Below are 47,178 nucleotides of genomic sequence, written 5' to 3' on the forward strand. Positions count from 1 at the left end.
TTTCCCTCGACCCCATTGTCACAACCGCTGCAATCGGCGCAGGATCTCGTCCAGCGCCGCCCGCCCGGGCGCGCGACCGACATGGTCGCGAGTCGCCGAATCGGTCGGGTCCACCCATCGCCACAGCTCCGGACCGAACTGCTGCAATCCCGCAGCCTCGGTGGCTCTCCGGTTCTTGGCGATCCGCAGCCCGGTGGAGAGTTCGAACTCCTTGGCCAGCATGGGACGCAGGTGCTTGTCCCAGTCGGCCCTTGTCCCGTCGGCGCGGTCGGCGAGCACGGTCGCCCGCGCGTGCCAGCGCTCCAGCATCTCGGCCGGGCCGTTCTCCATCTCGTCCGGCGGCAGCGCCGGTTCGCTGAACGGTTGCCGCTCGCTCAGCCACCACCTGGCCAGCATCCACAGCACCAGCGCCAGCGGGATCGCCGCGACGATCAGCGCCTGCCCGCGGGCTACCCGGAAGGCGATCAGCTCGACGACGAGGACGAAAACCGCGCCCGCCGCCACCGCACCAGCACGGTTCATGCCATCTCCCCCTGCAGGTCGGCCAGGACGACCCGGAGCAGCTGCTCGGCGCGCATGCGCTGCCACTCCAGCATGGAGTGCGGGCTGAACCGCGCCTCCTCGAACATGGCGACCAGCTCGCGGGCCGACGCGTCGCGCAGCGCGCCGTGCTCGAAGGCGCGCGCCAGCACCTCCATGGGGGTGTCGGAGGCGAGCGGGGCGGCGGCGCGGTCGGCGGAGAGGCCGCGCTCCATCGCCACGTAGCAGGCGATGATGGCGGTGCGGGCGTCCTGGCCGGGGGCGTTCATGGCGGCCAGCCCCATCTCGGCGGCGCGGGCCAGCGAGTCGATGGTGTTCGGCGTCTCCGGCTCCGGCGGCGCCACGATCACCCGCCTGCGGGCCTGCGGGCCGGAGAAGAGCACCACGATCAGCCCGATCAGCGCGGCGCCGAGCAACACGGCGGCGGTGACGGCGGTGAGCAGCAGCGCGGTGCCGTCCAGGCCGAGCGGTGCCGAGCCGGGGTCGGGGGGCGGGGCGTCGGTGGTGAGCGGGGCGGTGCCGGTCGGCGACGGCGGCAGCACGACGGGGCCGGGCTCCTCCTCCGGCGCGGTGGCGCGCAGCAGGTAGGCCACCGATCCGACCGCGAGCGACATGGCGAGCAGCGCCAGCCCGGCGACCACGAGCACCCCGATCGGCCCCAGCTTGCCGAGCTCGCGCTCCACGTCGCGCTCGGGCTCGGGCACTGCGAGCGGCAGCCGGTGCCTGGAGGCGATCACCCCGGCGGTCAGGATCACCACCGAGACGGTGAGCAGCACCGGCATGAGCGCGAGGGTGAGCGCGGACGGCGCGCCCGGCTCCGGCGGACGCGCCGCCTCGGCACCAGGCAGGTGGCCGCGGAGCGCGACGACGGTACAGCAGAGCAGCGCGATCGATACGACCACGCGTGCGATCGGCGCTCGCGCCCTTGCCACGTTCAGTTCACCAACCCCGATCACACCGAATTCGCCCACATAGTTACATGCCGGGTGGTCCGCTCGAGTCCGAATCGGTGACATCCGGAGGGCTCACAAACCGCTCTCACCAGCGATCTTGCGGACTGGTCGGGTTCGGCCACAAACCGCACCGGCGTCTTCTGTGGAATCTCACTCCACTGTCTCAGGAGGCTGGAACAGGTGTCAGTTCGCCGAGTCTGCTGAGCATGCGGGCCAGGCCGGGGATCGGACCGGCGTCCGCGGCGAGTTCGGCGGGCGGGACGGTCGCCTCGACGGTCAGGTGCGCGCCCGCGTCGTGCAGCACGTCGACGAAGGTGACCAGGCGCGCGGCCCAGGTCGGCGGCACCAGGCGCAGCGGGGGGAGGCCGGTGAGCGTGATGCGCGGATGGGCCGCGACCAGGGCGAGGTAGTCGGCGGCGGCACCGGCGTCGCCGCAGACGGCGGTGAAGGTCAGGGCGACGCCGTCGTCGGTGGGGACCGGGCGAAGGGCGCGGCGGAGCGGGCGGCCGGGCGACGGCAGTTCGGGCAGGACGCCGGTGACGAGGTAGCTGCCGCCGGCGAATCCGCCGGTGGCGCGGTGGCCGCCGGAGCGGTAGTCGCGCGGGCCGTCCACGGCGAGCACGGTGAGGCGTTCGGTGATGAGCGCGATGGTCGGCTCGAACCCCTCGTGGAAGATCGGGTCAGGCAGCAGTTCGGCCGGGGGCTGGTTCGCTGTGACGATTACCAGGACGCGGCGGGTGAAGAGCACGTCGAGCAGGCGGGCGATGAGCATGCCGTCACCGACGTCGTGCACGTGGAACTCGTCGAAGCAGAGCAGGTCGACGTCGCCGACCACCATGTCGACCGCGGTGCGCATGGAGCCGGTGATCCGGACGGCGGCGCTCAGCTCGGCGAAGAAGCGGTGGAAGTGCAGCCGCGCCTTGTGCTTCGAGGAGGTGGCGGCGAAGAAGCGGTCCATGAGCATGGTCTTGCCGCGGCCGGGGCGGCCGTGCAGGTAGACGCCCGCCGGGCGGGGGCCGCCGGGTTTGCGCACGCGACCGCGGCGGTCGAGCAGGGCGTCGAGGGCATCGGCGGCCGCACGCTGCGCGGGGTCGAGCGTCGGTTCGGGCATCGCTTCCGGTTCTAACGCATCGGGGCAGCTGACCGCTACTCCGTCCAGCCGTATTCGCTGTAGGGAACGCCCGCGCGCCAGCCGGCGATGCCGAGCGCCGGGTAGCGGATGAGGTCGTCCGGGAGGGCGTCGAGCGGGAACCAGCGGAGTTCGTAGCTCTTGTCCGGTTCGCGGTTCTCCGGGGTGCCGGACCAGCGCTCGGTGTGGAAGAAGAGGCCGAGGCGGGAATCCCCTGTCGGGCTCACCACGTGCGCGGTGTGCACCAGGCGCAGGTCGGCGGGGTCGATCTCGACCCCGGTCTCCTCGGCCGCCTCCCTGGCCGCACCGCGCGCCGCGGGCTCGCCCGCCTCGAGTTTGCCCGCGGGCAGGTGCCAGCGGGCGTCGAACTCGTCGCCGCTGCGGCGCAGGCTCAGCAGGATCTCGTCCTGCCTGGTGAGCAGGGTGTGCACGTCGATCAGGTGCCGGGTGATCACCCCGGCAACCTACGCCGCGCTGAGGATCAGCCCCGAGGTCGGCACCCCTGTGCCAGCGGTGACCAGGACGTTTCGCACATCCGGCACCTGGTTCACCGAGGTGCCCCGCAGCTGCCGCACCCCCTCGGCGATCCCGTTCATCCCGTGGATGTACGCCTCCCCCAACTGCCCGCCGTGCGTGTTCAACGGCAATCGCCCGCCGAGCTCGATCGCACCGTCGGCGATGAAGTCCCGCGCCTCCCCGCGCCCGCAGAACCCCAGCTCCTCCAGCTGCATGAGCACGAACGGCGTGAAGTGGTCGTAGAGCACCGCCGTCTGGATATCGTCCGGGCGAAGCCCGCTCTGCGCCCAGAGCTGGTCGCCGACCAGCCCCATCTCCGGCAGCCCGGTGAGCGCGTCCCGGTAGTAGCTGGTCATCACGTACTGGTCGGCGCCGCTCCCCTGGGCGGCGGCGGTGATCACCGCGGCCGGGTTGGGCAGCGTCTTCGCCCGCTCGGCGCTGACGATCACCAGCGCGACCCCGCCGTCCGATTCCTGGCAGCAGTCGAGCAGGTGCAGCGGCTCGGCGATCCAGCGCGAGTTCTGGTGGTCGTCCAGCGTGATCGGCTTGCCGTGGAAGAAGGCGTTCGGGTTCACCGCCGCGTGCTTGCGGTCGGCCACCGCGACCCGCCCGAAGTCCGCGCTGGTCGCCCCGTACACGTGCATGTACCGCCGCGCCACCATGGCGACCTGCGCCGCCGGGGTGCCGAGCCCGTGCGGGTACGACCACCCGGCGTCGATCCCGGACGACGTCGGCGCCGCCGCCAGCGAGCTGGAGAACTGCCCGAACCGCGACACCGAGCGCTCGTTGAAGGCCCGGTACGCCACCACCACGTCGGCCACCCCGGTCGCCACCGCCATGGCCGCCTGCTGCACCGTGGCGCAGGCCGCGCCGCCGCCGTAGCCGATGTGGCTGAAGAAGGTGAGCCGCGGGATCCCGACCGCCCGCGCCACCGCCACCTGCAGATTGGTGTCCATGGTGAAGGTGGTGAGGCCGTCGACGTCGGCGGGGGTGAGCCCGGCGTCGGCGAGCGCGGCGGTCACCGCCTCTGCGGCCAAGCGCAGCTCGCTGCGGCCGGACTCCTTGGAGAAGTCGGTGGCGCCGATCCCGGCGATCGCGGCCTTCCCTGACAAGCCGCTCATGCCGGATTCCCCTTCGTGATGACGACCTTCGCCGTGATGTGATCGCCGAGGGAGTCGCTGCCGGTCACCGCGAGGTGCACGTCGTCGCCGTCGACCGCGGTGACCTCGCCGCGCAGGGTCAGGGTGTCGCCCGCGTACAGCGGGACGCCGAGCCGCAGCTTGATGGAGCGCACGATGGCCTCCGGCCCGGCCCAGTCGGTGACGAAGCGCTGCACCAGCCCGGTGTCGGTGAGGATATTGACGAAGATGTCCTTCGACCCGCGCGCCACCGCCTTGTCCCGGTCGTGGTGCACGTCCTGGAAATCACGGGTGGCCAACGCGGTGCTGATCACGAAGGTGGGGTCGGCGTGGATCGCCAGCTCCGGCAGCACGGTACCGACTTCGACGCTCACGAGAGCACCTGCCAGTACGGGAGCACGGTGTCGTCGTCGAGCTGCTCGAAGCCCGCCTCGACCTTCAGGTCCACGGTCACCCGATCCGGTTCGATGCCGCGCAGTTCGCCGAGCATCCGCACCCCTTCCTCCAGCTCGACCAGCGCCACCACGAAGGGCAGCGTCCGGCCGGGCACCTTGGGCGCGTGGTGCACGACGTAGCTGAACACCGTGCCGCGGCCACTCGCCACCACGTAGTCGACCGGTTCGGTCTTGTCCTGCCAGATGGCGGGGATCGGCGGGTGCTGCAGCGTGCCGTCCGGCTTCCGCTGGATCCGCAGCTCGCCCGCTTTCGTTCCGGCCCAGAAGAACTCGGTGTCCTGGGAGACCAGCGGCTTCACCCGCTGCCCCTCGTCGACGGCCGGTTTCGCCGCTCCCGGCGCGAATTTCAGCAGCCGCCAGAGCATTTCGGTGACAACCTCGTCGCCCACCCGCCAGGTGATGGTGTAGGTGAGGAACCAGCCGTCGCCGAGCCCGGTGCGCTTCGGGCCGACCACCTCGTCCAGCCTGCTGGTGACGGTCACCTGCTCACCGGGGACCAGGTAGCGGTGGTAGGTCTGCTCGCAGTTGGTGGCGACGACAGAGGTGAAGCCTGCGGCGTCGAGCAGTTCGTTGGTGGCCGTCATCGGGTCGTCGGCCGGGCGGTCGCCGGTCAGCCCGAGCATGGTCCAGACCTGGGCCATGGCGGGCGGGGCGACGATGCCGGGGTGCCCGGCGGCGCGGGCGGCCGCGTCGTCGACGTAGATCGGGTTGCGGTCGCCGAGCGCCTCGACCCAGTTGTTGATCATCGGCCGGTTCACCGGGTCGCGCCCGGCCCGCGGCGACGACTCGCCCCTGGCCCTGATCTCCTCGGCGGCGGCACGGATTGCCTCCGGAGTACTCACGCAGCTTCCCTTCGTTACCGGGGCACCCGGGGCAGCTTCAGCCCCGAGGAGGCGACGAGTTCGCGCATGACCTCGTTGACGCCACCGCCGAAGGTCACCACCAGGTTCTGTTTGGTCCGCCGGTCCAGCCAGGTGAGCAGCTCGGCGGTCTCCGGCTCGGCCGGGTCGCCGTGGCCGCCGACGATCTCCTCGGCCAGCCTGCCCGCCTCCTGCAGCGCCTCGGTGGAGTACACCTTGGTGGCCGAGGCGTCGGCGATCACGTCGTTGGGGTCTGCGTCCGCGCGGTCGGCGGAGGCCGCGACCTGCCAGTTCAGCAGCTCGTTGAGCCGCGCCATGGCGTGCATCCGGCCCAGCGAGCGCTGCACGTCCGGCTTGCCGAGCACGCCGCGCGGCCGCGCCCAGTCGCGCACCCGGTCGTAGAGCTGCTCGATCTTGCCGGACGGCCCGAGCCCGACCCGCTCGTGGTTGAGCTGGGTGGTGATCAGCCGCCAGCCCCGGTCCACCTCGCCGACCAGCATCCCGGCCGGAACCCGGACATTGTCGAAGTAGGTGGCGTTGGTGTGGTGCGCGCCGTCGCTGGTGATGATCGGCGTCCACGAGTAGCCGGGGTCGGTGGTGTCGACGATCAGGATCGTGATGCCGCGGTGCCGCGACTCCTGGCTGCCGGTGCGGGCGGCCAGCCAGATGAAGTCGGCCTCGTGCGCGCCGGTGGTGAAGACCTTCTGGCCGTTCACGACCCAGTCGCCGGTGGCCTCGTCGCGGACCGCGCCGGTGCGCAGCGCCGCGAGGTCGGTGCCCGCGTCCGGCTCGGAGTAGCCGATGGCGAAGTGGATGTCGCCGGAGAGGATGCCGGGCAGAAACTTCTGCTTCTGCTCCTCGGTGCCGTAGCTCTGCAGCGTCGGGCCGACGGTGAGCAGCGTGACCAGCGGCAGCGGCACGTCGGCGCGCACGGCTTCGTTGTAGAAGATCTGCTGTTCGACGGCGCCGAAGCCGCCGCCGCCGTACTCCTTGGGCCAGCCGACGCCAAGCCGGCCGTCCCGGCCCATCCGGCGCACGACGGCGCGGTAGGCGTCGCCGTGCCGATTCACCGCCATCTCGGCGTGCTCCTGCGGCGTCACCAGATCGGCGAAGTACGCGCGCAGTTCGGCGCGCAGCCTGCGTTGCTCGATGGTCAGGTCGATGTACATCTGGCCCCCAATCGCTCGAGACGGAAGGACGCGCCGCCGAGCCAGCGGGCAAGGTCCTTGGCCTGTGAGTAGTAGCGGTGCATGGGATGGGTGATGTCCACGCCGAGCCCGCCGTGCAGGTGGTGACACTTCTGCATGGCGGCGGGCAGCTCGGACGCGACCGTGTACGCGAGCACCTCCAGGTCGTCGTCGATCCGCTCCAGGTGCTCCGGGCTCGAATCGTCCTGGGCCAGCGCCCAGTTGGCCGACTGCGCGGCGGCGCCGACGGTGCGCGAGACCACGTACAGATCGGCGATCTGCTGGGCAACGGCCTGGAACTGGGCCAGCGGCCTGCCGAACTGGTGCCGCACCCGGACGTGCTCCGCGGTGAGCGCGAGCGCGCCGCGCAGCAACCCGTCGGTCACCGAGCCGATGGCGGCCACCGCGGCCCGGTGCAGCACCGGCAGCGGCAGCGCGAGCAGCTGCGCCGCGGGGATGGTGACGCCGGTCAGCCGGACCGTCGCCTCCGGGTTGCCGCCGGAGGCCGGGCTCGGGGTCAGCTCCAGGCCGGGGGTGCCCGCCTCGACCAGCGCGACCCCGGCGTCGGTGGGGATCAGCAGCCAGCGCGCCTCCGCCGCATAGGGCACCGCCACCTTGTGCCCGGTGAGCACCACCGAGCCGCCCTCGGCCACCGCGCTGGTCTCCGGCTGCACGGTGAACGGCGCCGCCTGTTCGCTGAGCGCGGCGGTGAGCACCGCGCCATCGGCGACCGCGCCGAAGACCCGCTCCGCCAGCTCGTCCGGCAGGACGTCGAGCAGCGGCACGACGCCGAAGCCGAGCGTCGGCAGCGCCGGTACCGCGACCGCGTCGGTGGACAGCTCGGTGAGCAGCACCGACACCTCGGCAAGCCCCATGCCCGCGCCGCCGAGCTTCTCCGGCAGCGGCACCGCGAGCAGGCCGGAATCGACCAGCCGCGGCCACAGCTCGAAGTCCCGCGCCGCGTTGCGCTCCAGCAGGCTCACGACCACCTCGGCGATCGCGTCCTGACTCTCGTCCCTGGTGAAATCCACGTTCGTCCCCGTCCCTACGTCTGCTCTCTCGGCAGCCCGAGGATCCGCTCACCGGCGACGGTCAGCAGGATCTGCTCGGTGCCGCCCGCGATGGACAGGCACCGGGTGAGCAGGAACTCCTTGACCTCAGCGGTCTCCTGCGCGCCGACCGTGCCCGCCACCTCGACCGCGAACTCCGCGACCGCCTGGCGATGCCGTACACCCACCAGTTTGCGCACACTGCTCTGCGCCGACGGGTCGGAACCGGTGAGCATGCGCACGGCGGCGTGCTGTTCCAGCAGCAATCCGGCGATCGCGTCCGAGATCAGCGCGCCCAGTTTGTCGTTGCGCAACTCCGCGCCGGGGCCGGTCGCCGGGAGCTTGGCGACCAGCTCCTCCAGCGCGGCGCCGATTCCGCTGCCGCTCATGGCGACCCGCTCGGCGGCGAGCGTGGCGCGGGTGATCTTCCAGCCGTTGTTCAGGTCGCCGACCAGGCCGTCGTCCGGGACGAAGACATCGTCCAGGAAGACCTCGCTGAACCGCGCCTCGCCGGTGATCTGCACCAGCGGGCGGATCTCCAGGCCTGGCGTGTCCATCTTCAGCACGAAGTACGAGATGCCTTTGTGCTTGGGGGCCTCCGGGTCGGTGCGGGCCAGGCAGATGGCCCAGTTCGCCCGGTCCGCGAGCGAGGTCCAGACCTTCTGGCCGCGCAGGAGCCAGCCGCCATCGGTGCGCTTGGCGGTGGTGCGCAGGGCGGCCAGGTCCGAGCCCGCCTCCGGCTCGCTGAAGAGCTGGCACCAGACGATCTCGCCGCGCAGCGTTGGCCAGGCGAACTGTTCGACCTGCTCGGGGGAGCCGTGCTGGAGCAGGGTGGGGACGGCCCAGCCGCCGATGGTGAGGTCGGGGACGGCGACGCCTGCGCGGCGCAGCTCCTCCGAGATCATCAGGCCGGTCATGGGGTTCGCGGCGCGGCCGTACGGGCGCGGCCAGTGCGGCATGATCATGCCCGCCTCGGCCAGCGCCGCGCGCTGCTCGTCCGCGGGGAGCGCCGCGATGGCGGCTACTTCTGCGGCGAGTTCGCTGCCGACCGCGGCGATCTCGCCCTCCGCGGCCGGGTGACCAGCGTCGGCGGCCGCGCCCGACCCGGCGGCGCTCCCACCGGATGCGGCCGTGCTCGCACCGGATGCGGCCGCGGGGCCGCCGGCGACGGTGCCGGGTCCGACCGCTTCGGCAAGCACTCCGTCCGCGGCGAGGATCCGCTCGGCGCCGGTAGTGCGGCGGTGCCCGGCGCGGGTCAGCTCGGTGACCCGGGCGCGCCAGCGCTCGCCACCGCCGAGCAACTGCTTGAGCAGCAGCGCGCGGCGCAGGTAGAAGTGCGCGTCGTGCTCCCAGGTGAAGCCGATCCCGCCGAGCACCTGGATGCAGTCCTTGGCCGTCTGCACGGCGGCGTCCAGCGAGATGGCGCCCGCGATGGCGGCCGCGATCGGCAGCTCGGCCCCGCCCTCGTCCACCGCGGCGGCGGCGTCGGCGGCGACCGCGCGGATCAGCTCGGTGCGGCAGAGCATCCACGCGCAGATGTGCTTGACCGCCTGGAACGACCCGATCTGCCTGCCGAACTGGGTGCGCGTCCGCGCGTAGTCGGCGGCGGTCTCCAGGCACCAGCCGGTGATCCCGGCCAGCTCGGCCGTCGCCAGCGCGAGCACCAGGTCGCCGACCGCGTACGGCGAGCGGAAGACCCGCTCGGCGGGGACCGCGACCTCGGTGAGGTACACCCGCGCCAGCGGCGAGCCGGGGTCGGCGGAGTCGAGCGGCTCGATCCGCAACCCTTCGGTGTCCGGCGGGAGCAGCACCCAGCGCGTGCCGTCGTCGGCGGCGACCGGCAGCAACACGGCGGCATCCGGGGTGGCGCCGAGCACCGTCTCCCAGACCCCGCTGAGCGGGGCGCCGCCGGGGGCGGCGGGTAGGCTCTGCTCCGCGCCGCCGATGCCGTCGAGCGCCAGTCCGCAGGGCAGCTCCTCGTCGAGCGCGCCGACGGTGACCAGCTGGGCCACCGCCGTCGTCAGGACGGGACCGCCGACCAGATCGTGCGCGGCCTGCTCGACCAGCACCGCGAGATCGGTCACCGACCCGCCGGCGCCGCCCGCCTCCTCCGCGACCGCGACCCGGAAGATTCCGAGATCGGTCAGTGCGGGCCAGTAGCCACGCCAGAATCCGGCCTCGCCGGTGCGCATTGTTGCAATCGGCCGGACCGATCCGGACCAGCCGCGCATCGACTCCTGGACGGCTTTGTGCTCGTCAGTGGTGGCGATGGTCACACTCATGACCGCCTTCCCGGCGTGACTGCCACACCTAGAACATGTTCTAATATCTCTGCCGGGCGGAAGTCAAGAGCGGGCCCGGCGCGCAGCGCAATGCCCGAAAGGACGTTTCATCGATGGCCAGCCCCTCGCGATCGCAGCAGCCCGACCCGGGCGCGCCGCGTACCGGACCGGTCACGACGCTCAGCGAGGACGAGCTCAGCTCCGCCGCGCAGCGGGAGCGGCGCAAGCGGATCCTGGACGCGACCCTGGCGCTGGCCTCCAAGGGCGGCTACGACGCGGTGCAGATGCGGGCGGTCGCCGAGCGCGCCGACGTCGCGGTCGGCACGCTCTACCGGTACTTCCCGTCCAAGGTGCACCTGCTGGTCTCCGCGCTGGCCCGCGAGTTCGAGCAGTTCGAGGGCAAGCGCAAGCCGCTCTCCGGCGGCTCGCCGCAGGAGCGCATGCACACCCTGCTCACCAACATCACCCGGATGATGCAGCGCGACCCACTGCTCACCGAGGCCATGACCCGCGCCTTCATGTTCGCCGACGCCTCGGCGGCGGCCGAGGTGGACCGGGTCGGCAAGGTCATGGACCGGGTCTTCGCCCGCGCCATGAACGACGGCGACCCCACCGAGCGCCAGCTCGCCGTCGCCCGGGTCATCAGCGACGTCTGGCTCTCCAACCTGGTCGCCTGGCTCACCCGCCGCGCCTCCGCCACCGACGTCAGCGAGCGCCTCGAGCTCACCGTCGACCTGCTCCTCGGCGAACGCAGTATCTGACCGTTCGCTCCACGGTTGCGCGGAGTGTGCCCGCGCGAGGACGATGGGGTGCGGACGGGAACGTCTGCGAGCGGGCCCACAGCTTCTCCCCGTGCGAAGACCCCGCTGACGGGGTACAACCACAGATAGCGCGAGTGCGAATCCGCCGCGTTCGCGCGCACGTACACCGGCGTTCGTGAGGCGCGGGCGGAAACACCGCACGCGCGTGGGCGCGGCGCAGACGATTCAGTATTGTTTCCCGCGCCCGGAATCATCCCCCTCCGATCTCAAGGTTGGATGCGTGAGCGCACAGGATCTGCCACTGGAACTTCGCCGTGCTCTGTCGACGGTCGCGCGCGTGCCGCGGCTGTTGGTGGCGTCGGACTACGACGGGACCATCGCGCCCATCGTGTCCGACCCGGCGGAGGCGTTTCCCCACCGCGAATCGGTGAACGCGCTACGCGCGCTCGCGGGGCTCACCGGCACCACCGCCGCGGTGATCTCCGGCCGGGCCCTGCGCGATCTGGCGGCGCTCTCCCGGCTCCCCGTGGAGGTGCAGCTGATCGGTAGCCACGGCTCGGAGTTCGACGTCGGCTTCGTGCACGCCATCGACAGCGACGCGAAGCAGTTGCTGCGCGAGGTGCAGGCCGAGCTCGGCACGATCGCCGAGGAGAACCCGGGCACCACCGTCGAGAACAAGCCGGCCAGCTCCGCGCTGCACGTGCGCAACGCCGACCCCGAGGTGGGCAGGCGCGCGCTCGACAAGGTGCGGCAGGGCGCCGCCTGCTGGGTGGGGATCCAGGTCACCGAGGGCAAGGAGGTGATCGAGCTCGCGGTGGTCGCCACCGACAAGGGCTACGCGCTCGACACCATCCGGCACCAGGAGGCCGCGTCGGCCGCGGTCTTCTTCGGCGACGACGTCACCGACGAGAAGGCGTTCCGGGTGCTCTCCGGCCCGGACGTGGGGATCAAGGTCGGCCCGGGCGAGAGCCTGGCCGGCTACCGGGTGGACAGCACCGAGGACGTCTCCCGCGCCCTCGCCTTCCTGCTGGACGAGCGCCGCACCTGGCTGGCGGGCGCCAGCGCGCCGCGGATCGAGCGGCTGACCATGCTGGCCAGCCCGCGCTCGGTCGCACTGCTCACCCCGGACGCCACCGTCACCTGGTTCTGCCACCCCGAGCCGGACTCCGCCGCGGTCTTCGCGCACCTGCTCGGCGGCCCGCAGGCCGGCCACTTCACCATCGCCCCGGAACGCCCCGGCCTCCCGCTCTCGCAGCGCTACGTGGACGGCACCATGACCGTCGACACCCGCTGGGCCAGCCTCGGCGTCGTCGACTACCTGCCGCACGACGTCGCGCCGGACCGCACCGACCTCACCCGCGTCATCACCGGCACCGCGAAGGCCGTGATCACCTTCGCCCCGCGCCCGGAGTTCGGGCAGGTGTCGGTGAGCATGGAGGCCGAGCCGGCCGGGCTGCGGGTGCTCGGCACCAACGACCCGATGGTGCTGCGCTCGCCCGGCGTGCAGTGGGAGATCCGCAGCGACGGCTCGCACGATTTCGCCTACGCCGTCGTCGACCCGTCGGTTGCCCCGGTGGTGCTCGAACTGCGCTGCGGCACCGAGGATCTGACCCCGGCGATGACGCCGGAGCCGGAGCGGCGGGCGCTCGCCGAGCAGTACTGGTCGGAGTGGGCGGCCGGGCTGGAGCTGCCCCCGCTCAAGCCGGACCTGATGAAGCGCTCCGCGCTCACCCTGCGCGGCCTGGTGCACGCGCCGTCCGGCTCCATCCTGGCCGCGGCGACCACCTCGCTGCCCGAGGACATCGGCGGCGTGCGGAACTGGGACTACCGCTACTGCTGGCTGCGCGATGCCGCGCTCACCGCGCAGGCGCTGGTCTCGCTCGGCTCGGTCGGCGAGGCCGACGCCTACCTGGCCTGGGTGCACCGGGTGCTGGAGACGCTGCCCGGCCCCGAGCGGCTGCACCCGCTCTACACCATCTACGGCGAGACGCTGCCGCCAGAGGCCGTCATCGACCAGCTCCCCGGCTACGCGGGCTCGCGCCCGGTGCGGGTCGGCAACGCGGCCAACATGCAGGTCCAGCTCGACGTGTTCGGCCCGATCGTGGACCTGATCGCCAACCTGGCCGCCGCGCGCGGCAGGCACGGCATCACCGACCCGGCCCGCGCCCTCCCGGACGCCGACTGGGAGCTGGTGCAGGACATGGTCGCCGCCGTGCAGCGGCGCTGGCAGGAGCCGGACCACGGCATCTGGGAGATCCGCGGCAACCCGCGGCACCACGTGTACTCGAAGGTCATGGGCTGGCTGACGGTGGACCGCGCGCTCACCCTCGCGCAGAAGTTCGACCGCCCGGTCGACCCCGAGTGGCCGGTGCTCCGGGACACCATCGCCGACGAGGTCAAGACCAAGGGCTGGAACGAGGAGGTGCAGTCCTACACCGCCGCCTACGAGGGCACCGACCTGGACGCCGCCACCCTGCACATCGGCCTCTCCGGGCTGATCGACCCCTCCGACCCGCGCTTCCACGCCACCGTGGTCGCCACCGAGGCGGAGCTGCGCAGCGGCGCGACGGTGTACCGGTACCACCACGACGACGGGCTGCCCGGCGGCGAGGGCGGCTTCCACCTCTGCGCGGCCTGGTTGATCGAGGCGTACCTGCTGATCGGCAAGCGCTCCGACGCCGAGGCGCTCTTCGCGCAGCTGGTCGCCGCGGCCGGGCCGACCGGGCTGCTCAGCGAGGAGTACGACCCGGTGGCCGAGCGATCGCTGGGCAACCACCCGCAGGCGTACAGCCACCTCGGGCTGCTGCGCTGCGCCCAGCTGCTGAGCCAGCAGGCGGAAGTCCTGGTCTGACGCATATCCGAGGCCCGTGCGATCGCTGATCGCACGGGCCTCGCGCATTTCCGGCACCCGGGGCGCGACGGGTCGATCTCCCTGCTAAAGTGAAACGGAAACGGTTTCCATTACCCACAGGAGCAGCCCCGTGGCCACCCGATTCTTCCTTCGCACCGCCGGTCTCGCCGTCGGGGTGGCGACGGCGTTCGCGCTGACCGCCTGCGGCAGCTCCGACGATTCCGGCAAACCGTCGGTGGTCGCCTCGACCGACGTGTGGGGCAGCGTGGCCGCGGCGGTCGCGGGGCCGGACGCCGAGGTCGAGTCGCTGATCACCGATCCCTCCGCCGACCCGCACTCGCACGAGTCGTCGGCGGGCGAGACCGCCGAGATCGCCGAGGCCGACCTGGTGGTCTTCAACGGCGGCGGCTACGACGAGTTCGTGGAGCAGGCGCTGAACGGCCGGGACACCCCGTCGGTCGACGCGTACTCGGTGCGCACCGACCGGTCCGAGGAGAACGAGCACGTCTGGTACGACGTGACCACCGTCGCCACGGTCGCGAACCGGATCGCCGCCGAGCTCGGCAGGATCGACGCCGAGCACGCGCAGGGCTACACCGACCGCGCCGCCGAGTTCACGGGCAAGCTGGCGGGCATCACCGCGGTCACCGACCGGATCGCCGCCCAGCGCCCGGACACCCCGGTGCTGCAGACCGAGCCGCTCGCCTACTATCTGCTGCGCGCCGCGAAGGTGCGCGACCTGACTCCGGCGGAGTTCCAGGAGGCGATCGAGCAGGAGACCGACCCGGCTCCCGCGGCCGTCGCCGCCACCAGGGACCTGCTCACCGGCAAGCAGGTGCGCGTGCTGGTGTACAACGTGCAGACCGAGGGCCGGATCACCGAGGACCTGCGCGGCCTCGCGCAGCAGAACAGCATCCCGGTGCTCGAGGTGACCGAAACCCTGCCCGACGGTGTCGATTACATTGCCTGGCAGACCGCCAACGCCGAGGCGCTCGCCGCGGCGGTGAGCCCCTCGTGAGGACGGTATGACCACCGAATCCGGCGTCCCGGTCGACCGGGCGATCACCCCGGCCGTCCGGCTCACCGACGCCGGGCTCGCCTTCGGCTCGCGGACCCTCTGGCAGGGGCTCGACCTGGATGTGGCGCCCGGCGAATTCGTCGTGGTGCTCGGGCCGAACGGCTCGGGGAAGACCTCGCTGCTCAAGGTGCTGCTCGGGCAGCTGGCGCTGAGCCGGGGCAGCGCGACCGTCGCGGGCGCGCCCGCGCGCACCGGCAATCCGCACATCGGCTACGTGCCGCAGCAGAAGACCATCGACGCCGGGGTGCAGCTGCGCGGCGTCGACCTGGTCGGGCTCGGGGTGGACGGGCACCGCTGGGGGTTGGGGCTGCGCAACCGCGCCGAGCGGGCGCGCCGGGTGCGCGCCGCCATCGCCGACGTCGGCGCGCAGGGGTACGCCGACGCCCCGCTGGAATCCATGTCCGGCGGCGAGCAGCAGCGGCTGCGGGTGGCGCAGGCGCTGGTCGGCGACCCGCGGGTGCTGCTCTGCGACGAGCCGCTGCTCAGCCTGGACCTGGCCAATCAGCAGCTGGTCGCCGAGCTGATCGACCGCCGCAGGCGGACCAGCGGCACCGCCGTGCTCTTCGTGACGCACGAGATCAACCCGGTGCTCCCGCTCGTCGACCGGGTGATCTACCTGGTGAACGGGTGCTTCCGGATCGGCACCCCGGACGAGGTGATGACCTCCGCGGTGCTCTCCGAGCTGTACGGCACCGACGTCGAGGTGCTGCGGGTGCGCGGCAGGCTGGTCGTGGTCGGCACCGGCGACACCATGGACGCGCTCGGCACCGCGGGCGCGCACTGCCACGGCGCCGAGGAGTTCGGGCCGGGGGCGGCGCGGAACGGGGCGCGCGCGTGATCGACCGGCTCGGCGGCGTGCTCTCCAAGACCTTCGACTTCTCGACCACCGCCAACCTGATCGGCTACGACTTCGTGCAGCAGGCGCTGCTCGCGGCCGCGCTGCTGGGGTTGCTCGCCGGGGTGATCGGGCCGCTGGTGGTGAGCAGGCAGATGTCCTTCGCGGTGCACGGCACCAGCGAGCTCTCACTCACCGGCGCGGCCGCCGCGCTGCTCGCCGGGATCGGCGTCGGGGTCGGGGCCATCGTCGGCTCGGTGATCGCGGCGGTGCTCTTCGGCGTGCTCGGCACCAAGGCGCGCGAGCGCGATTCGGTGATCGCGGTGGTGCTCTCCTTCGGCCTCGGGCTCTCGGTGCTCTTCCTGTGGCTCGGCCCCGAGCGCGCGGGCTCCAAGTTCTCGCTGCTCACCGGGCAGGTGGTGAGCGTCGGGTACAGCGGGCTGACGCTGCTGATCGCCTGCACCGCCGGGGTGCTCGCGGTGCTGGCGCTGATCTATCGGCCGCTGCTCTTCGCCAGCACCGATCCGGAGGTGGCGCAGGCGCGCGGGGTTCCGGTGCGCGCGCTCTCGGTGGTCTTCGCGGTCATGCTCGGCATCACCGCGGCGTTCGGCGTGCAGATCGTCGGCGCGCTGCTGGTCCTCGCGCTGCTGATCACCCCGGCCGCGGCGGCCGCACAGGTGACCGCGAGCCCGGTGCGGGCGACGGTGCTCGCGGTGCTCTTCGCCGAGGTGGCCGCCGTCGGCGGGATCCTGCTCTCACTCGCGCCCGGAGTGCCGGTCTCGACCTTCGTCACCACCATCTCGTTCGTCATCTACCTGGTGTGCCGGGTGGTCGGGCGGCGGAGCGCGGGCAGGCGTCCGGTACCGGCCGCGGTTTGATGGCAACCGCCTTCAGTCAGGCGTGCCGGATTTCGTATGCTCGTGCGCACGGCTCCCTCCGACCGAATGGTGCGCAATGATCGATTTCGAGATTCCCGCCGAGCTCGCCGCGGAGCGCGATCGCGTCCGCCGGTTCGTGATCGACAGCATCGTCCCGTTCGAACGCGACCCGCGGCTCACCCAGCACGGCCCCACCGACGAGCTGCGCCAGGAGCTGGTCGAGCTGGCAAGGGCGGCGGACCTGCTCACCGTGCAGGCCCCGGTCGAGTTGGGCGGGCGCGGGCTGACCCACGCCGAGCAGGCGGTGCTCTACGAGGCGGCGGGGTGGTCGACGCTCGGCCCGGTCGCGATGAACTGCGCCGCGCCCGACGAGGGCAACATGTACCTGCTGAGCAAGATCGCGAATCCGCGGCAGGTCGACCAGTTCCTCGCCCCGGTGATCGCCGGGCACCAGCGCTCGGTCTTCGCCATGACCGAGCCGGACGGCGCGGGTTCGGACCCGGGGCAGCTCTCCACCGAGGCCACCTTCGACGGCGAGAACTTCGTGCTCAACGGCCGCAAGTGGCTGATCACCGGCGCGAACGGCGCCAAGACCTGGATCATCATGGCCCGGCTCGCCGCCAACCCGCACCTGCCGGAGGGGCCGACGCTCTTCCTCACCGAGGGCGGCACGCCGGGCATCGTCATCGAGCGGACCATGAACACCATGGACCGCAACTACGTGGCGGGCCACGGCGTCGTCCGCTTCGAGAACCTGACGCTGCCGAGGGAGGCGCTGCTCGGCGCGGCCGGGCAGGCGCTGCGCTACGCCCAGCTGCGGCTGGCTCCCGCGCGGCTCACGCACTGCATGCGCTGGCTGGGCGCGGCCGAGCGGGCGCAGAGCATCGCCGTCGCGCACGCCAAGACCAGGACCGCGTTCGGGAAGACGATCGGCGAGCACCAGGGCGTGTCGTTCCTGCTGGCGGACAACGAGATCGCGCTGCACCAGTGCAGGCTGACCATCTGGCACGCCTGCTGGCTGATGGACCGGGGCGAGAAGGCGCGGCACGAGAGCTCGATCGCCAAGGCGTTCGTGTCGGAGGAGCTGTTCAAGGTGGCCGATCGCTGCGTCCAGGTGCTCGGCGGCATCGGGATCAGCGATGAGAGCGTTGTCGAGATGATCTTCCGCGATATGCGCGCCTTCCGCCTCTACGACGGCCCCACCGAGGTGCACAAGTACGCCATCGGTCGCCAGATCCTGCGCTGAGGCGATCTTCGGGCAACCCGTTCGGACGCCCGGTTTCCGGTTGCCCCGTCGGCTAACATCGTCTGACATGAGTTCGGAACTGCTCGTCGATGTCTCCGCGGGCATCGCCGTGCTGACCCTGAATCGTCCGGCGCAGCAGAATGCCTTCACCCCCGGGATGGCCGCCGAACTCGGCGTCGCACTACAGCGGTGCGACGCCGAGGACGCCATCCGCGCGGTGGTGATCACCGGCACGCCACCCGCGTTCTGCGCGGGGGCGGATCTCTCCAGCCGGGTCGGCGAGGTCAGCGGCACCCTGGACCCCCCACCCTGGAAGGTCCGCAAGCCCGTGATAGCGGCCGTGAACGGCCATGCCGTCGGCATCGGCCTGGCCCTCGCCCTCCAGTGCGACCTCCGCTACATGGCCAGAGACGCCATCTACGGCCTGAACCAGGTGCGCAGAGGCGTCCTGGCCGACGGCTCCGCCCACTGGACCCTGCCGAGACTGGTGGGAATGGCGAACGCCGCCGACATCATGCTCACCGGCCGCACCTTCGACGGCGAAGAGGCCCAGGCCATGGGTTTGGCCAACACCTGCCTCCCCGGCGGTGAGGTCCTCCCGACTGCCCTGGCGGTAGCCCACGACATCGCGGGCGGCTCCGCCCCCCTCCCGGTAGCCCTGTCGAAGCGCCTCCTCTGGGAAGGGCTCGGCATGACCCCCGACATGGTCGGCCGCCTCGAAACAGACCTCAACCAGCAGGTCTCCCACAGCATCGACGGCAACGAGGCCATGTCGGCCTTCAAAGAACAACGCCGCCCCACCTGGACCGGCAAACTCACCGAAGAGTGGCCCACCTGGGGAGACAACGTCCCCCCGAGACCCAGCCTGGACTGACCCCTCGCACAGCGCGCGTCTTACGGCCGAACAACTCAGGCGTTCCCGCCGAGCGTGATCAACACGAACAGGATCGCGAAGATCACCATCAGCACGGTCCCCACGATCCCGAGCACATACCCCACCACCACCTGGGCCCGCCCACCGTAAGCCCCCCCGGACTCCTCGATCTGATCCAGAGCCCGCCGCCCCATGGCCCACGCCACAGGCCCAGCCAACCCACAGCACAAAATACTGACAGCCCCGAGGAACAGGATGGCCGTGGCGTTGGGATGCTCGACCGGCTGCCCGATCGGCTGGTTCGGTATCACCATTGCTCGAATTCTACGGCCCCCGACCGCCTTTACCGCCGCCTCTGCCGCGCAATCTCCGCCAGCACGACCCCCGCCGCGACGGACGCGTTCAGCGACTCGACATCCCCCGCCATCGGAATACTCAGGATCTCGTCGCAGTTCTCCCGGACCAGCCGCGACAGCCCCTTGCCTTCGGACCCGACAACGACCACGGTCGGATCGGACCCGTCGAAGTCGTCCAGCGTGGTGGTCCCATCGGCGTCGAGCCCGACGACCCGGATCCCCCGCCCGGCCCAATCCTTGAGCGTGCGAGTGAGGTTCGTGGCCCGAGCGACGGGCAGCCGAGCGGCGGCCCCGGCACTGGTCCGCCAGGCGACAGCCGTGACACCGGCACTGCGCCGCTGCGGGATCAGCACGCCCTGCCCCCCGAACGCCGCCACGGACCGGACGACGGCCCCGAGGTTCCGCGGGTCGGTGATGTTGTCCAGCGCCACGAGCAGCGCGGGCCCACCCGACTCCCGGGCCCGCTGCAGCAGATCATCCGGGTGCGCGTACCGATAGGCGGGCACCTGCAACGCCACACCCTGGTGCAGCCCGTTGGCACTGAGCCGATCGAGATCCGTCCGCGGCACCTCGAGGATGGAGATCCCGGTATCGGCGGCGATCTTCACGCTCTCCGTGAGCCGCTCGTCGTTCTCGGTGCCGACGGCCACGTACAGCGCCGACGCCGGAACCCCCGCCCGCAGGCACTCGACGACCGGGTTCCGCCCGAGCACCATCTCCGGCCCGTCGTCACTCCGGCGCCCTGCGGTGGTCCGGCCACCCTTGCCCGCCGGCCGCCCCTTGGCGTCCGCCTTCGCCTTGAGCGCCGCCCGCTTGGCGGCGGGATGCTTGGTCCGCGCCTCGGCGGGCGGGGTGGCCCCGCGCCCCTCCAGCCCGCGCCTGCGCTGCCCGCCGGAGCCGACGGTGGCGCCCTTCTTGGTGGCGCCCTTGCGAATAGCGCCGCGGCGCTGTGAGTTGCCTGCCATCAGTCGGCCTTTCCTGGCACGTCGGCGAGGCTCCACTCGGGGCCCGCGGGGGTGTCGGTGACCTCGATGCCCGCCGCCTGCAGGCGATCCCGCACAGCGTCGGCGGTGGCCCAGTCGCGGTCGGTGCGCGCCTGCTGCCTGCGGTCGAGTTCGGCGCGCACCAGGACGTCGAGGGCGCCGGTGGCGGCGCCGGAGTCGCTCGGTGCGAACCAGTGCGGGTCGAAGGGGTCGACGCCGAAGACGGCGAGCATGGCGCGGACCTGCGCGGCCAGTTCGCGCGCGGTCTCGGCCTGCCCGCCCTCCAGCGCCTTGTTTCCGGTGTGCACCACGTGGTGGATCTCGGCGAGCGCGCGCGGCACCGCGAGGTCCTCGTCGAGCGCGTCGGCGAAAGCATCGGTCCAGGTGGCCGCGGGCACCGGGCCGCCGCGCTCGGCGACCCGCAGCAGGAACGATTCGATGCGCTGGTAGGAGGCGGCGGCGTCGTGCAGCGCCTTGTCCGAGTACTCCAGTTTGGAGCGGTAGTGCGCGCTGCCGAGGTAGAAGCGCAGCTCGACGGCGCGCACCTGCTTCAGCACGTTGGGCACGCTCAGCACGTTGCCCAGCGACTTGGACATCTTCTCGCCGCCCATGGTGACCCAGCCGTTGTGCAGCCAGTAGCGGGCGAACCCGTCACCGGCGGCCTTGGACTGGGCGATCTCGTTCTCGTGGTGCGGGAAGATGAGATCCATTCCACCGCAGTGGATGTCGAATTCGGCGCCGAGGTAGTACTCGGCCATGGCTGAGCACTCCAGGTGCCAGCCGGGCCTGCCCGCGCCCCACGGCGACGGCCAGCTCGGCTCACCGGGCTTGGCCGCCTTCCAGAGCGTGAAGTCGCGCGGGTCGCGCTTGCCCGAGCCCGCGCTCTCGCCCTGGTGCACGTCGTCCAGCCGGTGCCCGGAGAGCTCGCCGTACTGCGGGTAGCTGAGCACGTCGAAGTAGACGTTGCCGTCGGAGGCGTAGGCGTGGCCGCGGTCGATCAGCCGGTGCATGAGCTCGATCATCTGCCCGATGTGCCCGGTGGCCCTCGGCTCGGCCGACGGCGGGAGCACGCCGAGGGTGCGGTACGCCGCGTCGAAGGCGCGCTCGTGCGTCGCGGCCCACTCCCACCAGGGGCGGCCCGCCTCGGCGGCCTTGTGCAGGATCTTGTCGTCGATATCGGTGACGTTGCGGATGAAGAGCACGTCGTTGCCCTGCGCCTGCAACCAGCGGCGCAGGATGTCGAAGGCGACTCCGCTGCGGAGGTGACCGATGTGCGGCTGACCCTGCACGGTGGCGCCACAGAGGTACACCGACGCACGGCCGGGGACCAGTGGCGCGAAATCGCGCATGGTCCGCGTGTCGGTGTCGTAGAGGCGCAGAGTCACGGGCGCTCATCTTAGCTGGTATAAAATCCCCGCCGTCGCGGCGGCTCCGCTCGACACGCCGCCGAACGGCGCGCGGAGGTTCAGCGTGGCCGCAGCAGCGCGGTGGCGATCGCCGCGATCCCCTCGCCGCGGCCGGTGAGCCCGAGCCCGTCGGTGGTGGTTCCGGAGACCGAGACCGGGGCGTCGAGCAGTTCGCCGAGCACCTTCTGCGCCTCGCTCCGGCGCGGGCCGATCTTGGGGCGATTGCCGATCACCTGCACCGCGGCATTCGCGACGGCGAATCCGGCCTCGTCGAGCAGCCTGCGGACCTCGGTCAGCATGGTGGCCCCGGAGACATTCGCCCATTCCGGGCGCCCGGTGCCGAAGACGGCGCCGACATCGCCGAGCCCGGCCGCGGAGAGTAATGCGTCACAGAGCGCGTGCGCGGCGACATCGCCGTCCGAGTGACCGGAACAGCCGTCCTCGTCCGGAAAGAGCAATCCCGCCATCCAGCACGGGCGGCCCGGCTCGATCGGGTGCACGTCGCTGCCGATTCCGACCCGCATCGTCACACCACCTGCCGTTCGCCCGCGCGCACCGCGCCCGCGAGGATCAGATCGAGCGGAGTCGTGATCTTGAATGCCAGCGGATCGCCCGCGACGGTGTGCACCGCGATGCCGAGCCGCTCGACCAGGCCTGCGTCGTCGGTGGCGCTGAGCGCCGGATCGGCGTACGCCCGGCGCAGCGGCTCGGCGGCGAAGCCCTGCGGAGTCTGGATGGCGCGCAGCCGGGCGCGATCGGGGGTGCCGGTGACGACGCCCGCGCCGTCCACGCTCTTCACGGTGTCGACCACGGGCAGCGCGGGGATGACGGCATCGTGCCCGGCGCGCAGTGCGGCGACCACACGGCGCACGAGGTCGGGCGGGGTGAGGGCGCGGGCGGCGTCGTGCACGAGCACATGCGTGGCGTCGGCCGCGGCGGCCAGCCCGGCGCGCACCGAATCGGTGCGCTCGGCGCCGCCGACGACGACCCGCACCGAGCCGGGGAGCAGGGCAACGGCGCTCTCTACCAGCTCGGGCGGGACCATCACGACGATTCCGTCGACCGCCCCGGAGGCGATCAACCCGTCAACGGACAACTTGATCATGGGCGTGCCGCCGACCGGGACGAACGCCTTGGGAAGAGTTTCACCCAGACGAACACCCCGGCCGGCGGCAGGCACCAACGCGACGACGCGGTCGGCGTTGTTCACAGAATTATGTGCTCGCGGTCAGGAAGCCGCGGCGAGTACCTCGTCGAGAATGATGTCGGCCTTGTCGCCGTCGGTTCCCTCGGCCAGTGCCAGCTCGCCCACGAGAATCTGGCGAGCCTTCGCCAGCATCCTCTTTTCGCCGGCGGAAAGACCGCGGTCCTGCTCACGACGCCAGAGATCCCGGACCACCTCGGCCACCTTGTTCACATCGCCGGAGGCGAGCTTCTCCAGGTTGGCCTTGTAGCGGCGGGACCAGTTGGTCGGCTCCTCGGTGTGCGGCGCGCGCAGGACCTGGAAGACCCGATCGAGGCCCTCCTGCCCGACAACGTCCCGGACGCCGACATATTCGGCATTCGCCGCGGGGACTCGAACGGTGAGATCGCCCTGGGCAACCTTGAGGACCAGATACTCCTTCTGCTCGCCTTTGATGGTGCGAGTCTCGATTGCTTCGATCAGCGCCGCTCCGTGATGGGGGTAAACGACGGTGTCTCCGACCTTAAAAATCATGTGTCCCGTGCCCCTTTCGATGTTCACAGTTTAACATGCGGCTCGATAACGGTGCGATCAACTGTGCAGGTCAGGGCCACAACGGGCAGACCACAGGGCTTGACAGGCGAGAAACGGTGTGCATTCTGTTGTGCGCGTAGGCTATATCGCCAGTACCTGAGCGTGCGCCGGAGTCGCCGGGTCGCGCAGACCACAATCCCCTTCGCGGAACCGTTACCGAACGGATGCCGGATGCCCCGTGTCCGGCGTTGACCGCCGCCCGCCGCACCGGGCCGGGATCTCGACTACTACGCTGCCTAGTTAGTACTCTGCCCCTCGAGGGACGAGCCCGGTCGACATGGAGGACAACCCGTGATTGCCATGAAAGCTGTGACTGCCTGCGCCGCGCTGGCAGCGGGCGCCGCTCTTGCGCTCACCGGGTGCAGCGCCGGACAGGTCGCGCAGACCGCCGATCAGAAGGCCGCGATCAACGGCAGCCACGCCGAGGTCGGCCAGCTCTCCCTGCTCAACGTGCACATCGTCTACCCGAAGGAGACGCAGACCCTCCAGGTCGGCGGCTCGGCGGTGATCGCGCTCTCCATCGTGAACAACAGCAGCACCGTCACCGACGAGCTGACCAGCATCACCACCGACCTCGGGCCGGTGCGGATCACCCCGCCCGCCGGGCAGAGCCGGGTCGTGGTCGGGCCGAGCCAGATCGTCGTCGCCGCAGGCGAGGTCGCGGCGGCCGAGGCCGCGCACAGCCCCGGCGGGCACGGCGGCGCCACGAGCAGCACCACCACCCCGGCTCCCTCCGGGACGGCGGTGCCCGGTCTCGGCACCGAGGGCGCTCCTGCGCTCGGCACCGATCCGGAGGCCAAGCCGGCCAAGATCGAGATCACCGGGCTGACCAAGCCGATCTCGCCCGGTCTCACCTACACCGTCTCGTTCAACTTCAAGGAGAACGGCACCGTGCAGGTCTCGGTGCCGGTGGATGCCGGGCTGTATGTCGACCGGCATCTGTCCGACCTCTCGGGCCCCGCCAAGGAGGGCGCGGGCGGGCACTGACCGCTTCCGCACGCCCCGGCGGCCGTCGCACCTCGCGGTGCGGCGGCCGTCGGCGTTCGGCGGCCTGTCGGCACCCGGCCGTAGGGTGCCGGTGTGGCCAAACTCAAGCCGACCTTCCGATGCTCCGCGTGCTCGCACGACGTGGCGAAATGGGTGGGCAAGTGCCCCGGCTGCGGGGCCTGGGGCACCGTGGAGGAGGCCGCGCCGATCGCCGCGGCCGCCGGGCCCGGCGCGCGCAGGGCGATGCTGCCGACCACCGCGGCGGCGCCGCTCACCAGCATCGACTCCACGGTCACCAGGGCGAGGTCGACCGGCGTTGCCGAGCTGGACCGGGTGCTCGGCGGCGGCGTCGTTCCCGGGTCGGTGGTGCTGCTCTCCGGCGAGCCGGGGGTCGGCAAGTCGACGCTGCTGCTCGAGGTCGCGCACCGCTGGGCCGCGGCGCGGGACGAGCGCTCGCTGTACGTCACCGCGGAGGAGTCGGCCGGGCAGGTGCGGCTGCGCGCCGACCGCACCGGCGCGGTGCACGAGCGGGTCTACCTGGCCGCCGAGTCCGATCTCGCGGTCGTGCTCGGCCACGTCGAGCAGGTGCGGCCGACGCTGCTCGTCGTCGACTCGGTGCAGACCATGATCGCCCCGGCCGAGGACGGCGTGATCGGCGGCGTCAGCCAGGTGCGCGCGGTGGCCGCCGCGCTCACCTCGCTGGCCAAGGCGAGCGGGGTCGCGGTGCTGCTGGTCGGGCACGTCACCAAGGACGGCAGCGTCGCCGGGCCGCGCACGCTGGAGCACCTGGTCGACGTGGTGCTGCAGTTCGAGGGCGACAAGAACACCACGCTGCGCATGGTGCGCGGGCTGAAGAACCGCTTCGGCAGCGCCGACGAGGTCGGCTGCTTCGAGCTGCACGACGACGGCATCGTCGGGGTGGCCGACCCGTCCGGGCTGTTCCTGCACCACCGCACAGACACCGTGCCGGGCACCGCGGTGACCGTCGCCATGGACGGCAAGCGGCCGCTGGTGAGCGAGGTGCAGGGGCTCACCGTCGACACCCAGGCGCCCGCACCGCGGCGCGCGGTGAGCGGGCTGGACTACAACCGGGTGTCGATGATCCTGGCCGTGCTGCAGAGCCGGTGCGGGGTGTACGTGGGCAAGCAGGACGTCTACGCCGCCACCGTCGGCGGGATGCGGCTGGTCGAGCCGGTGGCCGATCTGGCGGTCGCGCTGGCGCTGGCGAGCGCGGCGCGGGATGTCGCGCTGCCGCCGGGGTGGGTGATCCTCGGCGAGGTCGGGCTGGCGGGCGAGGTGCGCCGGGTGACCAACGCCGCGCGCAGGCTGGCCGAGGCGGAGCGGCTCGGCTTCACCACCGCGCTGGTTCCGCCCGGCTTCGATGCCCGCAAGACCGGTATGAAGGTGCACGAGGTCGCCGACGTGCGCTCGGCGCTGCGGCTGGCCGGGATCCGCCGCGCGCGCTCGGCACCCGCCGAGCCCGCCGAGGTCGGCTGAGCGCCGCTCAGCCGATGTTGAACGGCTCGGCGGTGCTGCGGACCCCGCCGAGTTGCGCGAGCACGGCGTAGGCGCCCGCCGGCACCGGCACCCGCTCGCCCGCGCAGCTCGGCTGCGAGGTCGAGCCGGACCAGGTCACCGTGAAAGCGGCCTGCTGGCCGCGCTCCAGCGTCCTGATGTCGGGCTGGCCGTCGGGGTAGCAGTCCACGCTGTTCCACAGCCTGCGCGTGCCGTCCAGCGTCTGCACCGAGATCTGCTGCATGCCGGAGCCCATGTCCCTGCTGCACGGCGCCGCGGAGATGTTCGTGATGACGATGCCGAACACCGGCTGCTCACCCTTGCGGTAGGTCGGCTGGCCGACGCTCACCTTCACCGCGAGCGACTGGTCCGAGCAGGGCGCCACATCCGACTCGGCCGAGCTGCTCGCCGCGCTCGCACCCGGGCCGCCAGCGGGCTGATTCGACTCCGTCGTCGTGCTGGTCGCGGCGGCGCCGCCGGGCGAGGTGCCACCCCTGGCGACCATCACCACCAGCCAGATCACCAGCGCGAGCGCGAGGACCAGAATGCCGATGGCGAAAACACGACGTCGCCAGTAGATCTCGGGAGGCAGCGGTCCAGTGGGTTCCAGCACGCCTCAACGGTAAGCGCAGCGCCTGGATCGCGGGCCGAGGGCCTCGGCGTGTCGGCCGCCCCCGGCCGCCAGGGACAACGTCTACCTGGGCGGATGTCCGGAAGCGTGTTCAGACGGCTTCGCCGATGTCCCCGATCACGTGGTGCAGCCAGGCCTTGCCCTCGGCGAGCTTGTAGTTCACGCAGGCGATGGCGAGCGTGCCCGCCCTGACCCGCTCGGCCACGATCGCGGAGCGCTCGGTGATCAGGTTGCCGGTCTCCACCACGTGCCGCGCCTCCAGCTCGTCGACGGTGGAGAGCCCCTCGCGCCTGCCGGCCAGGATCGACGGCGCGACGCGCTCGACGACGTCGCGGATGAAGCCGCCGGGAACGGCGCCGCCGTCCAGCGTATCGATGGTGGCCTTCACCGCACCGCAGCTGTCGTGGCCGAGCACCACGATGAGCGGGACGTTCAGCACCGCGACGCCGTACTCGATGGAGCCGAGCACCGAACCGTCAACCACGTGGCCCGCGGTGCGCACCACGAACATGTCGCCGAGACCCCGATCGAAGATCAACTCGGCGGCGACGCGAGAATCGCCGCAGCCGAACAGGATCGCGGTCGGATGCTGCCCGCCGACGAGCTTGGCACGGTCGGCGATTCCCTGGCCGGGATGCTGCAGCGTGCCGTTGACGAAGCGGTCGTTACCCTCGCGCAGGGACTTCCACGAGCTGATCGGGTTGGAACCAGGCATAGCGACCATTGTGCAGGACGAGGTGGGAAACCGTGAGGAAGGGCGCTGCCGCGCGCACGCTGCCGGAGTACGGCGCGATCGACACCGGCGTGCTGATCGACTGGTACACCGCCACCGCGCGGGACCTGCCGTGGCGCAGGCCGGGGGTGACGGCGTGGCAGATCCTGATGAGCGAGATCATGCTGCAGCAGACGCCGGTGGTGCGGGTGGAGCCGATCTGGCGGGAGTGGGTGGCCCGCTGGCCGGTGCCGTCCGCCATGGCGGCCGCTTCGCAGGCGGAGGTGCTGCGGGCCTGGGGCAAGCTCGGGTATCCGCGCCGGGCGCTGCGGCTGCACGAGTGCGCGACGGTGCTGGCCGCGCGGTACAGGGACGAGGTGCCCGACGACGTCGAGCTGCTGCTCGCGCTGCCCGGCATCGGCGCGTACACGGCGCGCGCGGTGGCCTGCTTCGCCTACGGGCAGCGGGTGCCGGTGGTCGACACCAACGTGCGCCGGGTGGTGGCGCGCGCGGTGCACGGGCTCGGTGACGCGGGCAACCCGTCGCCGCGCGACCTGCCGGAGACCGAGGCGCTACTGCCGGCCCGGGTGCAGCGGGCGGCCGTCTTCTCGGCGGCGCTCATGGAGCTGGGGGCCACGGTGTGCACGGCCCGCTCCCCCGCCTGCGACGCGTGCCCGCTGCCGCGCTGCGCGTGGGTCGCCGCCGGGCGTCCGGCGGCCGAGGTGGTGCGGAAGACGCAGAAGTACGAGGGCACCGACCGGCAGGCGCGCGGGCGACTGCTCGACGTCCTGCGCGCCGCCGACGGGCCGGTCGAGCGGCTGCGGTTGGACCTGGCCTGGCCGCGGGATCCGGGGCAGCGCGCCCGCGCGCTGGATTCGCTGCTGGTGGACGGGCTGATCGAGCAGACCGACGGGGGGTTGTTCGCCCTTGCGGGCGAGGGCAGCCGGTAGCCGCGGCTATTCGCGCGCGAGCACGTCGCGCAGGAACGACTCCACTTCTTCGCGGTAGCGCCGGGGTTGCTCGTCGTGCACCAGGTGCCCGGCGCCCTCGACCCGCACGTAGCGGGTATCGGCCCGCTCGGCCATGCGCCGCATCTGTCCGGGCGGCGTGATGGTGAATTCGCCCTCGATCAGCAGGGCGGGGATGCGCAGCGACTCCCACTGCGCCCAGAAATCGCGGCTCCCCCACTCCTCGGAGATATCCCGGAATGTCGACACGGCCCCGTGCAGTCGATAGCCGTCGCCGTCCCGCCGGAACGCACGCAGGAAATACCGCCCGGCGACATCGCCGAAGTAGCCGAGCACCGCCGCCTCGTCCGGGAAGGGCTGCGGCCAGCCCTCGACCATGGCCGCCCACCCGGCGGCGGTGCGCCCGCGGAAATCCGGCGCGATGTCCTCCACCACCAGCGCCCGCACCCGCTCCGGGTAGGTCGCCGCGAAGACCCAGCCGTGCAGGGCCCCCATCGAGTGCCCGACCAGCACCATCGGCTCCGCGATCGCCCCGGTGGCCGCGGCCAGATCCGCGACGAAGGCCTCGGTGCCGAGCTCGGCCGGGGCCGGGCGCCCGTGCCCCGCGGCGTCGAAGGTGTACACGTGGCCGAACTCGCGCAGCCACCCCAGCTGATCGCTCCAGGTTCGCGCGCTGCCCATCAGCCCGTGCAGCAACAGGATGGGCACCCCCGTGCCGCCTTCGTCGTAGCGCATGGGGACCGAGCGTAGGCGGCACGAGCCGCTACGTTGGAGCCATGGCTGTTGTGAAGATCAATGCGATCGAGATTCCCGAGGGCGCCGGCGCCGAGCTGGAGAAGCGCTTCGCGCACCGGGCGCACGCGGTGGAGAACTCCCCCGGGTTCCTCGGTTTCCAGCTGCTCCGCCCCACCGCCGGGGAGAACCGGTACTTCGTGGTGACGCAGTGGGAGTCCGAGGAGTCGTTCGCGGCCTGGCGGGACGGCCCGGCGCGGGAGGCGCACGCGGGCGAGGCGCGCAAGCCGGTGGCGACCGGCGCCTCGCTGCTCGAGTTCGAGGTCGTGCTCGACGTGGCGGGCAAGCCGCAGGGCTGACCCACCGGTTCCGATCACCCCTCGTCACATCTGTTGACGAGGGGGGTTTTGCGATGTCACAGTTTCCGTGGAAGCAGCGAGGGTGTTGCGGTAATCCGGTGAGACTCCGGAGCGGTCGCGCCACTGTTCAGAGCCAGACACCGGCACCGTCGCGTCGACACGACGGGGTCGCGTACACCCCAGGAGGACTCGCATGGCCATCGCGCACTCGCCCGCATCCCGGGTATCGGAATCACTCGCCACCATTCTGGTCACGGTCGGCGTCGTCCTGCTCGCCCTGCTCACGCTCTACCTGGTCGGCTTCGACCAGGGTGCCGTCTCCCGCTCCGGGATGTACCTGCACGAGCTGATGCACGACGGACGGCACCTGCTGGGGCTTCCGTGCCACTGACCGAATCCCTGCGGACCCTGCTGCTGCGGGGGCTGCTCGCCGGGGTGCTCGCGGGGCTGCTCGCGGCCACGGTCGGCTACTTCGTCGGTGAGCCCAAGGTCGACGCGGCCATCGCCATCGAGGAGGCGGCCGCGCAGGACCATCCGCACACCGACGAACCGGCCGGGCACTCGCACGACGAGGAAGAGGCGCTGGTCAGCCGGGACGGGCAGAAGTTCGGGCAGTTCCTCGCGCTCGGCCTCGCCGGTGCGGCGTTCGGCGTGCTCGTCGGCGCGGCGGTGCACCTGCTGCGGCGGTTCGGCAGCGGGCCGCTCTTCGGCCTCGCGGTCGCGCTGGCAGGCTGGCTGGCCGTCGTGCTCGTCCCGTTCTTCAAATACCCGGCGAATCCGCCCGCGGTCGGCGACCCGGAGACCATCGACGACCGCACCTGGCTCTGGGTGGCTGCGGTGCTGCTCGGGCTGGTCGCGGTCGCCGCGGCGGCCTACGGCTACCGGTTGCTGGCCGGGCAGCTGCGGTCCGTGCGGCTGATCGGCGGGGTTGCGGCCTTCGTCGTCGTCGTGACCATCGGCTACGTGCTGCTCCCCGGCGTCAACGAGGTCGGCGCGGATTTCCCGGCCAGCCTGCTGTGGGAGTTCCGGGTCTCGTCACTCGCGGTCTCCGGCACGCTGTGGGTCGCGCTCGGGTTGCTCTTCGCGGCGCTCACCGAGTTCGCGGCCGGACCCCGTACCCCGGTACGGGAAGAGGTCGCTACCGCGGCGTGATCCGCGGTTCGCATCGGAGCGGGCAGTGTCGGCGTCATGGCCGACACTGCCCGTTCGCTTTCCCTGCCCGCCACCGGTCCGGCGGCGCCGCGCCCGGTCCGGGTGGCCTGCGCCGGATTCCTCACCGCGCTCGGCGCGGGCGTCCTGGAGGGGCTGGCCCGGGTCGACGACACCGGGGCCGCCCCGCTGCTCTGGCGCGGTGCGCTCTACCTGCTGGTCCTCGCGGTGGTGCTGCGCATGGTGCACGGTGACCGCTGGGCGCGGGCGCTGCTCACCGTCGGCATCGGGATCGCCGGGCTGGCGTCGCTGGTGGTCGAACCGGCGGCCAGGCTGCTCTCCGCGGACTCGCTCACCGACCCGTTCGCCGCGCTCGGCCCGCACGGCCTGCTGCTCGCCGGGGTGCGCGCGCTGCACGTGCTCGCGGTGCTGGTCGCGGTGCCCGCCATGTACACCCCGGCCGCGCGGCGCTGGTTCGCCTGAGCAGGCGGCGCGCCCCTACCCGACCACGCTCAGCCGTTTGTCGAGTTGCTCCAGCACCGCGGGCCAGGCATCCCGGTGCGCGTCCCGCGCGGCCGGATCGGCGAAGCCGGAGTGCCGCAGCCGCAGCCGGATGCCGCGCGGCTGCCGGACGAACTGCACCGAGACCACCGTCTCGGCGCCGCGGGTATCCGCGCTCACCCAGGTCAGCTCCACCAGCCGCTCGTTCTCCAGCCGCAGGAAACGGCCGTAGTGCGGGTGCCGGACGCCACCGTTCTCGGTCTCGAAGAAGAACGGGGTATTCACCGCACCGGCAAGCAGCAGCGAATCTGGTTCTGCAAGCCACAGGTCGAAGCCCCTGGTCCACGCCGCGAAGAGCAGTCCGGCGGAGGCGGACATGACCCGCTCCACCGCGAGCTCGTGCGGCCGGGCGGACAGATCCGGAAGACGAATCGACTGATCGACCATCCCGAGACCATACCCGTGGTCACCGGCGGTGTGCCCGGAGTACGCGGCGGGGGTGTGTACTCCTGCCGCGCCGGGTGGCCGCGGCGCATAGTCTGGCGGGGTGAGAGCGCCAGGTAACACGAATCGCGGTTCGGTGGTGTGGGATTGGGGGCTCGCGGGCGGGGTCGCGGTGCTGCAGCTCGTGCTCGGCTTCGCGCTCGACCTGCGACAGGTCGCCACCGACCCGCTGGACGCGCTCGGAACCGCGCTGCTCATCGCCGGTCCGGTCGCGCTTGTCCTGCGCCGATACCACCCGTTACCGGTGCTGTACGTGGTGTTCGCGGTGGCGATCGCCTACCCGTTGCTCGGGCACAACTACCTGCCCGCGCTGGCCGCGCCCGCCGCCGCCTTCCTGACCGCGGCCGCCGTCGCGCCGCCGCGCTACACCTACCCGGCGCTACCGGTGGCCTACCTGTGCATGGTCTGGCCGCTGCCCGCGCTGCTCGGCAGGGAGACCGACGGCTGGCAGGCGCTCGGCGCGCTCGGCTGGGCGGTCGCGCTGGCAGGCACCGCCGAGCTGCTGCGCCAGCGCGCCGAGCTGGTGCGGTACGCGCAGCGGCTGGAGGAGGCCGAGCCGTGGGAGGGGATCGCGCGGCGCGAGCGGGAGAGCGCCGCCGAGCGGCTCGCGCTCGCCGAGGAGCTGCACGGGGTGGTCGTGCACAGTCTGTCGGCCATCAACAAGCAGTCCGGTCTCGCGCTGGAGCTGGCCGATCGCAAGCCGCAGCAGGTGGTGGTGGCGCTGGCCGCCGTGAAGACGGCGAGCAGGGCCGCGCTGGAGGACGCGCAGGAGTTGCTGAGCAGTCTGCGGCGGACCGGGGTGCGGGCGGAGGAGCCGGCGGCGGGTGACGATCATCCCGTGCGGGACGAGGGGCTGCTCGGGCGGACCGCCGGGTTCCTGGTTCGGCCGCAGAAGGAACCTCGACGGGAGTCCGCGGAGGTTCCCGCGGTCCCGAAACCCGCGCCGAAGCCGGATGCGCCGAGCCTCGACGATCTGGACGGGATCATGCAGCGGGCTCGTTCGTCCGGGGTCGCGGTGACGTATCGGGTGATCGGCACCGCCGCGCCGCTGCCCGCGGCCATCGATGCGGTCGGGGCCGGGATCGTCGTGGAGTCGCTGCGCAACGTGCAGCGGCACGCGCCGGGGGCCGAGGCGACGGTGACGCTTCGGTATGCCGTCGATTCGGTCGACATCACCGTCGACAACACCCGGCCCGTCGCCCCGCCCCCGCGGACCCCGGGGCCGCGCGGCGGGGACGGGATCATCGGTATGCGGGAGCGGGCGCATGAACTGGGCGGTGCTCTCACCGCGGGGCCGCGGCCCAGCGGGGGCTTCCGCGTCGCGGCGCGCCTCCCCGCCCAGACCCGCTTGGCCGCCGTTCCCGGCCTGGAGAAAAAAGAAACTTGATTACTCGGGGGCTCCGCCCCCGAACCCCCGCGTTGTTGATATTCCGTTTGCAACGGGAAAGGCCCGCTTCCCCGGAGGGGAGCGGGCCTTTCCCGAGCTAACGACTACTCGCCCGAGACCTCGGCGGAAGCACCCTCACCGGCACCGGTGAGAACAACCTCCGGCTTCTCGTCGCCGGACTTGGTCAACTTCGCCTTGGGGGAGAAGGTGAACTTGGCATCCTCACCGGACCCCTCACCATCCCAACCCTCGACGTCGACGACGACCGTCTGCCCCGCACCGATCTCCCCGAAGAGGATCTTCTCGGACAGCTGGTCCTCGATCTCGCGCTGGATCGTGCGGCGCAGCGGACGGGCACCGAGCACCGGGTCGAACCCGCGCTTGGCCAGCAGGCTCTTGGCCTGCGGGGCCAGCTCGATCTCCATGTCCTTGTTCCGCAGCTGGGTCGCGACCCGGTTGATCATCAGGTCCACCATCTCGACGATCTGCTCGCTGGTGAGCTGGTGGAAGACGATCACGTCGTCGATGCGGTTCAGGAACTCCGGGCGGAAGTGCTTCTTCAGCTCGTCGTTGACCTTGAGCTTCATCCGCTCGTAGTTCGAGCCCGCGTTGTTCGACTGCGCGAAGCCGAGCCCGACCGCCTTGGAGATGTCCGAGGTGCCGAGGTTCGAGGTGAAGATCAGCACGGTGTTCTTGAAGTCGACCGTGCGGCCCTGGCCATCGGTCAGGCGGCCGTCCTCGAGCACCTGCAGGAGGGTGTTGTAGATCTCCTGGTGCGCCTTCTCGATCTCGTCGAACAGCACCACCGAGAACGGCTTGCGGCGCACCTTCTCGGTGAGCTGCCCGCCCTCCTCGTAGCCCACGTACCCGGGAGGGGCACCGAAGAGCCGCGAGGCGGTGAAGCGGTCGTGGAACTCGCCCATGTCGATCTGGATGAGCGCGTCGTCGTCGCCGAAGAGGAAGTTCGCCAGCGCCTTGGAGAGCTCGGTCTTACCGACGCCGGACGGGCCGGCGAAGATGAACGAGCCCGAGGGGCGCTTGGGATCCTTCAGCCCGGCACGGGTGCGGCGGATCGCCTTGGAGACCGCCTTGACCGCGTCCTCCTGGCCGATGATCCGCCGGTGCAGCTCGTCCTCCATGCGGAGCAGCCGGGTGGTCTCCTCCTCGGTGAGCTTGAAGACGGGGATACCGGTCCAGTTGGCCAGCACCTCGGCGATCTGCTCATCGTCGACCTCGGCGACGACGTCCAGGTCACCGGAGCGCCACTGCTTCTCCCGCTCGGCGCGCTTGGCGACGAGCTGCTTCTCCTTGTCGCGCAGCCGCGCGGCCTTCTCGAAGTCCTGCGCGTCGATCGCGGACTCCTTCTCCCTGCGGGCGTCGGCGATCTTGTCGTCGAACTCGCGGAGATCCGGCGGCGCGGTCATCCGGCGGATGCGCATCCGCGCGCCCGCCTCGTCGATCAGGTCGATCGCCTTGTCCGGGAGGAACCGGTCGTTGATGTACCGGTCGGCCAGGGTGGCGGCGGCGACGAGGGCGCCATCGGTGATCGAGACGCGGTGGTGCGCCTCGTACCGGTCGCGCAGCCCCTTGAGGATGTTGATGGTGTGCTCGACGGTCGGCTCGCCCACCTGGACCGGCTGGAACCGGCGCTCCAGGGCGGCGTCCTTCTCGATGTACTTGCGGTACTCGTCGAGGGTGGTGGCGCCGATCGTCTGGAGTTCACCACGAGCGAGCTTCGGCTTCAGGATCGAGGCCGCGTCGATGGCGCCCTCGGCCGCGCCCGCACCGACCAGCGTGTGCAGCTCGTCGATGAACAGGATGATGTCGCCGCGGGTGTTGATCTCCTTGAGCACCTTCTTCAGGCGCTCCTCGAAATCACCGCGGTAGCGGCTGCCCGCGACCAGGGAGCCCAGGTCGAGGGTGTACAGCTGCTTGTCCTTGAGCGTCTCCGGCACCTCGCCGTTGACGATGGCCTGGGCCAGCCCCTCGACGACGGCGGTCTTGCCGACGCCGGGCTCGCCGATCAGCACCGGGTTGTTCTTGGTGCGGCGGCTCAGCACCTGCATGACCCGCTCGATCTCCTTGGCCCGGCCGATCACCGGATCCAGCTTGCCCTCGAGGGCGGCCTGGGTCAGGTTGCGGCCGAACTGGTCGAGCACCAGCGAGGTGGACGGGGTGCCGGTCTCGCCGCGAGTACCGGACTCGACGGCCTCCTTGCCACCCTGGTACCCGGAGAGCAGCTGGATGACCTGCTGACGCACCCGGTTGAGGTCGGCGCCCAGCTTGACAAGGACCTGGGCGGCGACGCCCTCGCCCTCGCGGATGAGCCCGAGCAGGATGTGCTCGGTGCCGATGTAGTTGTGGCCGAGCTGCAGCGCCTCGCGCAGGCTCAGCTCCAGCACCTTCTTGGCGCGCGGGGTGAACGGGATGTGCCCGGACGGGGCCTGCTGGCCCTGGCCGATGATCTCCTCCACCTGGCTGCGCACACCCTCGAGCGAGATGCCGAGGGATTCCAGCGACTTGGCGGCGACGCCCTCGCCCTCGTGGATCAACCCAAGCAGGATGTGCTCGGTGCCGATGTAGTTGTGGTTGAGCATCCTGGCCTCTTCTTGGGCCAGGACCACGACGCGCCTCGCGCGGTCGGTGAACCTCTCGAACATCGCTCCCTCACTCTCCTGCTCCGACAATCCGGCGATCGACGCTTCCAGCTGGACTGGTGTCACGTCAGCCTGCCATGAAGCCCTGGGCTCGCGGCCCCTCGCCTCCACTCTAGTTGGCGGGGGATCGCGTCGCTTCCGGTCCACCTTATTGCGGCCGGGTGACTCGATCGTCATCCTTGCCAACGCCGCGGGTCGGGGAATCGTTTCCGGCCCCGTTCCGCTGTGAGCGAACGGCGGCCGTCCTGGGCCGGGTGGCCCGGGCCGGGGGCCGGACAGCCCCTCGCCGTCGCCGGTGTAACGCCGGGGCGGGCCGGATCGTTCCCGGCGCCCCCCGATCAGCGCCGGCCCCGCGGCCAGGAGAAAATTCCGCCAACCGGCCGCCGGACGGGCACACCGCGGGAATTACCGCACCCGCCGCCGCCCGCCCGGCCGAAAATACACCCGCGTACGAAACGGCGCGGGCGCGAAAAAACGCCCGCGCCGCCGCTTCCGCACACCCTTCCAGTCGAAAACGTCTCTGCCGCAATCGGTATACCGCGCTCAGCCGTGCTGGGCGTGCCGAATTCCGGCGACGAAGAGCGCGCCGCAGAGCACCGTGAAGGCGGCGGTGTGCAGAACCGCGCGCAGTACATTCCAACGCACCCACGGGGATTCGTATTCGGCGCGCAGCGCGGCCGGATCCGCGATCGAGTTCACATCGCCCGCGGCGTCGAGCAAGTTGTTCAGCGGAACGTTCAGCGCGATCGTGACGGCGAATGCGAACACGTTGAGCGCCAATCCGATTCCGATCCAGAGCAGCACCGCGCGGTACTCGGAGCCGAGGTGCAGCAGCGCGGCGAGCCCGGTGAATCCGATGGTCCCGATGAACGCGATCAGGAACCAGGGATTGATGATGACGACGTTGATCCGCTGCATGACGTCGAGCACTACGCGGTCGTCGGTCTGGCGCAGCGCGGGCATCACCGAGATGGCGTACGCGTAGAACAACCCGGCGACCAGGCCGGTGCCGACGACCGCCGCGATCAGGGTGGCGATCCGAATGCCGTTCATGTGACTTCTCCTGCCGGTGGTGGAACTTCCGGCTTCGAGTCAACCGCCGCGCGGGCCCGCACTCCATACGTCAGAAGCTCGGGCACCTGCCGGATCGTCTACAGATCCCGATCGGAGATGAGCCCGCTCTGCATGGCGAGCCCGGCCAGCCGCACCCGCTTCTGGTTCTGCGGCAGATCCTCCACCCCGAACTTGGCGAAGAGCGCCCGCAGGTGGGTCTTGATGGCGTCGACGCTGAGGAAGAGCTCCTCGGCGATCTGCTGGTTGGAGGCCGGGGTGGCGAACCCGGTGCCGTTCTTGTAGGGCCTGCACAGCGCCACCAGGACGGAGCGCTGGGTGTCGGTGAGCGAGCGCAGCGTGGGGATGGCGGCGGTGGAGGTACGGGTCGCGTCGTCCACCGCGCCGGAGAAGTCGTGGAAGGAGAGCAGCGCGGTGCCCATCCGGATCCGGTCGCCCGCCATCAGCCTGCGCCTGCCGACCAGCCGCTCACCGTTGACGAAGGTGCCGTTGCGGGAGAGCCCGTCGTCCACGATGGTCCACTGCGAGCCGAGGTACTCGACCGCGGCGTGCAGCCGCGACACCTCGGCGTCCCAGCTCAGCACCACGTCGGCCTGCGGGGCCCGCCCGATGGTGATCCGCTGGTTCTCCGGTGCGAGCTCCAGCTCGTGCTGGCGCCCGGTGTCGTCGGTGAAACGCAGGAAGGAGCCGCCCGTTCCGGTCACCGCGCCCGATACCTCATCTCTCCCCGTACCGCCGATGACGGTCAACGGCTCTCATGGTGCCGCCTCGGAGGTCCCCTGAGCAAGGCGAAGGGCCCGGCACGCCGACGAGCCGCTGCCGGAGTGTCGCACGATTCACCCTGGCAGCGGCTCGTCGCCGACGCGCTCAGGCCTTGGCGGCCTTGTTGTAGGCGTCCGTGATGTCGGCCGAGATGCGGCCGCGGGCGGAAACCTTGTGGCCGTTCCGGCGCGCCCACTCACGAATTGCCGCGCTTTGTTCGCGATCGATCGGAACGCGGTTCTTCGGCGCGGCGGTTGCGCCCGTGGCGGCCGCCTTCACCCGGCGCCTGCCGCTCACCCGGCGCGCACTCGAAACCCACTCCTCGAGCCCGTCGCGCAGCTTCGCCGCATTCGTCGTCGACAGGTCGATCTCGTACGACACCCCATCGATTGCGAACTCGATGGTCTCGTCCGCGGTGGACTCACCGTCGACATCATCGATCAGGCTTACAGTGACCTTCTTTGCCATGAGATGAACGTCCTCTCGAAATCGTGCGACCCTGGTACCAGGCCGAATACCCGAGGCAAGAATACCTCGAATTCACAGAATTCCAAGACGGCAACCTACATGCAAACGAACGGCTCAGCGGGTGACCGGTCGCACAATTGGGAAGAGTATCGTTTCCCGGATTCCGAGACCGGTGAGCGCCATCAACAAGCGATCGATTCCCATCCCCGTTCCGGTCGTCGGCGGCATCCCGTGTTCCATCGCGGCGAGGAAGTCCTCGTCCAGAACCATGGCTTCGTCGTCGCCCTGAGCGGCCAGCCGCGCCTGATCCACGAAGCGTTCCCGCTGGATCACCGGATCGACCAACTCCGAATATCCGGTAGCCAGCTCGAAGCCGCGGACATACAGATCCCACTTCTCGGTGACGCCGGCGCGGGTCCGGTGCTGCCGGGTGAGCGGTGACGTCTCCACCGGGAAGTCGCGCACGAATGTCGGGGCATAGAGCTTGTCGCCGTAGGTGTGTTCCCACAGTTCCTCGACGAGTTTGCCGTGGCCGTAGCCCTTGTCCTGCGGAATTTCCAGCCCGACCCGCTCGGCGTGCCCGATCAATTCCGGCACCGTGGTTTCCGGCGTGATCTCGGTGCCGAGCGCAGCGGAGAGCGAAGGATACATCTCGACCGTGGTCCACTCGCCGGAGAGGTCGTATTCGGTGCCGTCGGCCAGGATCACCCGCTGTGTGCCGAGCGCCTCCTGCGCCACTTCCTGCACCAATTCCCGGATCATCCGGGCCGACTCGTCGTAGGTGGCGTAGGCCTCGTAGGTTTCCAGCATGGCGAACTCCGGCGAATGCGTGGAGTCGGCGCCCTCGTTGCGGAAGTTGCGGTTGATCTCGAAGACCTGCTCCAGCCCGCCCACCACGCAGCGCTTGAGGAACAATTCCGGCGCGATGCGCAGGTAGAGGTCCATGTCGAGGGCATTCGAGTGGGTGACGAAGGGGCGCGCGGCCGCGCCGCCGTGCAGCGTCTGCAGCATCGGCGTCTCGACCTCGAGGAAGCCGCGGCGCTCCAGCGCCGAGCGCAGCGCGCGCACGACGGCGACCCGGGTGCGGGCATTGTGCCGCGCCTCCGGGCGCACCACGAGATCCACGTAGCGCTGCCGCACCCTGGATTCCTCGCCGAGCTCCTTGTGCGCCACCGGAAGCGGCCGCAGCGCCTTCGCCGACATCGACCAGGAATCGGCCATGATGCTCAATTCGCCGGTGCGCGAGGAGATCACCTCGCCGTGCACGAACACGAAGTCACCGAGATCGACATCGGCCTTCCAGGCGGCGAGCGAATCCGCGCCGACCCCGTTCAGGCTGATCATCGCCTGCAGTTTGGTGCCGTCGCCCTCCTGCAGCTGCGCGAAGCAGAGTTTGCCGGTATTGCGCAGGAAAATGATGCGCCCGGCCACCCCGGCCCGCAGCCCGGTCGCGGTATCGGCTTCCAGCTCCGGATAGGCGGCCCTGATCTCGGCCAGCGTGTGCGTGCGCGGCACGATCACCGGATAGGGCTCACGCCCCTCCGCGAGCAGCCGCTCCCGCTTCTCGCGGCGAATGCGCATCTGCTCGGGTACGTCGGGATCGATGGACCCCACTGCCGATGACCTGTTCGCGGTGCTCACAAGCGCCAACCCTAGCGGGGGCGCGGGACCGGCGATAAATCAGAGCGTCGCCAGGGAGGCGACCTCCCTGGCGAAGTGCGGCACCCGGATCCCGGCGTGCAGCAGCCCCGCCGCCTCCAGCCCGCGGTAGCCGCCCTCGAGGTCGGTGGCGTTGCGCAGCCCGAGCTCCTGCAGCGCGGCGGCGGCCAGGCTGGAGGTGTACCCCTCGGAGCAGACGACGATCCACTCCACGTCGTGACCGGTGGCCAGCGCGATCCGCGCGGAGCTGCTCGGGTCGAGCCGCCACTCCAGGACGTTGCGCTCGATCACCAGCGCGCCGGGCAGCGCGCCCTCCCGTGCCCGCTGGGCCTGCGGGCGGATGTCGACCGGGACGGCGCCGCGCTCCAGCGCGGCCGGGTACTCGTGCGATTGCAGCCTGCGCAGCCGGGCGCGGGCGTTCTGCAGCATCTGGTCGATGGTCAGCGTGGCCATCACATATCACCTTCGGGCTGATCGGTGAGGACGGTACGGGTGCGGCGCAGCGTGCCGTGGCCGGTCACCTCGTAGTAGGACATGGCGGTGAGCGGCGGCGAGTACGCGTGCACGCTCAGCGTCGGTTCGGTGGCGGGGTCGGCGACCGGGGCCTCCGGTGCCCGCATGACGTCGTGCACCCAGCCGATCGGGAACGCACCCTGGTCGCCCGCCTCCAGCGTGCGGTGCCTGAGTTCGCTTCCGTTCCAGCGGTATTCGGCGAGCGCGCCGCTGAGCACGGTGAGCGCGCCGAGCGAGCCCGCGTGGTCGTGCAGCTCGGTGGACTTGCCAGGCGTCCAGCTGATCAGCCAGACGTCGACCTCGTCGTCGGAGCTGAGCCTGCTGGCCCAGCGCTCCTCGACGGGCCACTGCCCGCCGGTGGGGAGCAGGTGGTCGTACCGGCCGGCCAGTACGTCCTCGGCGCCCTCGTCGGTGAGGCGCAGCAGGTCGGCCGGGCGCAGCCGGGTCGGGAGGGCGGGGGCCGTCGAGCGGTCGACCGGCGGCAGCGCGGATCTGGCGTCACGGGCCGCGGTGTACGAACGAGGCAGGGAGAGAACGGAAGAACGCACGAGCGGATCTCCAGAAGTCATGAACGGTCGAGGTCGCGATGCCTCGAACGGCCGAGGCGGTCAGCCTCGACAACACTCCTGGGGGCGCGTGCCATTGATCACGGCGGTCAGCTTAGCAGCGCCGCGGGAGCCGCACCAGCGGCTGTGCGCGCGGCCACGTCAGCCCCGCTTCCGCTGTTGATTGCGCTCGTAGACCAGCCGCAGCCCGGTCAGCGTGAGGTGCGGTTCGTAGTGGTCGATGGTCTCCGACTCGGGCACGATGAGCGGCGCGATGGCACCGGTGGCGACCACCGTGACGTTGTTGCCCGCGAAGGCGTCGACCTCGTCGCGCACCCGGTCGATCAGCCCGTCCACCAGCCCCGCGAAGCCGAAGACGGCACCGGACTGGATGGCCTCGACGGTGTTCTTGCCGACCACGCCGCGCGGCCGCGCCAGCTCGACCCGGCGCAGCGCCGCCCGCTCGATCAGCGCCTCGCTGGCGATCTCGACGCCGGGCGCGAGCACCCCGCCGAGGAACTCGCCCTTGGCCGAGACCAGGTCGACGGTGGTGGCGGTGCCGAAGTCGACGACGATGGCCGCGCCCTCGTACCGGTGGTAGGCGGCGAGCGCGTTCACGATCCGGTCCGCGCCGATCTCCTTGGGGTTGTCCACCAGCAGCGGGATGCCGGTGCGCACCCCCGGCTCGACCACAACGTGCGCGACGTTCTCGTAGTACCGCTCCAGCATGGTGCGCAGCTCGCGCAGCACCGGCGGGACGGTCGCCAGCGCGACCACCCCGATCACCTCGTCCAGCCGCGCCCCGACCAGCCCGCGCAGGTACATGGCGAACTCGTCGGCGGTCATCAGCGGGTCGGTGCGCATCCGCCACTGCCGGACCAGGCTCGCGTGCCCGCCGCTGCCGGAGAACAGCCCGATCTCGGTGCTCGTGGTGCGGACGTCGACGGCGAGCAGCATGTCAGGCGGTCGTCAGGGTGCGCGGGGTGAGCAGCCCGGAGCCCTCCGGCGCGTGCGCCGGGTCGGAGCCGAGCTCGAGCGCCCGGTTCCGGTCGTCGACGAAGACCACGCGCGGGGTGTACGCGCGCACCTCGGCCTCGTCCATCATCCCGTAGGCGATGAGGATGACCAGGTCGCCGGGGTGCACGAGGTGCGCGGCGGCGCCGTTGATGCCGATGACGCCTGACCCGCGCTCGCCCGCGATCACGTAGGTCTCCAGGCGGGCGCCGTTGTCGATGTCGACGATGCAGACCTGCTCGCCCTCGAGCAGGTCGGCGGCGTCGAGCAGGTCCTGGTCGACGGTGACCGAGCCGACGTAGTGCAGGTCGGCGTGGGTCACGGTGGCCCGGTGGATCTTGGACTTCATCATGGTGCGCAACATCGCGTCGTCGCCTCTCTCTACTGCGCGGACGCCGTGGCCGCGGGGGTGGTGGGGTGGCCGTCGATCGGGGCGCCGAGCGTGACGGCGACGTTGTCGATGAGGCGGGTGGCGCCGACCTGCGCGGCGACCAGCAGCCTGGCCCGCCCGGTCTCCGGGGCCGGGCCGAGCGTGGCGGAGCGCAGCTCCAGGTAGTGCAGCTCGATGCCGGGCGCGGCGGCGAGCACGCCGCGCGCCGCGTCGAGCACCGCGGCCGCGCCGAGCCCGCCCGCGTGGCTGCCCGCGGCCAGCGCCGCGGAGAGCGCGAGCGCGGCGTCGCGCTGGGCCGGGTCGAGGTAGCGGTTGCGGGAGGAGAGCGCGAGGCCGTCCGGCTCGCGCACGGTCGGCACCGCGACGACGGTGGTGTCGAAGTTCAGGTCGCGGACGAGCTCCCGGATCAGGGTGAGCTGCTGGTAGTCCTTCTCGCCGAAGAACGCCTCGCTCGGCCTGGCGATCTGCAGCAGTTTGGCGACGACGGTGAGCATGCCCGCGAAGTGCGTCGGGCGGCTGGCGCCCTCCAGCTCGGCGCCGACCGGCCCCGGCCGCACGGTGGTGCGCGGGCCGTCCGGGTACATCTCCGCGGCCGACGGCGCGAAGACCAGCTCGACGCCCTCGCCGCGGAGCAGCTCCACGTCGGCGTCCAGGGTGCGCGGGTAGCGGTCCAGGTCCTCGTTCGCGCCGAACTGCAGCGGGTTGACGAAGATCGAGACGATCACCACCTGGTTGGTGCGCTTGGCCCGGCGCACCAGCTCGAGGTGACCGTCGTGCAGCGCGCCCATGGTCGGCACCAGCGCGACGGTGCGGCCGACGGCGCGCAGCGCCCGCGCCACCTGCCCGAGTACCGCGGGGTCGTGGTGCACGGTGAGCCGGCCGGGCGTGAAGGTTCCGCGCAGCTTGGGGTCCATCAGCGACGTCCTTCCAGGAGGTCGAGCAGGGCGGGGGCGGAGCGGGCGCGCTGCGCGGTGCGCAGCGAGAGCGCCCGGTAGCCGTCGGCGATCGGGGGGTCGGCCGCCGCCAGCGCGGCCAGGTGCGCGGCGACGGCGCCGGTGTCGCCGCGGGCGACCGGGCCGGTGAGCGCCGACTGGCCGCGGCGCAGCGCATTGTCCAGCGCGGCCGAGGCGAGCGGGGCGAGCAGCCGCTCGGCCAGCCCGTTCGGCTGCTCGTCGACGGCCTGCTGGCCGAGCAGCCCGGGCCCGGCGAGCGCGGCGCGGAGTGCGTCGACGGCGTCGAGGATCACGGTCACCAGATGGTTGCTGCCGTGCGCGAGCGCGGCGTGGTAGAGCGCCCGGTGCTCCTCAGGCACCCGGACCGGCTCGCCGCCCATCTCGATGACCAGCGATTGCGCGATGGCGTAGCCGACCTCATCGGCGGCGGTGATCCCGAAGCAGGCGTTGCCGAGCCGGGCCAGATCCTCGTCGTGGCCGGTGAAGGTCATCGCGGGGTGCACGGCGAGCGGCAGCGCGCCCAGCTCGGTGAGCGGGGCGAGGACGCCGATGCCGTTCGCGCCCGAGGTGTGCACCACGATGGTGCCCGGCCGGACCACGCCCGCCGTGGCCAGCCCGGCCACCAGCCCGGACAGCTCGGCATCCGGCACCGCGAGCAGGAGCAGCTCGCTGCGCGCCGCTACCTGCTCGGCGGGCAGGATCTCGGAGTCGGGCAGCCGGGTGGCCGCGCGCCGGATGGAGGCGCCGGAGATGGCGGCGACGCCGAACACCACGTGTCCGGCGCGCTCGAGCGCCGCGCCGAGAGCCGAACCGACGCGTCCCGCCGAGACGATTCCCACCGTCAGGCGTGCGGGCGCGGGGTCGAAGCCGGGCGTGGCAGCAGAATCCACGCTTTTCGAGGTCAACACTGTCCTCTCGATGTCGTTCCAGTCCCGCATGGCGGGTACCGGACGGTACGACACGAGGATATAGAGCAACGCCGAGCGGACGCCACGGGGTGCGGGGGTGATCTGCGCCGCAGCCCCGGTCAGCTGCCGCGCTTCTGCTCCGACTGCAGGTTGGCCATGATCTCGGCGACCGAGAGCCGCCGGGTGGACGGGTCCTCCTCGGTGTCGGCCCTGCGCCTGCGGCGCGCGCTCGGGGTGCCGATCGCGCCGCCCGCGGCCCGGCCCGGCGTCGCGGCGGGGTCGGCCGGGTCGGCGGGCGGGGTGCTCGGCAGGCCGTAGGTGGCGGGGGCCGGGGTATCGGGGGCGGCGGGTGAGCCGGAGACCGCCGAGGTCGGGGTGCCGACCGAGGCGCGGGCCGGGTTCACCACCGGGCCGGTGGTGGCGCCGGAGAGCGGGTCGGGGGCCGAGGTGAGCCGCGGCCCCGCGGGCGCCTGCTCCCGGTCCGGCTTGCCCGCGGAGGCCTGCGCGCCGACCGGGTCGCCGGCGTCGGCCCGCGAACCCGCCGACCTGTCCGCGGTGGTGCGCGAACCCGCCGACCTGTCCGCGGTCGCGCGCGAACCCGCCGCTTTATCCGCGGTCGGCCATGCTCCCGCCGCCGTGCCCGTCGACGCCGGCGTCCCCTGCTTGCCCGTGGCGGCCGGAGTCCCCGGCCTGCTCGCGGAAGCCGCAGCCCCCTGCCTGCTCGCGGAAGCCGCAGCCCCCGGCTTGCTCCCGAAGGCCGATGACCCCGGCTTGCTCGCGGAAGGCCGCGCACCGGCCGCGTTGCTTCCGGACGCGGCGGCGCCCGCCGGCTTGCTCAGCCGCGGCGGCACCGCGCGCTGCGGGCCGGTGTCCGCGTCGTCGTCCGGGCCGGGGGCGCGGCGGCCGGGCACGTCGTCGGCGCCCTCCCCCGGCTGCTTGACCTCCCACGGCCACTTGGGCTGCTCCGCGCCCTGCGCGGGCGGGGACCAGACGGTCGAGCCGTGCGGCGGGTCGGCGGGGGCCTCGGTGAAGGCGCCGGACCAGCCGGGGGCGCGGTCCGGGTCCTCCTCGGGCACGGTCGCCGTCTCGGCGGTGACCGGCTCGTCGTAGGGGGTGGCGAAGCTCGGCGGCGCCGGGTGCCCCGGCTCGAAGACGGGGGTCGGCCATTCGGCATTCGACGAGCTACCGTTCGCCGCGGCTGCGGACCGACCGGGGAGTTCGTGCACCCGGGTGGCGTCGGCGTGCAGCGCGGGACGTTGCCCCGGCAGATCGCCGTCGAAGAGCCGCTGCAGATTGGTGCGCAGCACGGCCAGTTCCCCGCGCAGCGCGGCCAGCTCGGCGGCGTCCGCGCCGACCTCGTGGCGGACCCGTGATTCGACGCCGAGCTCGTACTCGCGCCGGGCCGAGACCTCGCGCTCGAGCTGGAGTTCGTAGACGGTCTGCAGGTCGTGAACCTTGGCCCGGTCGGCCGACGATTCTCGGCGATAACGCGTGGCAGCGAGCGCGCCGATGGCCGCGGCCCAGAGCGCGGCGACCAGCCCGACCCGGACGTACTGCAGGCTGTTGCTGAAGACCAGGAAAATACTGGCAACCAGCCCGAGCAGGATCAGGATGCCGACGAAGAACTTTCCCGCATCATCCCGCCGTCGACGGGAAGCGCTGCTACGGGAGGGCGAAACCATGTCCGCAAGGGTAGCCGGGTTGACCTGCGCCGAACACCGCCGTGCGAATTATTTCCATTCAAAACGTTTGCTAAGTAGTCGCTGCATCGTCGGTCGGGTCGTCGGGCGCCCGGCAGCAATACTCGAGCCACAGCGCTGCGGCCAGCAGGCAGAGGCCGGCGGTGAGCCCGACCACCGCGCTCGGGGCGTCGGCCGCGGCTGCGTCGAGGGTCCCGCTGCGCGGGAAGACCCACAGCAGGAACCCGAGCCAGATCCCGGACACCAGCGCACCGACCTGGATCGACGCCTTTGCCAGCGCCACCGCCCGCGCCGCCGTGATCGGATGCAGCCTGCGCGGCCCTGCCCCGATCCGGTCGTCCTGCACCCGCTGTCTGATCACGAAGGCCAGCGCGACCTCGATCGCGGCGACCGGGTACAGCGACGCGCCCGCGAACACCGAGATCGGCGGAAATCGCCCGTAGGCCACCCTGGTGATGATCCAGGTGGCGATGGCGGCGGTCAGCACGGTGACCACCAGATCGAAGATTCTGGCCGGTTTCAGCTTCACCGCGCGCCCGCCGCCCCGAGGTCGTCGCCGGTGCGGTGCACGCCGTCCCGCTCGGCGGGGTCGAGCGCGGCCAGCCAGTCGCGCACCGGCCGGGTCACCCCGGCGGCGGTCAGCTCCGCCTCCGGTTCGACGTCGAGCCAGGGCGCGAGCACGAAGGCGCGGCGGTGCGCCTGCGGGTGCGGCAGCGTGAGCCAGGGATCGGCGCTGTGCACCGGCCCGGCGGCGGTGCCGCACCACACCACGTCGACGTCGAGCGTGCGCGGACCCCAGTGGACGTCGCGCACCCGGCCCGCGGCGTCCTCCAGCGCGGCGCCGTGGCGCAGCCAGTCGGCGGGCGCGTAGGCCGGGTCGTCGGCGAGCAGCACGGCGTTCAGGAAGTCCTGCTGCTCGACCCCGCCCCACGGCGCGGTCCGGTACACCGGGGAGACCGCGGTGACCCGCGGGCCGAGCCCGGCGACCACCCCGCGCAGCCGGTCGAGCCGGTCGCCGAGGTTGGCCCCGATCGACAGCACCGCGCGGCTCATCCGCGCTCCCTGCTGGTGACCACCCTGACGTCGGCGAAGGTGTGCGGGATCGGCGCGGACGGCTTGTGCAGCGCCACCTCGACGGCGTGCACCCGCGGGTCGGTCATGACGTCGTCGGCGATCTCGGTGACCACCGTCTCGATCAGGTTGCGCGGCTCGCCGCGCAGGATCTCCACCGCGCGCCCGGCCAGCGCGCCGTAGTCGACGGTGGCGGCCAGGTCATCGCTGGCGGCGGCCGCGGTGAAGTCGACCCAGAGCGTCAGGTCGACGACGAAGTCCTGGCCGTCCCTGCGCTCGTGCTCGAAGACACCGTGCCTGCCGAAGGCGGTGAGGCCGCGCAGCTCGATGCGGGAAAGGTCGGATCGGTCCACGTCAGCGAACTCCAGGGGTGAGGGGCATGGCGGCGCGCCGCCAGGCGTCGACGACGGCGATGGCATCGGCCGAGCCGCGCACGTCGTGCACCCGGACGCCCCAGGCGCCGTGCTGCGCGGCCAGCGCGGAGATGGTCGCGGTGGCCGACTCCCTGCCGTCCGGCGGCCGCGGCCCGGCCGCGGAGCCGAGCAGCGTGCCGAGGAAACGCTTGCGCGAGGCGCCGATCAGCACCGGGAGGCCCTGCCCGACCAGCCGCGGGAGCGCGGCGAGCAGCGCCCAGTTGTGCTCGGCGTTCTTGGCGAAGCCGAGCCCGGGGTCGAGCACGATCCGGTCCGCGCGCACGCCAGCCGCGAGCGCGAGCTCGACCTGGCCGGTCAGCTCGGCCAGCACCTCGGCGACCACGTCGTCGTAGTGGTCGGCCGGGCCGGTGTGCCGGAAACCGGTGCCGCCCCGCCAATGCATGAGGATCCACGGCACCTCAGCGGCCGCGACGACCCGGACCATGTCCGGGT

The 47,178-nt window shown here is 71.7% G+C and carries 51 protein-coding genes and 1 riboswitch; of the genes, 15 read left to right on the top strand and 36 right to left on the bottom strand.

The window, feature by feature from the left end:
* Nucleotides 1-18: 18 nt before the first annotated feature.
* The 10 genes from ACFUJ1_RS14430 to ACFUJ1_RS14475 all read right to left on the bottom strand — a co-directional run bounded on the left by ACFUJ1_RS14430 (nucleotide 19) and on the right by ACFUJ1_RS14475 (nucleotide 10,110).
* Nucleotides 19-522, bottom strand: coding sequence for a hypothetical protein (locus tag ACFUJ1_RS14430; protein ID WP_378645650.1), 504 nt, complete (start codon nucleotides 520-522; stop codon nucleotides 19-21).
* Nucleotides 519-1,442 carry a DUF4129 domain-containing protein gene (locus ACFUJ1_RS14435; RefSeq protein ID WP_378645652.1) on the bottom strand — a complete coding sequence of 308 codons (924 nt, stop codon included), beginning with the start codon at nucleotides 1,440-1,442 and terminating at the stop codon, nucleotides 519-521. The genes ACFUJ1_RS14430 and ACFUJ1_RS14435 overlap by 4 nt, the downstream gene beginning before the upstream one ends.
* Nucleotides 1,443-1,656: 214 nt before the next feature.
* Nucleotides 1,657-2,604 carry a cell division protein ZapE gene (gene zapE / locus ACFUJ1_RS14440; RefSeq protein WP_378645653.1) on the bottom strand — a complete coding sequence of 316 codons (948 nt, stop codon included), beginning with the start codon at nucleotides 2,602-2,604 and terminating at the stop codon, nucleotides 1,657-1,659.
* A 35-nt stretch (nucleotides 2,605-2,639) separates the two neighbouring features.
* The gene (locus ACFUJ1_RS14445) at nucleotides 2,640-3,077 is read right to left on the bottom strand and encodes an NUDIX domain-containing protein (protein ID WP_378645655.1); all 438 of its coding nucleotides are present in this window, start codon (nucleotides 3,075-3,077) and stop codon (nucleotides 2,640-2,642) included.
* A gap of 9 nt (nucleotides 3,078-3,086) precedes the next feature.
* Complete coding sequence (locus ACFUJ1_RS14450) at nucleotides 3,087-4,259, bottom strand: lipid-transfer protein (protein ID WP_378645656.1); 1,173 nt, start codon at nucleotides 4,257-4,259, stop codon at nucleotides 3,087-3,089.
* On the bottom strand, nucleotides 4,256-4,651 hold the full coding sequence (locus ACFUJ1_RS14455) for a MaoC family dehydratase (protein ID WP_378645658.1): 396 nt from the start codon (nucleotides 4,649-4,651) through the stop codon (nucleotides 4,256-4,258). Before ACFUJ1_RS14455 ends, ACFUJ1_RS14450 begins: the two co-directional genes overlap by 4 nt.
* Nucleotides 4,648-5,574 (bottom strand): bifunctional MaoC family dehydratase N-terminal/OB-fold nucleic acid binding domain-containing protein, encoded by a 927-nt coding sequence (locus ACFUJ1_RS14460; RefSeq protein ID WP_378645660.1) that lies wholly within the window; start codon nucleotides 5,572-5,574, stop codon nucleotides 4,648-4,650. The genes ACFUJ1_RS14455 and ACFUJ1_RS14460 overlap by 4 nt, the downstream gene beginning before the upstream one ends.
* Nucleotides 5,575-5,588: 14 nt before the next feature.
* Nucleotides 5,589-6,761 carry an acyl-CoA dehydrogenase family protein gene (locus tag ACFUJ1_RS14465; RefSeq protein WP_378645661.1) on the bottom strand — a complete coding sequence of 391 codons (1,173 nt, stop codon included), beginning with the start codon at nucleotides 6,759-6,761 and terminating at the stop codon, nucleotides 5,589-5,591.
* Nucleotides 6,746-7,810, bottom strand: a complete 1,065-nt coding sequence (locus ACFUJ1_RS14470) for an acyl-CoA dehydrogenase family protein (RefSeq protein ID WP_378645663.1) — start codon at nucleotides 7,808-7,810, stop codon at nucleotides 6,746-6,748. The genes ACFUJ1_RS14465 and ACFUJ1_RS14470 overlap by 16 nt, the downstream gene beginning before the upstream one ends.
* Nucleotides 7,811-7,824: 14 nt before the next feature.
* Complete coding sequence (locus ACFUJ1_RS14475) at nucleotides 7,825-10,110, bottom strand: acyl-CoA dehydrogenase family protein (RefSeq protein ID WP_378645664.1); 2,286 nt, start codon at nucleotides 10,108-10,110, stop codon at nucleotides 7,825-7,827.
* 113 nt (nucleotides 10,111-10,223) lie between these two features.
* Here ACFUJ1_RS14475 and kstR point away from each other — a divergent pair, with 113 nt between their 5' ends.
* The 7 genes from kstR to ACFUJ1_RS14510 all read left to right on the top strand — a co-directional run bounded on the left by kstR (nucleotide 10,224) and on the right by ACFUJ1_RS14510 (nucleotide 18,633).
* Complete coding sequence (kstR, locus tag ACFUJ1_RS14480; protein WP_233015695.1) at nucleotides 10,224-10,871, top strand: cholesterol catabolism transcriptional regulator KstR; 648 nt, start codon at nucleotides 10,224-10,226, stop codon at nucleotides 10,869-10,871.
* Between the two features lie 280 nt (nucleotides 10,872-11,151).
* Nucleotides 11,152-13,722, top strand: a complete 2,571-nt coding sequence (otsB, locus tag ACFUJ1_RS14485) for a trehalose-phosphatase (RefSeq protein ID WP_378645666.1) — start codon at nucleotides 11,152-11,154, stop codon at nucleotides 13,720-13,722.
* Between the two features lie 130 nt (nucleotides 13,723-13,852).
* Nucleotides 13,853-14,740 carry a metal ABC transporter solute-binding protein, Zn/Mn family gene (locus tag ACFUJ1_RS14490; RefSeq protein WP_378645668.1) on the top strand — a complete coding sequence of 296 codons (888 nt, stop codon included), beginning with the start codon at nucleotides 13,853-13,855 and terminating at the stop codon, nucleotides 14,738-14,740.
* Nucleotides 14,741-14,747: 7 nt separating this feature from the next.
* Nucleotides 14,748-15,638, top strand: coding sequence for a metal ABC transporter ATP-binding protein (locus ACFUJ1_RS14495; RefSeq protein ID WP_378645669.1), 891 nt, complete (start codon nucleotides 14,748-14,750; stop codon nucleotides 15,636-15,638).
* Entirely contained in the window at nucleotides 15,635-16,513 is an 879-nt protein-coding gene (locus tag ACFUJ1_RS14500; RefSeq protein WP_378645671.1) for a metal ABC transporter permease, read from the top strand. The genes ACFUJ1_RS14495 and ACFUJ1_RS14500 overlap by 4 nt, the downstream gene beginning before the upstream one ends.
* 76 nt (nucleotides 16,514-16,589) lie before the next feature.
* Nucleotides 16,590-17,759 carry an acyl-CoA dehydrogenase family protein gene (locus ACFUJ1_RS14505; protein WP_378645673.1) on the top strand — a complete coding sequence of 390 codons (1,170 nt, stop codon included), beginning with the start codon at nucleotides 16,590-16,592 and terminating at the stop codon, nucleotides 17,757-17,759.
* 67 nt (nucleotides 17,760-17,826) lie between these two features.
* Nucleotides 17,827-18,633, top strand: a complete 807-nt coding sequence (locus tag ACFUJ1_RS14510; RefSeq protein WP_378645675.1) for an enoyl-CoA hydratase/isomerase family protein — start codon at nucleotides 17,827-17,829, stop codon at nucleotides 18,631-18,633.
* Between the two features lie 35 nt (nucleotides 18,634-18,668).
* Here ACFUJ1_RS14510 and ACFUJ1_RS14515 read toward each other — a convergent pair whose 3' ends face one another.
* The 6 genes from ACFUJ1_RS14515 to ACFUJ1_RS14540 form a co-directional block, all read right to left on the bottom strand.
* Nucleotides 18,669-18,947, bottom strand: coding sequence for a DUF4190 domain-containing protein (locus ACFUJ1_RS14515; RefSeq protein ID WP_378645677.1), 279 nt, complete (start codon nucleotides 18,945-18,947; stop codon nucleotides 18,669-18,671).
* A gap of 29 nt (nucleotides 18,948-18,976) precedes the next feature.
* The gene (rlmB, locus tag ACFUJ1_RS14520; RefSeq protein ID WP_378645678.1) at nucleotides 18,977-19,954 is read right to left on the bottom strand and encodes a 23S rRNA (guanosine(2251)-2'-O)-methyltransferase RlmB; all 978 of its coding nucleotides are present in this window, start codon (nucleotides 19,952-19,954) and stop codon (nucleotides 18,977-18,979) included.
* Nucleotides 19,954-21,357, bottom strand: a complete 1,404-nt coding sequence (gene cysS, locus ACFUJ1_RS14525) for a cysteine--tRNA ligase (protein ID WP_378645679.1) — start codon at nucleotides 21,355-21,357, stop codon at nucleotides 19,954-19,956. The genes rlmB and cysS overlap by 1 nt, the downstream gene beginning before the upstream one ends.
* 80 nt (nucleotides 21,358-21,437) lie before the next feature.
* On the bottom strand, nucleotides 21,438-21,902 hold the full coding sequence (gene ispF, locus ACFUJ1_RS14530; protein ID WP_378645681.1) for a 2-C-methyl-D-erythritol 2,4-cyclodiphosphate synthase: 465 nt from the start codon (nucleotides 21,900-21,902) through the stop codon (nucleotides 21,438-21,440).
* 2 nt (nucleotides 21,903-21,904) lie between these two features.
* Nucleotides 21,905-22,588, bottom strand: a complete 684-nt coding sequence (gene ispD / locus ACFUJ1_RS14535) for a 2-C-methyl-D-erythritol 4-phosphate cytidylyltransferase (RefSeq protein ID WP_378645682.1) — start codon at nucleotides 22,586-22,588, stop codon at nucleotides 21,905-21,907.
* Nucleotides 22,589-22,606: 18 nt separating this feature from the next.
* Entirely contained in the window at nucleotides 22,607-23,095 is a 489-nt protein-coding gene (locus ACFUJ1_RS14540) for a CarD family transcriptional regulator (protein WP_233015683.1), read from the bottom strand.
* A gap of 360 nt (nucleotides 23,096-23,455) precedes the next feature.
* On the opposite strand from ACFUJ1_RS14540, the gene ACFUJ1_RS14545 reads away from it, so the two are divergent.
* Nucleotides 23,456-24,142: a hypothetical protein gene (locus ACFUJ1_RS14545; RefSeq protein ID WP_378645684.1), complete on the top strand. Its 687-nt coding sequence runs from the start codon at nucleotides 23,456-23,458 to the stop codon at nucleotides 24,140-24,142.
* 93 nt (nucleotides 24,143-24,235) lie between these two features.
* Nucleotides 24,236-25,639 (top strand): DNA repair protein RadA, encoded by a 1,404-nt coding sequence (radA, locus tag ACFUJ1_RS14550; protein WP_378645685.1) that lies wholly within the window; start codon nucleotides 24,236-24,238, stop codon nucleotides 25,637-25,639.
* Between the two features lie 7 nt (nucleotides 25,640-25,646).
* On the opposite strand, the gene ACFUJ1_RS14555 is transcribed toward radA, so the two are convergent.
* Together ACFUJ1_RS14555 and ACFUJ1_RS14560 are read right to left on the bottom strand one after the other, a co-directional pair.
* A complete protein-coding gene (locus ACFUJ1_RS14555; protein WP_378645687.1) occupies nucleotides 25,647-26,270 on the bottom strand; it encodes a hypothetical protein in 624 nt (207 codons plus the stop codon).
* A 109-nt stretch (nucleotides 26,271-26,379) separates the two neighbouring features.
* Nucleotides 26,380-27,003, bottom strand: coding sequence for a carbonic anhydrase (locus tag ACFUJ1_RS14560; protein ID WP_378645688.1), 624 nt, complete (start codon nucleotides 27,001-27,003; stop codon nucleotides 26,380-26,382).
* Between the two features lie 32 nt (nucleotides 27,004-27,035).
* Between ACFUJ1_RS14560 and ACFUJ1_RS14565 the strand changes: the two genes are divergently transcribed.
* Nucleotides 27,036-27,950: an A/G-specific adenine glycosylase gene (locus ACFUJ1_RS14565; protein ID WP_378645690.1), complete on the top strand. Its 915-nt coding sequence runs from the start codon at nucleotides 27,036-27,038 to the stop codon at nucleotides 27,948-27,950.
* Nucleotides 27,951-27,956: 6 nt separating this feature from the next.
* Here the strand turns inward: ACFUJ1_RS14565 and ACFUJ1_RS14570 are convergent, their stop codons facing one another.
* Nucleotides 27,957-28,703 carry an alpha/beta fold hydrolase gene (locus tag ACFUJ1_RS14570; protein WP_378645691.1) on the bottom strand — a complete coding sequence of 249 codons (747 nt, stop codon included), beginning with the start codon at nucleotides 28,701-28,703 and terminating at the stop codon, nucleotides 27,957-27,959.
* A gap of 41 nt (nucleotides 28,704-28,744) precedes the next feature.
* Here ACFUJ1_RS14570 and mhuD point away from each other — a divergent pair, with 41 nt between their 5' ends.
* From mhuD to ACFUJ1_RS14590, 4 genes are all read left to right on the top strand, one after another.
* A complete protein-coding gene (gene mhuD, locus ACFUJ1_RS14575) occupies nucleotides 28,745-29,059 on the top strand; it encodes a mycobilin-forming heme oxygenase MhuD (RefSeq protein ID WP_233015677.1) in 315 nt (104 codons plus the stop codon).
* Nucleotides 29,060-29,095: 36 nt separating this feature from the next.
* A riboswitch (cobalamin riboswitch) is annotated at nucleotides 29,096-29,223 on the top strand.
* A 29-nt stretch (nucleotides 29,224-29,252) separates the two neighbouring features.
* Nucleotides 29,253-29,450, top strand: a complete 198-nt coding sequence (locus ACFUJ1_RS14580; RefSeq protein WP_233015676.1) for a CbtB-domain containing protein — start codon at nucleotides 29,253-29,255, stop codon at nucleotides 29,448-29,450.
* Entirely contained in the window at nucleotides 29,441-30,211 is a 771-nt protein-coding gene (locus ACFUJ1_RS14585; RefSeq protein WP_378645693.1) for a CbtA family protein, read from the top strand. The genes ACFUJ1_RS14580 and ACFUJ1_RS14585 overlap by 10 nt, the downstream gene beginning before the upstream one ends.
* A 36-nt stretch (nucleotides 30,212-30,247) precedes the next feature.
* Nucleotides 30,248-30,691, top strand: a complete 444-nt coding sequence (locus ACFUJ1_RS14590) for a hypothetical protein (RefSeq protein WP_378645695.1) — start codon at nucleotides 30,248-30,250, stop codon at nucleotides 30,689-30,691.
* A 15-nt stretch (nucleotides 30,692-30,706) separates the two neighbouring features.
* On the opposite strand, the gene ACFUJ1_RS14595 is transcribed toward ACFUJ1_RS14590, so the two are convergent.
* Complete coding sequence (locus ACFUJ1_RS14595) at nucleotides 30,707-31,156, bottom strand: SRPBCC domain-containing protein (RefSeq protein WP_378645696.1); 450 nt, start codon at nucleotides 31,154-31,156, stop codon at nucleotides 30,707-30,709.
* A gap of 100 nt (nucleotides 31,157-31,256) precedes the next feature.
* Between ACFUJ1_RS14595 and ACFUJ1_RS14600 the strand changes: the two genes are divergently transcribed.
* The gene (locus tag ACFUJ1_RS14600) at nucleotides 31,257-32,600 is read left to right on the top strand and encodes a sensor histidine kinase (RefSeq protein ID WP_378645698.1); all 1,344 of its coding nucleotides are present in this window, start codon (nucleotides 31,257-31,259) and stop codon (nucleotides 32,598-32,600) included.
* A gap of 104 nt (nucleotides 32,601-32,704) precedes the next feature.
* Here ACFUJ1_RS14600 and ACFUJ1_RS14605 read toward each other — a convergent pair whose 3' ends face one another.
* The 16 genes from ACFUJ1_RS14605 to ACFUJ1_RS14680 all read right to left on the bottom strand — a co-directional run.
* Nucleotides 32,705-35,260, bottom strand: coding sequence for an ATP-dependent Clp protease ATP-binding subunit (locus ACFUJ1_RS14605; RefSeq protein WP_378645699.1), 2,556 nt, complete (start codon nucleotides 35,258-35,260; stop codon nucleotides 32,705-32,707).
* A gap of 540 nt (nucleotides 35,261-35,800) precedes the next feature.
* Complete coding sequence (locus tag ACFUJ1_RS14610; protein WP_378645701.1) at nucleotides 35,801-36,310, bottom strand: DUF1772 domain-containing protein; 510 nt, start codon at nucleotides 36,308-36,310, stop codon at nucleotides 35,801-35,803.
* A 98-nt stretch (nucleotides 36,311-36,408) separates the two neighbouring features.
* Nucleotides 36,409-37,032, bottom strand: coding sequence for an FHA domain-containing protein (locus tag ACFUJ1_RS14615; RefSeq protein WP_233015669.1), 624 nt, complete (start codon nucleotides 37,030-37,032; stop codon nucleotides 36,409-36,411).
* Between the two features lie 163 nt (nucleotides 37,033-37,195).
* Complete coding sequence (locus tag ACFUJ1_RS14620; RefSeq protein ID WP_233015668.1) at nucleotides 37,196-37,558, bottom strand: Lsr2 family protein; 363 nt, start codon at nucleotides 37,556-37,558, stop codon at nucleotides 37,196-37,198.
* Nucleotides 37,559-37,672: 114 nt separating this feature from the next.
* On the bottom strand, nucleotides 37,673-39,139 hold the full coding sequence (gene lysS, locus ACFUJ1_RS14625; protein ID WP_378645742.1) for a lysine--tRNA ligase: 1,467 nt from the start codon (nucleotides 39,137-39,139) through the stop codon (nucleotides 37,673-37,675).
* Between the two features lie 99 nt (nucleotides 39,140-39,238).
* On the bottom strand, nucleotides 39,239-39,661 hold the full coding sequence (locus tag ACFUJ1_RS14630) for a rhodanese-like domain-containing protein (protein ID WP_378645743.1): 423 nt from the start codon (nucleotides 39,659-39,661) through the stop codon (nucleotides 39,239-39,241).
* A gap of 8 nt (nucleotides 39,662-39,669) precedes the next feature.
* Nucleotides 39,670-40,299, bottom strand: coding sequence for a cysteine dioxygenase (locus ACFUJ1_RS14635; protein WP_378645702.1), 630 nt, complete (start codon nucleotides 40,297-40,299; stop codon nucleotides 39,670-39,672).
* A gap of 138 nt (nucleotides 40,300-40,437) precedes the next feature.
* Nucleotides 40,438-41,232: a type III pantothenate kinase gene (locus tag ACFUJ1_RS14640; protein ID WP_378645704.1), complete on the bottom strand. Its 795-nt coding sequence runs from the start codon at nucleotides 41,230-41,232 to the stop codon at nucleotides 40,438-40,440.
* Nucleotide 41,233: 1 nt separating this feature from the next.
* A complete protein-coding gene (panD, locus tag ACFUJ1_RS14645) occupies nucleotides 41,234-41,653 on the bottom strand; it encodes an aspartate 1-decarboxylase (RefSeq protein ID WP_233015666.1) in 420 nt (139 codons plus the stop codon).
* Nucleotides 41,654-41,670: 17 nt separating this feature from the next.
* Nucleotides 41,671-42,594, bottom strand: a complete 924-nt coding sequence (gene panC, locus ACFUJ1_RS14650; RefSeq protein WP_378645705.1) for a pantoate--beta-alanine ligase — start codon at nucleotides 42,592-42,594, stop codon at nucleotides 41,671-41,673.
* Nucleotides 42,594-43,523 carry a Rossmann-like and DUF2520 domain-containing protein gene (locus tag ACFUJ1_RS14655; RefSeq protein WP_378645707.1) on the bottom strand — a complete coding sequence of 310 codons (930 nt, stop codon included), beginning with the start codon at nucleotides 43,521-43,523 and terminating at the stop codon, nucleotides 42,594-42,596. The genes panC and ACFUJ1_RS14655 overlap by 1 nt, the downstream gene beginning before the upstream one ends.
* 137 nt (nucleotides 43,524-43,660) lie before the next feature.
* Nucleotides 43,661-45,223, bottom strand: a complete 1,563-nt coding sequence (locus ACFUJ1_RS14660) for a DUF6779 domain-containing protein (protein WP_378645708.1) — start codon at nucleotides 45,221-45,223, stop codon at nucleotides 43,661-43,663.
* A gap of 70 nt (nucleotides 45,224-45,293) precedes the next feature.
* Nucleotides 45,294-45,764, bottom strand: a complete 471-nt coding sequence (locus ACFUJ1_RS14665; protein ID WP_378645744.1) for a DUF3180 domain-containing protein — start codon at nucleotides 45,762-45,764, stop codon at nucleotides 45,294-45,296.
* Between the two features lie 2 nt (nucleotides 45,765-45,766).
* A complete protein-coding gene (folK, locus tag ACFUJ1_RS14670; protein ID WP_378645710.1) occupies nucleotides 45,767-46,294 on the bottom strand; it encodes a 2-amino-4-hydroxy-6-hydroxymethyldihydropteridine diphosphokinase in 528 nt (175 codons plus the stop codon).
* Complete coding sequence (gene folB, locus ACFUJ1_RS14675) at nucleotides 46,291-46,665, bottom strand: dihydroneopterin aldolase (protein ID WP_378645712.1); 375 nt, start codon at nucleotides 46,663-46,665, stop codon at nucleotides 46,291-46,293. The genes folK and folB overlap by 4 nt, the downstream gene beginning before the upstream one ends.
* Nucleotide 46,666: 1 nt before the next feature.
* Nucleotides 46,667-47,178: dihydropteroate synthase (locus ACFUJ1_RS14680; RefSeq protein ID WP_378645714.1), on the bottom strand; the 512-nt coding region annotated here is incomplete at its 5' end.

This window comes from Nocardia sp. NPDC057227 (assembly GCF_042669725.1).
In the GTDB taxonomy this organism is placed as follows: domain Bacteria; phylum Actinomycetota; class Actinomycetes; order Mycobacteriales; family Mycobacteriaceae; genus Nocardia; species Nocardia asteroides_A.

What these genes read in the sequence shown, in the direction of transcription:
- zapE (WP_378645653.1), bottom strand. Translation starts at nt 2,604, where the DNA reads ATGCCCGAACCGACGCTCGACCCCGCGCAGCGTGCGGCCGCCGATGCC.
- ACFUJ1_RS14620 (WP_233015668.1), bottom strand. Translation starts at nt 37,558, where the DNA reads ATGGCAAAGAAGGTCACTGTAAGCCTGATCGATGATGTCGACGGTGAG.
- rlmB (WP_378645678.1), bottom strand. Translation starts at nt 19,954, where the DNA reads ATGGCAGGCAACTCACAGCGCCGCGGCGCTATTCGCAAGGGCGCCACC.
- ACFUJ1_RS14660 (WP_378645708.1), bottom strand. Translation starts at nt 45,223, where the DNA reads ATGGTTTCGCCCTCCCGTAGCAGCGCTTCCCGTCGACGGCGGGATGAT.
- ACFUJ1_RS14540 (WP_233015683.1), bottom strand. Translation starts at nt 23,095, where the DNA reads ATGATTTTTAAGGTCGGAGACACCGTCGTTTACCCCCATCACGGAGCG.
- panC (WP_378645705.1), bottom strand. Translation starts at nt 42,594, where the DNA reads ATGGACCCCAAGCTGCGCGGAACCTTCACGCCCGGCCGGCTCACCGTG.
- ACFUJ1_RS14590 (WP_378645695.1), top strand. Translation starts at nt 30,248, where the DNA reads ATGGCCGACACTGCCCGTTCGCTTTCCCTGCCCGCCACCGGTCCGGCG.
- ACFUJ1_RS14570 (WP_378645691.1), bottom strand. Translation starts at nt 28,703, where the DNA reads ATGCGCTACGACGAAGGCGGCACGGGGGTGCCCATCCTGTTGCTGCAC.
- ACFUJ1_RS14605 (WP_378645699.1), bottom strand. Translation starts at nt 35,260, where the DNA reads ATGTTCGAGAGGTTCACCGACCGCGCGAGGCGCGTCGTGGTCCTGGCC.
- ACFUJ1_RS14510 (WP_378645675.1), top strand. Translation starts at nt 17,827, where the DNA reads ATGAGTTCGGAACTGCTCGTCGATGTCTCCGCGGGCATCGCCGTGCTG.
- ACFUJ1_RS14595 (WP_378645696.1), bottom strand. Translation starts at nt 31,156, where the DNA reads ATGGTCGATCAGTCGATTCGTCTTCCGGATCTGTCCGCCCGGCCGCAC.
- lysS (WP_378645742.1), bottom strand. Translation starts at nt 39,139, where the DNA reads ATGCGCATTCGCCGCGAGAAGCGGGAGCGGCTGCTCGCGGAGGGGCGT.
- panD (WP_233015666.1), bottom strand. Translation starts at nt 41,653, where the DNA reads ATGTTGCGCACCATGATGAAGTCCAAGATCCACCGGGCCACCGTGACC.
- ACFUJ1_RS14475 (WP_378645664.1), bottom strand. Translation starts at nt 10,110, where the DNA reads ATGAGTGTGACCATCGCCACCACTGACGAGCACAAAGCCGTCCAGGAG.
- ACFUJ1_RS14515 (WP_378645677.1), bottom strand. Translation starts at nt 18,947, where the DNA reads ATGGTGATACCGAACCAGCCGATCGGGCAGCCGGTCGAGCATCCCAAC.
- ACFUJ1_RS14640 (WP_378645704.1), bottom strand. Translation starts at nt 41,232, where the DNA reads ATGCTGCTCGCCGTCGACGTCCGCACCACGAGCACCGAGATCGGGCTG.
- ACFUJ1_RS14610 (WP_378645701.1), bottom strand. Translation starts at nt 36,310, where the DNA reads ATGAACGGCATTCGGATCGCCACCCTGATCGCGGCGGTCGTCGGCACC.
- ACFUJ1_RS14505 (WP_378645673.1), top strand. Translation starts at nt 16,590, where the DNA reads ATGATCGATTTCGAGATTCCCGCCGAGCTCGCCGCGGAGCGCGATCGC.
- ACFUJ1_RS14580 (WP_233015676.1), top strand. Translation starts at nt 29,253, where the DNA reads ATGGCCATCGCGCACTCGCCCGCATCCCGGGTATCGGAATCACTCGCC.
- ispF (WP_378645681.1), bottom strand. Translation starts at nt 21,902, where the DNA reads ATGCGGGTCGGAATCGGCAGCGACGTGCACCCGATCGAGCCGGGCCGC.
- folK (WP_378645710.1), bottom strand. Translation starts at nt 46,294, where the DNA reads ATGAGCCGCGCGGTGCTGTCGATCGGGGCCAACCTCGGCGACCGGCTC.
- ACFUJ1_RS14465 (WP_378645661.1), bottom strand. Translation starts at nt 6,761, where the DNA reads ATGTACATCGACCTGACCATCGAGCAACGCAGGCTGCGCGCCGAACTG.
- ACFUJ1_RS14545 (WP_378645684.1), top strand. Translation starts at nt 23,456, where the DNA reads ATGAAAGCTGTGACTGCCTGCGCCGCGCTGGCAGCGGGCGCCGCTCTT.
- kstR (WP_233015695.1), top strand. Translation starts at nt 10,224, where the DNA reads ATGGCCAGCCCCTCGCGATCGCAGCAGCCCGACCCGGGCGCGCCGCGT.
- mhuD (WP_233015677.1), top strand. Translation starts at nt 28,745, where the DNA reads ATGGCTGTTGTGAAGATCAATGCGATCGAGATTCCCGAGGGCGCCGGC.
- ACFUJ1_RS14495 (WP_378645669.1), top strand. Translation starts at nt 14,748, where the DNA reads ATGACCACCGAATCCGGCGTCCCGGTCGACCGGGCGATCACCCCGGCC.
- ACFUJ1_RS14450 (WP_378645656.1), bottom strand. Translation starts at nt 4,259, where the DNA reads ATGAGCGGCTTGTCAGGGAAGGCCGCGATCGCCGGGATCGGCGCCACC.
- ACFUJ1_RS14560 (WP_378645688.1), bottom strand. Translation starts at nt 27,003, where the DNA reads ATGCCTGGTTCCAACCCGATCAGCTCGTGGAAGTCCCTGCGCGAGGGT.
- ACFUJ1_RS14430 (WP_378645650.1), bottom strand. Translation starts at nt 522, where the DNA reads ATGAACCGTGCTGGTGCGGTGGCGGCGGGCGCGGTTTTCGTCCTCGTC.
- ACFUJ1_RS14635 (WP_378645702.1), bottom strand. Translation starts at nt 40,299, where the DNA reads ATGACTTCTGGAGATCCGCTCGTGCGTTCTTCCGTTCTCTCCCTGCCT.